50 protein-coding genes (1 of these 50 only partly in view) are annotated in these 57419 nt (G+C 64.9%); 40 read left to right on the top strand and 10 right to left on the bottom strand.

Annotation, left to right across the window (positions count from 1 at the left end):
* Positions 1-457 precede the first annotated feature (457 nt).
* The 6 genes from CAP2UW1_RS16095 (at position 458) to CAP2UW1_RS16075 (ending at position 3415) form a co-directional block, all read left to right on the top strand.
* The gene (locus CAP2UW1_RS16095) at positions 458-730 is read left to right on the top strand and encodes a ribbon-helix-helix domain-containing protein (RefSeq protein ID WP_015767685.1); all 273 of its coding nucleotides are present in this window, start codon (positions 458-460) and stop codon (positions 728-730) included.
* Positions 731-750: 20 nt separating this feature from the next.
* A complete protein-coding gene (locus tag CAP2UW1_RS16090; protein WP_041568633.1) occupies positions 751-1164 on the top strand; it encodes a putative toxin-antitoxin system toxin component, PIN family in 414 nt (137 codons plus the stop codon).
* Positions 1165-1239: 75 nt separating this feature from the next.
* On the top strand, positions 1240-1725 hold the full coding sequence (locus tag CAP2UW1_RS24630) for a hypothetical protein (protein WP_081444206.1): 486 nt from the start codon (positions 1240-1242) through the stop codon (positions 1723-1725).
* A 101-nt stretch (positions 1726-1826) separates the two neighbouring features.
* Positions 1827-2171 (top strand): UPF0175 family protein, encoded by a 345-nt coding sequence (locus CAP2UW1_RS16085; RefSeq protein WP_015767683.1) that lies wholly within the window; start codon positions 1827-1829, stop codon positions 2169-2171.
* Complete coding sequence (locus CAP2UW1_RS16080) at positions 2153-2647, top strand: DUF3368 domain-containing protein (protein ID WP_015767682.1); 495 nt, start codon at positions 2153-2155, stop codon at positions 2645-2647. Before CAP2UW1_RS16085 ends, CAP2UW1_RS16080 begins: the two co-directional genes overlap by 19 nt.
* A gap of 72 nt (positions 2648-2719) precedes the next feature.
* Positions 2720-3415 carry a transposase gene (locus tag CAP2UW1_RS16075; protein WP_015767681.1) on the top strand — a complete coding sequence of 232 codons (696 nt, stop codon included), beginning with the start codon at positions 2720-2722 and terminating at the stop codon, positions 3413-3415.
* Positions 3416-3554: 139 nt separating this feature from the next.
* Here the strand turns inward: CAP2UW1_RS16075 and gstA are convergent, their stop codons facing one another.
* Both gstA and CAP2UW1_RS16065 read right to left on the bottom strand, forming a co-directional pair.
* Positions 3555-5804 (bottom strand): glutathione transferase GstA, encoded by a 2250-nt coding sequence (gstA, locus tag CAP2UW1_RS24625; protein ID WP_015767680.1) that lies wholly within the window; start codon positions 5802-5804, stop codon positions 3555-3557.
* A gap of 212 nt (positions 5805-6016) precedes the next feature.
* Complete coding sequence (locus CAP2UW1_RS16065) at positions 6017-6973, bottom strand: DUF808 domain-containing protein (protein WP_015767679.1); 957 nt, start codon at positions 6971-6973, stop codon at positions 6017-6019.
* Between the two features lie 274 nt (positions 6974-7247).
* On the opposite strand from CAP2UW1_RS16065, the gene CAP2UW1_RS16060 reads away from it, so the two are divergent.
* The 11 genes from CAP2UW1_RS16060 (at position 7248) to CAP2UW1_RS16015 (ending at position 21869) form a co-directional block, all read left to right on the top strand.
* Positions 7248-8378: an alanine--glyoxylate aminotransferase family protein gene (locus CAP2UW1_RS16060; protein WP_015767678.1), complete on the top strand. Its 1131-nt coding sequence runs from the start codon at positions 7248-7250 to the stop codon at positions 8376-8378.
* A 22-nt stretch (positions 8379-8400) separates the two neighbouring features.
* Positions 8401-9249 (top strand): phosphate/phosphite/phosphonate ABC transporter substrate-binding protein, encoded by an 849-nt coding sequence (locus CAP2UW1_RS16055; protein WP_015767677.1) that lies wholly within the window; start codon positions 8401-8403, stop codon positions 9247-9249.
* 34 nt (positions 9250-9283) lie between these two features.
* Entirely contained in the window at positions 9284-11413 is a 2130-nt protein-coding gene (locus tag CAP2UW1_RS16050) for an ATP-binding protein (RefSeq protein ID WP_015767676.1), read from the top strand.
* Positions 11410-13536, top strand: a complete 2127-nt coding sequence (locus tag CAP2UW1_RS16045) for an EAL domain-containing response regulator (protein WP_015767675.1) — start codon at positions 11410-11412, stop codon at positions 13534-13536. Before CAP2UW1_RS16050 ends, CAP2UW1_RS16045 begins: the two co-directional genes overlap by 4 nt.
* On the top strand, positions 13533-13733 hold the full coding sequence (locus CAP2UW1_RS25660) for a hypothetical protein (protein WP_015767674.1): 201 nt from the start codon (positions 13533-13535) through the stop codon (positions 13731-13733). The genes CAP2UW1_RS16045 and CAP2UW1_RS25660 overlap by 4 nt, the downstream gene beginning before the upstream one ends.
* Positions 13730-15187 carry a DUF3375 domain-containing protein gene (locus CAP2UW1_RS16040; RefSeq protein ID WP_015767673.1) on the top strand — a complete coding sequence of 486 codons (1458 nt, stop codon included), beginning with the start codon at positions 13730-13732 and terminating at the stop codon, positions 15185-15187. Before CAP2UW1_RS25660 ends, CAP2UW1_RS16040 begins: the two co-directional genes overlap by 4 nt.
* Before the next feature lie 31 nt (positions 15188-15218).
* Positions 15219-15971, top strand: a complete 753-nt coding sequence (locus CAP2UW1_RS16035) for a Uma2 family endonuclease (protein ID WP_291912854.1) — start codon at positions 15219-15221, stop codon at positions 15969-15971.
* A 40-nt stretch (positions 15972-16011) separates the two neighbouring features.
* The gene (locus tag CAP2UW1_RS16030) at positions 16012-16617 is read left to right on the top strand and encodes a DUF4194 domain-containing protein (protein WP_015767671.1); all 606 of its coding nucleotides are present in this window, start codon (positions 16012-16014) and stop codon (positions 16615-16617) included.
* The gene (locus CAP2UW1_RS16025; RefSeq protein ID WP_015767670.1) at positions 16610-19978 is read left to right on the top strand and encodes an ATP-binding protein; all 3369 of its coding nucleotides are present in this window, start codon (positions 16610-16612) and stop codon (positions 19976-19978) included. Before CAP2UW1_RS16030 ends, CAP2UW1_RS16025 begins: the two co-directional genes overlap by 8 nt.
* A complete protein-coding gene (locus CAP2UW1_RS16020; RefSeq protein ID WP_015767669.1) occupies positions 19975-21150 on the top strand; it encodes a DUF3322 domain-containing protein in 1176 nt (391 codons plus the stop codon). The genes CAP2UW1_RS16025 and CAP2UW1_RS16020 overlap by 4 nt, the downstream gene beginning before the upstream one ends.
* Before the next feature lie 182 nt (positions 21151-21332).
* Positions 21333-21869, top strand: coding sequence for an REP-associated tyrosine transposase (locus CAP2UW1_RS16015; RefSeq protein WP_015767668.1), 537 nt, complete (start codon positions 21333-21335; stop codon positions 21867-21869).
* 493 nt (positions 21870-22362) lie between these two features.
* Here CAP2UW1_RS16015 and CAP2UW1_RS16010 read toward each other — a convergent pair whose 3' ends face one another.
* The gene (locus tag CAP2UW1_RS16010) at positions 22363-23286 is read right to left on the bottom strand and encodes a recombination-associated protein RdgC (protein ID WP_015767667.1); all 924 of its coding nucleotides are present in this window, start codon (positions 23284-23286) and stop codon (positions 22363-22365) included.
* Positions 23287-23512: 226 nt separating this feature from the next.
* Between CAP2UW1_RS16010 and CAP2UW1_RS16005 the strand changes: the two genes are divergently transcribed.
* From CAP2UW1_RS16005 to CAP2UW1_RS15980, 7 genes are all read left to right on the top strand, one after another.
* Complete coding sequence (locus CAP2UW1_RS16005) at positions 23513-23707, top strand: YjfB family protein (protein WP_015767666.1); 195 nt, start codon at positions 23513-23515, stop codon at positions 23705-23707.
* A 358-nt stretch (positions 23708-24065) separates the two neighbouring features.
* Positions 24066-24242, top strand: coding sequence for a hypothetical protein (locus CAP2UW1_RS25655; RefSeq protein WP_015767664.1), 177 nt, complete (start codon positions 24066-24068; stop codon positions 24240-24242).
* Entirely contained in the window at positions 24239-24847 is a 609-nt protein-coding gene (locus CAP2UW1_RS16000; RefSeq protein WP_015767663.1) for a plasmid pRiA4b ORF-3 family protein, read from the top strand. Before CAP2UW1_RS25655 ends, CAP2UW1_RS16000 begins: the two co-directional genes overlap by 4 nt.
* A gap of 38 nt (positions 24848-24885) precedes the next feature.
* Positions 24886-27912 carry an ankyrin repeat domain-containing protein gene (locus CAP2UW1_RS15995; RefSeq protein ID WP_015767662.1) on the top strand — a complete coding sequence of 1009 codons (3027 nt, stop codon included), beginning with the start codon at positions 24886-24888 and terminating at the stop codon, positions 27910-27912.
* 107 nt (positions 27913-28019) lie between these two features.
* Positions 28020-29216, top strand: a complete 1197-nt coding sequence (locus tag CAP2UW1_RS15990; protein WP_015767661.1) for a glycosyl hydrolase — start codon at positions 28020-28022, stop codon at positions 29214-29216.
* Positions 29217-29228: 12 nt separating this feature from the next.
* Positions 29229-29486, top strand: a complete 258-nt coding sequence (locus tag CAP2UW1_RS15985; protein WP_015767660.1) for a MoaD/ThiS family protein — start codon at positions 29229-29231, stop codon at positions 29484-29486.
* Between the two features lie 25 nt (positions 29487-29511).
* On the top strand, positions 29512-29973 hold the full coding sequence (locus CAP2UW1_RS15980) for a hypothetical protein (RefSeq protein WP_015767659.1): 462 nt from the start codon (positions 29512-29514) through the stop codon (positions 29971-29973).
* Positions 29974-29983: 10 nt separating this feature from the next.
* Here the strand turns inward: CAP2UW1_RS15980 and CAP2UW1_RS15975 are convergent, their stop codons facing one another.
* Positions 29984-30589, bottom strand: a complete 606-nt coding sequence (locus CAP2UW1_RS15975) for a LysE/ArgO family amino acid transporter (RefSeq protein ID WP_015767658.1) — start codon at positions 30587-30589, stop codon at positions 29984-29986.
* Positions 30590-30684: 95 nt separating this feature from the next.
* On the opposite strand from CAP2UW1_RS15975, the gene CAP2UW1_RS15970 reads away from it, so the two are divergent.
* The 3 genes from CAP2UW1_RS15970 to CAP2UW1_RS15955 all read left to right on the top strand — a co-directional run bounded on the left by CAP2UW1_RS15970 (position 30685) and on the right by CAP2UW1_RS15955 (position 32923).
* Complete coding sequence (locus tag CAP2UW1_RS15970) at positions 30685-31593, top strand: LysR family transcriptional regulator ArgP (protein ID WP_015767657.1); 909 nt, start codon at positions 30685-30687, stop codon at positions 31591-31593.
* 175 nt (positions 31594-31768) lie between these two features.
* Positions 31769-32290, top strand: a complete 522-nt coding sequence (locus CAP2UW1_RS24000; RefSeq protein WP_015767656.1) for a hypothetical protein — start codon at positions 31769-31771, stop codon at positions 32288-32290.
* Positions 32291-32320: 30 nt separating this feature from the next.
* On the top strand, positions 32321-32923 hold the full coding sequence (locus CAP2UW1_RS15955) for a glycine zipper family protein (RefSeq protein WP_015767655.1): 603 nt from the start codon (positions 32321-32323) through the stop codon (positions 32921-32923).
* Position 32924: 1 nt separating this feature from the next.
* On the opposite strand, the gene CAP2UW1_RS15950 is transcribed toward CAP2UW1_RS15955, so the two are convergent.
* Positions 32925-33419 carry a hypothetical protein gene (locus CAP2UW1_RS15950; RefSeq protein ID WP_015767654.1) on the bottom strand — a complete coding sequence of 165 codons (495 nt, stop codon included), beginning with the start codon at positions 33417-33419 and terminating at the stop codon, positions 32925-32927.
* A gap of 201 nt (positions 33420-33620) precedes the next feature.
* Between CAP2UW1_RS15950 and CAP2UW1_RS15945 the strand changes: the two genes are divergently transcribed.
* From CAP2UW1_RS15945 to CAP2UW1_RS15905, 9 genes are all read left to right on the top strand, one after another.
* On the top strand, positions 33621-34265 hold the full coding sequence (locus tag CAP2UW1_RS15945) for a dioxygenase family protein (protein ID WP_015767653.1): 645 nt from the start codon (positions 33621-33623) through the stop codon (positions 34263-34265).
* Complete coding sequence (locus CAP2UW1_RS15940; RefSeq protein WP_015767652.1) at positions 34265-35575, top strand: NTP/NDP exchange transporter; 1311 nt, start codon at positions 34265-34267, stop codon at positions 35573-35575. The genes CAP2UW1_RS15945 and CAP2UW1_RS15940 overlap by 1 nt, the downstream gene beginning before the upstream one ends.
* A 12-nt stretch (positions 35576-35587) precedes the next feature.
* Entirely contained in the window at positions 35588-36532 is a 945-nt protein-coding gene (locus CAP2UW1_RS15935) for an aldo/keto reductase (RefSeq protein ID WP_015767651.1), read from the top strand.
* A gap of 114 nt (positions 36533-36646) precedes the next feature.
* Complete coding sequence (locus tag CAP2UW1_RS15930; protein WP_015767650.1) at positions 36647-37159, top strand: YkgJ family cysteine cluster protein; 513 nt, start codon at positions 36647-36649, stop codon at positions 37157-37159.
* Between the two features lie 13 nt (positions 37160-37172).
* A complete protein-coding gene (locus CAP2UW1_RS15925) occupies positions 37173-37631 on the top strand; it encodes a (2Fe-2S)-binding protein (RefSeq protein WP_015767649.1) in 459 nt (152 codons plus the stop codon).
* A 10-nt stretch (positions 37632-37641) separates the two neighbouring features.
* Positions 37642-39837, top strand: a complete 2196-nt coding sequence (locus CAP2UW1_RS15920) for a xanthine dehydrogenase family protein molybdopterin-binding subunit (RefSeq protein ID WP_015767648.1) — start codon at positions 37642-37644, stop codon at positions 39835-39837.
* Between the two features lie 2 nt (positions 39838-39839).
* Positions 39840-40871: an XdhC family protein gene (locus CAP2UW1_RS15915; protein ID WP_015767647.1), complete on the top strand. Its 1032-nt coding sequence runs from the start codon at positions 39840-39842 to the stop codon at positions 40869-40871.
* Positions 40872-41477: a nucleotidyltransferase family protein gene (locus CAP2UW1_RS15910; protein WP_015767646.1), complete on the top strand. Its 606-nt coding sequence runs from the start codon at positions 40872-40874 to the stop codon at positions 41475-41477.
* 396 nt (positions 41478-41873) lie between these two features.
* Positions 41874-42359, top strand: coding sequence for a hypothetical protein (locus CAP2UW1_RS15905; RefSeq protein WP_299067931.1), 486 nt, complete (start codon positions 41874-41876; stop codon positions 42357-42359).
* Between the two features lie 233 nt (positions 42360-42592).
* On the opposite strand, the gene CAP2UW1_RS15900 is transcribed toward CAP2UW1_RS15905, so the two are convergent.
* Both CAP2UW1_RS15900 and fbaA read right to left on the bottom strand, forming a co-directional pair.
* The gene (locus CAP2UW1_RS15900) at positions 42593-44662 is read right to left on the bottom strand and encodes a diphosphate--fructose-6-phosphate 1-phosphotransferase (RefSeq protein WP_015767644.1); all 2070 of its coding nucleotides are present in this window, start codon (positions 44660-44662) and stop codon (positions 42593-42595) included.
* A 218-nt stretch (positions 44663-44880) separates the two neighbouring features.
* Positions 44881-45951, bottom strand: coding sequence for a class II fructose-bisphosphate aldolase (gene fbaA, locus CAP2UW1_RS15895; RefSeq protein ID WP_015767643.1), 1071 nt, complete (start codon positions 45949-45951; stop codon positions 44881-44883).
* A gap of 274 nt (positions 45952-46225) precedes the next feature.
* Between fbaA and CAP2UW1_RS23990 the strand changes: the two genes are divergently transcribed.
* On the top strand, positions 46226-48814 hold the full coding sequence (locus CAP2UW1_RS23990; protein ID WP_015767642.1) for an extracellular catalytic domain type 1 short-chain-length polyhydroxyalkanoate depolymerase: 2589 nt from the start codon (positions 46226-46228) through the stop codon (positions 48812-48814).
* 67 nt (positions 48815-48881) lie between these two features.
* Here CAP2UW1_RS23990 and CAP2UW1_RS15885 read toward each other — a convergent pair whose 3' ends face one another.
* Complete coding sequence (locus CAP2UW1_RS15885) at positions 48882-49658, bottom strand: enoyl-CoA hydratase (RefSeq protein ID WP_015767641.1); 777 nt, start codon at positions 49656-49658, stop codon at positions 48882-48884.
* A 235-nt stretch (positions 49659-49893) separates the two neighbouring features.
* On the bottom strand, positions 49894-51363 hold the full coding sequence (locus CAP2UW1_RS15880) for a hypothetical protein (protein ID WP_015767640.1): 1470 nt from the start codon (positions 51361-51363) through the stop codon (positions 49894-49896).
* A gap of 728 nt (positions 51364-52091) precedes the next feature.
* On the opposite strand from CAP2UW1_RS15880, the gene CAP2UW1_RS15875 reads away from it, so the two are divergent.
* Positions 52092-53633, top strand: a complete 1542-nt coding sequence (locus CAP2UW1_RS15875; RefSeq protein WP_041568618.1) for a class I adenylate-forming enzyme family protein — start codon at positions 52092-52094, stop codon at positions 53631-53633.
* A gap of 148 nt (positions 53634-53781) precedes the next feature.
* On the opposite strand, the gene CAP2UW1_RS15870 is transcribed toward CAP2UW1_RS15875, so the two are convergent.
* The gene (locus CAP2UW1_RS15870) at positions 53782-55758 is read right to left on the bottom strand and encodes a PHA/PHB synthase family protein (RefSeq protein ID WP_081444205.1); all 1977 of its coding nucleotides are present in this window, start codon (positions 55756-55758) and stop codon (positions 53782-53784) included.
* Positions 55759-56271: 513 nt separating this feature from the next.
* Between CAP2UW1_RS15870 and CAP2UW1_RS15865 the strand changes: the two genes are divergently transcribed.
* Both CAP2UW1_RS15865 and CAP2UW1_RS15860 read left to right on the top strand, forming a co-directional pair.
* Positions 56272-57039 carry a 3-hydroxyacyl-CoA dehydrogenase gene (locus CAP2UW1_RS15865; protein WP_015767637.1) on the top strand — a complete coding sequence of 256 codons (768 nt, stop codon included), beginning with the start codon at positions 56272-56274 and terminating at the stop codon, positions 57037-57039.
* 58 nt (positions 57040-57097) lie between these two features.
* A protein-coding gene (locus CAP2UW1_RS15860; RefSeq protein ID WP_015767636.1) for an acetyl-CoA C-acyltransferase crosses the window boundary here: on the top strand, positions 57098-57419 show its beginning. The gene runs 860 nt beyond the window's last position; 322 of the gene's 1182 nt are visible here — the first part of the coding sequence; its start codon is at positions 57098-57100; the stop codon falls past the right edge of the window.

Here is a 57419-nt window from a genome sequence, read left to right as displayed (position 1 = left end):
GGGCCTGGCGGAAACGTCGAGTCAAGGTGCCTGGTACTTGCCGCCGCGCGCGTCGGTAAGCAGGTAGACAGTAATTGTAGGATGCCGTCCGCACTCTTGCGCGAACATTGAGGCTGCTCTTGCGCCGAAGACGTTTGGGTTCTCGGTCCTTCGGGCCAGGCCCGCAGGCGATGTTATACGACCGCGACCGATTGATTGGCGCAAGGGAACGAAGGCATCCGGGGCGACGCGCTGGTGACCGCGCCGCCGCCTCCTTGGTCGCCGGGCTGCCATAATTTGGCACGACTCATTCTCCTGAGAAACCCCCCGGCTCTGCCGGCGGATCGTTACTCCGTGTCCCCTTGATCCTCAGGGTGCGTAAGCACTATTGCGCGCATGTTGTGAAAATGGTAGGTTCTTAGGCGCCTAGGTTCTTACGTTCTTACGTGTATAGATGCTTACGCGGCGAGGTGAAAGCATGTCCAATGAAGAGACTACCCGGCTGACCGTCACGTTCTCACGGGAGACTGACCTGGCCTTGCGCGCCTTCCTCGGTGCTCAGGGGATGCGTAAAGGTGATCTGTCGAAGTTCATCGAAGACGCAGTCCGCTGGCGGATGTTCGACCAGGCGGTTCAGGGTGTGAAAGCCCGCAACGCCGATGTCGACGTCGGCGACCTGCAGGCAGCGATCGACGAGGCCTGTGCGGCCGTGCGCAGCGAGATGTGGCCGGCCGCGCCAAAGGCATCGTAGTCGAAGGCGTCGTAGTCGGAATGCGCTTCATCCTCGACACCAACATTCTGGTTGCGGCGCTGATCGCGCGAGGAACGCCCCCGGATCAGCTTTATGAGGCGTGGCGCGACGGGCGCTTCACCCTGATCACATCTGAATTGCAAATCGAAGAAATCCGCCGCGTCACTCGGCGTGAAGGCATCCGCTTCCGCATTCACCCGGCCGAGGCCGGACGACTGGTCAACGACCTCCGGCGACTGGCAACCGTCGTGGGCAACCTGCCGACGGTGGACGCCTCTCCTGACCCCTACGACAACTTTCTGTTGGCAATGGCACAAGCCGCACAGGCCGACATCCTCGTCACAGGCGACAAGCGCGACCTGCTCGCCCTTTCCCGCCATCAGGGAACACGCATCCTAACAGCGCGAAACGCCCTTGACCTGCTGCGAGGCTGAAGAGATTAAAGGGACAGTGAAGAGATTAAAGGGACAGTATACTTAACTTGTCCCGATTCAGTCAGGAGGAACGAAGTGGCGAGGCTTGCACGCGTGGTTGCATCGGGCTATCCGCATCATGTTACCCAACGAGGTAATCGTCGCCAGCCGATCCACTGCATCCATTGGCCGCCGGCTCGTTACATCGAGAACAATCCGGTTCGTGCAGGGCTGTGCGCGCATTCCGAGGATTGGCCGTGGTCCAGCGCCCGCGCGCACTTGAACGGCGAGGACGACGCGCTGGTGCGGGTTTCGCCAATGCTCGCGTTGGTTTCAAACTGGCGTGAGTACCTGGGCGAAACGGCCGAAGAATCCTTTGCCGCCCAAGTCCGTGCGCACACGCGGACCGGGCGTCCCTTGGGGGACGATGCGTTCATCGAGGAACTCGAAGCTCGCCTCGACCGCAGTCTGCGACCGAGGAAACGCGGACCAAAGCCAAGGCTCGAAGTCTCGGAGGATGTTGATTCGCTTTCAGTAATATCGTCTGCGGCCAGTTCGATAAAAGATATACTGTCCCCTTAATCGTCCCCTTAATCGCTGTGTCCCCTTAATCGCTGCACAGCCGCGTCGGTGGTCGCCGGGCTGCTATAATTTGGCACAAATGATTCCTATAGGAGATGGGAATGAAAGTGGTGAATGTGAGTAGCTTGAAGAACAACCCCACCGAAGCACTGCGCACGGCGCATGAGGATATGGTGCTTGTCATGAATCGTGATCGGCCGGATGCCCTGATAGTGGGCCTGAACAAGGATGGCGCGCTGGCGGCGCCGGGCGTCAAGGCGGCTTTGGCGACAGTGTTGTTCCGTGAAGGGCATCTTTCGCTGGCTCGCTCGGCGCGCTTGGCCGGGATGACGATGTCGAACTTCGCCGCGCATGTTTCACGGCTCGGCATCGCGGTTATCCAACTGGATTCCCAAGAGGCTGCCAACGATATGGATACCCTGGATCAATGGCTCGCCTCGTCCTGACTGACGCGAGTCCGCTGATCGGTTTGTCGCTGGTGGATGGTTTGCCCTGGCTGGCCGCATTGTTTGGTGAAGTATGGATGCCCGAGGAAGTCAGGAGTGAGGTTCTTTCAGGCAGTGGCTTCCCTGGCGAGCAAGCGATCCGGGGCGCGATGGGGAGGGGCTGGCTGCGCCTGTGGTCGCAACCGGTTGGCGAGCTGCCGTTGCCGGACCTGGACGAGGGAGAGGCGGCCTGTATCCGTATTGCCATGGGTCATGGCGGCGAGTCGCTGGTGCTGATGGATGAGCGGGCCGGGCGAGCAACAGCGCTGGAAATGGGCCTCCAGGTAGCCGGCACGGCTGCGGTCATCGGCATGGCCAAGACACGGGGACTCGTTGCTTCCGCCCGAGACGTGTTCGCCTCCCTGCACCAGTCCGATTTCCGCATTTCCGCCGAAGTGATCCGGACGGTGCTGACCCGAGTGGGTGAGTGGAACTAACGAATTTAAAGGGACAGCGAATTTAAAGGGACAGTATACTTAACTTGTCCCGATTCAGTCAGGAGGAACGAAGTGGCGAGGCTTGCACGCGTGGTTGCAGCGGGTTATCCGCATCATGTTACCCAACGAGGTAATCGTCGCCAGCCGACGTTTTTCTGTGACGATGATTACCGGGAGTACCTGCGCCTGATGGCGGCTTCCTGCGCTGCTTCGGGGACTGCAGTCTGGACGTACTGCCTGATGCCGAACCATGTTCATTTGATCATGGTGCCGCAACAGGGCGACGGGCTGCGAAGTGCCATCGCTGAAGCTCACCGGCGCTTCACGCGTCGGATCAACTTCCGCGAAGGGTGGAGGGGACATCTCTGGCAGGAGCGCTTTCACTCTTTCCTGCTCGATCCGCTGCATCTATTGGCCGCCGCCCGTTACATCGAGAACAATCCGGTTCGTGCAGGGCTGTGCGCGCATCCCGAGGATTGGCCATGGTCCAGCGCCCGCGCGCACTTGAACGGCGAGGACGACGCGCTGGTGCGGGTTGCGCCAATGCTCGCGTTGGTTTCGAACTGGCGTGAGTACCTGGGCGAAACGGCCGAAGAATCGTTTGCCGCCCAAGTCCATGCCCACACGCGGACCGGGCGCCCCTTGGGGGACGATGCGTTCATCGAGGAACTCGAGGCTCGCCTCGAACGTAGTCTGCGGCTGAGGAAACGCGGACCAAAGCCAAGGCTGGAAGTCTCGGAGGATGTTGATTCGCCTTCAGAAATATAGCCTGGGGTCAGTTCGATAAAAAATATACTGTCCCCTTAATGGCTCGATAAAAAGCATACTGTCCCCTTAATGAGCTTAATCAGTCTCAAGTCCTGGGACCACTCTGCCTTCGGGTGATCCCAGACCGGCCGCGACCTCGTCAGCTTTCCGCCGCCAGGGCGTCGCGCACGCTTTGGCGCTGTCCGACACGTTCCAGGAAAGCGAGCAGCGGCGGCCACTGGCCAAGGTCGATGGCGACCGCGTTGCCCCAGCCGAGGACGGTAAAGAGGTAGCCGTCGGCGACGGTGAAGCGGTCGCCCAGCAAGTAGTTCCTGCCTTCCAGACGACCGGCGACGTAGCCCAGGTGGCCGGCAAGGTTTTCCTTGATACTCCGCTTGTAATCCTCCGGCGTGTCGGGCCTGAACAGCGGGACGAAGGCCTTGTGCAACTCGGAGCTTATGAAGGCGAGCCACTCCTGCAACTGGTAGCGTTCGAGCGTGTAGGGTCGCGGTGCCAGACCGCATTCCGGGATGCGGTCGGCGATGTATTGCACGATGGCCGGGACTTCGGTCAGATACCGGCCATCCTCGAGTTCCAGCACCGGTACGTAGCCCTTGGGGTTGATGGCGAGAAAGTCGCTGCCGTCGGTTAGCGTACGCTGGCGGATATCGACCCGCACGAGGTCGAAATCGAGTCCGGCTTCGCGGAGTGCGATGTGCGGCGCCAGCGAACATGTTCCGGGAGTGAAGTAGAGCTTGACGTCCAGGCTGCCGGGAACCGGTTGATGAGTTGGCGAGGTCTTCTGGTCGACATCCGTCGACCAGGGGAGGCGGGTGACTTCGACGGAAAGGAAGCCGCGGTTGTTGCTGTAGGAAAACGGCGAGTCGTTGGCGAAGAAGTACAGGAAACCTGGTTCGATAATCTCGATCTCGCAGCCACTCGGAGTCGCCAGCAGGCAGCTCTCGTCGTCGATGCGCGCAACGCCGCTGATCGTGCTTTCGATGAGCCCGGTAAGGACATTCTCGGAGTCGGGGTTGTTCGCCTCGAGGTCGGGCCGGGGATGGATGGCGGCGACCAGCGAGAACCACGGGCGTTCCTCCATGCGGCGGCTACCTTCGGCGAGGTGAAGGAGCCAGGCCTTGGATTCATAGCCGTCGGCACCCGCGTGGATCTCCTTGTCGATCCAGGCGCCGCTCGCCTCGATGCGGTAGCGTTCGCCGACATCCACCTCGACGCCGGAGGCATTCCACCATTTGTGGGCATAGGCCGGGAAGCACGTCGAGCCGTCCACCGGCAGCTTGCGGAAGGGCAGGGCTTCCCGCTCCGGCTGCAGTGTCTCGTCCGGGCGCGGCGCCTCGTCCAGGTAGAAGTCGGTGCAGACCGGAATGTCTTCGAGCGCCTTCGGCCGATAGTCGGCGCGCTCGCGCAGGCGCTGCACTACGCTGGGATGGAGTTCGGCAGCGTCGGGGATCTTGCGTGCTTTGCTCGGGCGCGTCCGCCAGACTGGCCCTCGGGTTTCGTCGTGTCGGTCCTCCAGGCTGTCGGGCGCCAGCGCCTCGCTGAGTTGGTCGGGCGCGAGCTGCAGGCCGGCATCCAGGTCGTTGATTTCCTGCATCATCCATTCGAGGGCGATGTCCGAGAGACCGTGGTTTTCGTAGCCGCCCCCGACATCGGCATGCGCACCGGCGAACCACACCTGCTTGACCCCTTCGCGCTCGGCCCACGGCGTCGGCGTGAAGTCGGCGCGGTGCTCGTCGATGGCCAGGGCCTGGCGGCCGTGCTCGACGCGCGGACTGAGTTCGCGGTCGGCAAATCGCAGGAAGCGGAGTTCGTCCCGGTCGGCCAGACGCAGGCCGTTGAACAGCGGCACGCCGAGTTCGCCGACCGTCTCCCAGACGCCGATCATGCGAATCGGCGTTTCGTCGTGGTGCTTCCAGAAGCGGCCGCCGCGTTTCATGCCGCGCCCTTCCTTGTAGTCCAGCCAGATCTTCTCGGCCTTGTCGGCGGCGTCGTCGTCGTCGGCATGAACCGCCGGGATGAGGCCCGAGCGGGCAATGAATGCCCCGAGGCTGCGCGCCGCCCAGGCGCCGCGCGAGAAACCGAAAAGCCAGATCTTGTCGCCGCTCTGATACACCTGCGAAACCAGCAGATAGGCATCGATCATGCAATCGTGCAGGCCGATTCCCTGCGTGCCGCCGAGCAGTCCGCGCGCGCGTCCGCCCCTGCCGATGCTCTCGAAACAATAAGCGATGACCTGGTCGCTGTTCTTGACGAGATGCGAACGGATGGGTCCGGTTTCCTCGATCTGCCGCTCCTCGCCGGGAAGCATCTGGAACAAGCGGTAGACATTGGTGTGCTCGACGGGGTCGTTCCAGGTGCCATCCATGCAAACCACTATCTGCTTGGTCATCGTTCTTCCTCGTTGTCAATGTGCTGTCAGCCGATGCGCGTGCGAATACCGACGGTGGCGCGCAGCGGGCTCGGATCTGCAAGGATACTACGCTCTGCGCCTGTATTGGGTCAGCGCAGGCCGCTGTGGAGATGTCCGATTCCCACGCCGGCGGTGGGCGTCGCTTCGTGCGGCAGACGCGCAATCGATCGCTGCCACACCGCGCTGCGGCGCTATGCCTTGCGTTCGCCGCCAAACGCAGCGCGGACGGCGGCAAATGCCTTGACGCCGATGAGCGTCAAGCTGCCGCCGACAATGCCCACCAGCGCGTCGAGAAGGAGCGACGTCGATGGCGCGAGGAGGCCGCCGACTGCAGGCACGCCGCCGGCCAGCTCGGCAGCATGCGCGATCCCGTGATGCACGGCCGGGATGCCGTGCGCGAGGATGCCGCCGCCGACCAGGAACATCGCGGCGGTACCGATGACGGTCAGGGCCTTCATCAGGCGCGGAGCCGCCAGCAACAGGCCTCTACCGATGCTGCGTGCGACGCTCCCGCTCCTGCTGAGCAGGTGGAGGCCCAGGTCATCCATCTTGACGATGCCGGCGACGATGCCGTAGACACCGACGGTCATGATCAGCCCGATACCGGACAGCACGGCCACCTGCGTGGCGAAGGGGGCGTCGGCGACGGTGCCCAGGGCGATGACGACGATCTCGGCCGAGAGGACGAAGTCGGTGCGGATCGCTCCCTTGATCTTTTCGGCCTCCAGTGTCGGCAGGTCGATAGTCGCGTCGGCCGGTTCCACGGCTTCCACGGCGTCCGCGGCGGCGTGCGGCGCGTCATCGGCGGCGGCGTGGAGCCATTTGTGGGCCAGCTTCTCGACGCCTTCGAGGCACAGGTAAAGGCCGCCGAGCATGAGCAGCGGCGTCACCGCCGCAGGCAGGAAACGGCTGATCGCGAGGGCCGCCGGCACGAGGATCAGCTTGTTCTTCAGCGAACCGACGGCGACCGCCCAGACCACCGGCAATTCGCGCTCGGCACGCACGCCGGACACCTGCTGGGCGTTGAGCGCGAGATCGTCACCGAGGACGCCGGCGGTCTTCTTGGCGGCGACCTTGGTCATCAGGGCGACATCGTCGAGGATCGTGGCGATATCATCGATCAGGGCAAGCAGGCTGGCTCCGGCCATCGCGGTTTCCCGTCCTTTGCGTGGTGACTGCCGAGTCGACGACAGCCAAGGTTGAATGGGCCGAATTCTAGAGGATAAGTGGCTGCGCGTTGCGCCTGTGGTAGCCGCCGGTCGCGCCTGATCGCTGCCGGGCGGCCGCCAGGGAAGTGGTGGGAGCGGCATCGCCGCGCTGCAACTGCCGTACGACTGGCGCGCCGCCGTGACTTGGCGTTATCCTCCGGCTCTCGCGCGCGTGACGCGCCGATCGCCCGCCATCAACCCACAGGAGACAACCGTGCCCGCCCTGCTACCCCAACCCGATCCGGATGGACTCCTCGAATACTCGGTCGTGTATACCGACCGCGCCCTGAACCACATGTCGAAGCGCTTCCAGGGCGTCATGAAGGACATCGCGCGCATCCTCAGGACGGTTTACAACGGCAGCACGGCGATCGTCGTGCCCGGCAGCGGCACCTTCGGCATGGAGGCGGTGGCGCGGCAGTTTGCCACCGACCGCAAGTGCCTGGTGATCCGCAACGGCTGGTTCAGCTTTCGCTGGACGCAGATTTTCGAGATGGGAGGAATTCCCGCGGCGAGCATCGTCATGAAGGCGCGGCAGCTTGCCGAGGGAGCGCAGGCGCCGTTCGCGCCGCCGCCGATCGACGACGTCGTGGCCTGCATTCGCGAGGAAAGGCCGGCGGTCGTCTTTGCGCCGCACGTCGAGACTGCCTCGGGGATGATTCTGCCCAACGACTACCTGCGCGCCGTGGGTGAGGCGGTACGGGCGGTGGACGGCCTGTTCGTGCTCGATTGCGTGGCTTCTGGTGCGGTGTGGGTCGACATGGTCGCCAACCAGGTCGACGTCCTGATCAGCGCCCCGCAGAAATGCTGGGCGGGCTCGCCCTGTTGCGCGCTGGTGGTGCTCGGCGAGCGAGCGCGCGCCCGGATCGACACGACGACCAGTAGCAGCTTCGCTTGCGACCTCAAGAAATGGATGCAGATCATGGAAGCCTTCGAAAGCGGCGGCCATGCCTACCACGCGACGATGCCGACCGACGCGCTGGCTGCCCTGCGTGACGTGATGCTGGAAACCGAGAGCTACGGCTTCGAGCGCGTCAGCCAGGAGCAGCAGGAACTTGGCCGGCGAGTGCGCGAGATGCTCACCGGCAAGGGCTTCCGGAGCGTCGCCGCCGAAGGCTTCCAGGCGCCGGGCGTCGTCGTCAGCTACACCGACGATCCGGAGATCCAGTCGGGTCGGAAGTTCGTCGCCATCGGTGTCCAGACTGCCGCGGGTGTGCCGCTGCAGTGCGACGAGCCGGCCGACTTCCGCAGTTTCCGGATCGGCCTGTTCGGACTCGAGAAGCTACACAATCCCGAGCGCAGCGTGCGCAGTCTGGCCGACGCGGTGGATGCGGTGTTGCGCTGATCGTCGTGGCCGGGGAGCGGTCATGATTCGCTGCGGCTTGCGCATGGTGCGCCTCCTGGGCGCTGCGCTGCTCGTTGCCGGCCTTGGCCTGTTGGCACCGGCGCGCGCCGGCGCCGCCTACAGCTTCGGCGTGGTACCGCAGTTCGAGGCCCGCGAACTTGCCGCGATCTGGATACCCATCCTGGCTGAGCTCTCGAAGCGTACGGGTCTGGCACTGACCATGAAAGGCTCGCCACGCATTCCCGAGTTCGAGATCGCTTTCGAGGCCGGCGAGTTTGATTTTGCCTACATGAACCCGTATCACGCCATGATCGCCGCCCGCAAGCAGGGCTACCTCCCGCTCGTTCGCGACGCCCAGCCGCTCTATGGTGTGCTCGCCGTACGCAAGGACAGTCCCTACCAGGCGGTCAAGGATCTTGCCGGCAAGAAGATCTCCTTTCCAGCGCCAAACGCCTTCGGCGCCTCGTTGCTGATGCGCGCCGATCTCGAGACGCTGTTTCATATCAAGGTGATACCCCTGTACGCGCAGACTCACACGTCCAGCTACCTCAACACTGTCCTTGGCATCAGCGAGGCCTCGGGCGGCGTCAAGGGGAGCTTCGACCGGCAGAAGCCGGACCTTCGCGAGAGTCTCCGCATCATCTACGAGACGCGCAAGGTACCCTCGCATCCGATCCTGGCGCACCCGCGCGTACCGGAAGCGCATCGGGATTTGGTGAAACAGGCTCTGCTGGACATGGCGGCCACCCCCGAGGGTGCCGCATTGCTCAACAAGATTCCCATGAGCCAGCCGACATCGGCCAGCACGGACGAGTACGCGCTGATGAGCAAGCTGAAGCTCGATAAGTTCTACGTGAAGTCGGGTGATTGAGCCGATCATCACGCCGCCGCCGGGAGCGACACAGATGCGCCGCACTTTCACGCTCCGCAAGAAGATTTTCGGCCTTCTGCTGAGCATCGCGCTGGCGATACTGGGTGCCTTCGTGCTCCTGATCCAGCCCATGCTGCTGGACTCGGTCGACCGGATCGTGGAACGTGAATCGCGGCACCAGATGGAGATCGTTGCCGACAGCCTGCTGCCGCTGCTCCTGCAGAACCAGTTCGCCGGAATCCACGAGAACCTCGACCAATTGCGCACGCGCCAACGGAACTGGCGACGCATCGAACTCGTCGGCGAGGGCGGTCGGCGTCTTTATCCGCTTGGCCGCTTGGCGACATCGACCTTGCCGGATACCGAGCGGTTCGTGCAGGAGGTGCGCTTTCGCGACACCACCCTGGCAACACTCACGGTCGACATCGACTTCAGCGAAGACCGCGCCAAGGCCCGCCAGCTGGCGCTCGCTGCTTTCCTCATCATCGCCGCGATCGTCACTGTCGCCATGGTGCTGGTGGCGTTGTTCCTCGAATTCACCGTTGGTCGGCGTGCGCGCGAACTCGGCCGAGCGGCGGACCGTCTCGCCAATCGCGACTATGCGGCGATCCTGCCTGCCGCCGGCACGGACGAGATCGGCGATTTGGTGCGCAGTTTCGGCGAAATGCGCGATGCCGTGCGCAGCTACGACATCTCGCTGAACGACGCCCGCGAGGCGGCCGAGGCCGCCAACCATGCCAAGTCGGACTTCTTGTCGATGATGGGCCATGAGCTGCGCACGCCGCTGAACGGCATGCTCGGCATGGCGCAGTTGCTGCTGATGCCGAACCTGACAGAACGCGAGCGGCAGGACTACGCAAGGATCATCCTGACGTCGGGCCAGTCCCTGTTGACCCTGCTCAATGACATCCTCGACCTGTCAAAGATCGAGTCGGGAAAGCTGCGGATCGAAAGCGCTGAGTTCGATCCCGACGATCTCATCCGCGAAACGCTAGCCTTGTTTTCCGCTTCCGCCACGAACAAGCAACTCGTGCTCGCAGGCCAATGGCGTGCGTCGTGCGGGCAACACTATCGCTCTGACCCCCAGCGGCTGCGTCAGATGCTCTCCAAGCTGATCGGCAATGCCATCAAATTCACCGCACACGGCAAGATCGTCGTCGAGGGAGTCGAAGTGGCACGCGACGCCGACTCGGCCGTGCTCGAGTTCTCGGTGAGCGATACGGGGATTGGCATTCCTGCCGAAAAACTCGATTTGCTGTTCCGGCCATTTTCGCAGGCCGACAGTTCGAGCACACGCAAATATGGCGGCTCCGGGCTCGGACTCTCGATAGTACGCAGCCTGACCGAACGGATGGGTGGCGACGCCGGAGTCGACAGCGTTGCGGGTAGCGGGTCACGCTTCTGGTTTCGCATCCGCGCGGGAATCGGTTCCGCTGGCGACAACGCCGATGGCGTGGCCACCCCGGCGCCGGGCGAAGTACGGGCGGTACCGGTCCGGGCGGGTTCGCAGGCACGCGTGCTGGTCGTCGAGGACAACATGATCAACCAGCGGGTTGTCGAAGCGCTGCTGCGTAAGCTCGGTTTGAGCGCTGCCCTGGTGCAAGACGGCCAGCAGGCGGTGGACGCGATAACGCGTGGCCACGCCGCCGACATCGTCCTCATGGACGTCAACATGCCGGTCATGGACGGCTGCACGGCCACCGAGCGGATACGGCGCTGGGAAGTCGACAACAGCCTGCCGCGTCGGCCGATCATTGCCTTGACCGCCAATGCGTTCGCGGAAGATCGCGAACGTTGCCTGCGCGCCGGCATGGACGATTACCTGGCCAAGCCGGTTACCTTCGCCACCCTGCAAGCGGTACTCGGCAAGTGGCTGCGCACCGCCCCCGAATTGCCACCGGCGACTTCCTCAGCGGTTCACGCCCGCCAACAGGTCGATAGGGAGCAGTTTGTTGGACTGGTCGATACGATTGCTCCCTTGCTCGTGCAGAACCGTTTCGATGCCATCGATCGCTTCAAGGACCTGCAATCCCTGGCCGCCGGTAGCGACCTGGAGGCGGAGATCGACGAGATCGACGGAATCCTGAATGCCTTCGATTTCGACCTGGCCCTCGAACGCCTGCGCCGGATGGTAGCCATCCAGCTTGCGAAAGACCCGAAATGACCCAGCAAAGACTCAAGCTCCTGGCCATCGACGATACGCCGACGAACCTGATGATGTTGGGGCGAGCCCTGGCACCGGACTTCGATCTGCAGATCGCCACTTCCGGCGCGAAAGGGCTGGAACTGGCGATCGAGGCACCCCCGGACCTGATCCTGCTCGACGTGATGATGCCGGAGATCGATGGCTTCGAGACCTGTCGCCGGCTGAAGGCCGATCCGCGTTCGCAGGCCATCCCGGTGTTCTTCCTGACCGCTTTGAGCGACGGCGAATCCGAGGCCAGGGGTCTGGCTCTCGGGGCCGCCGACTACATTACCAAGCCGATCAACGTCGCCATCGCCCGGCAGCGAATCAGCAACTTCCTCGAGCGCGAAGGCTTGCGCAAGGAGGTCGAGGCCCAGCGCGATCGATTGGCGACGCTGGTCGCCGAACTCGAGCGGGCTGAAGGCGAGTTGAGCATCGCCGCCGTTGCCTTCGCCAGCCAGAACGGGATGGTGATCACCGATCCGAAGGGGGTCATCCTTCGGGTCAACCAGTCGTTCACCCGCCTGACCGGCTACTCCGCCGCGGAAGCCATCGGGCGGACGCCGGCAGTGCTCAAGTCGGGGCGTCATGACGATCCGTTCTATCAGCGGATGTGGAACTCGCTGGTCGAGAAAGGCTACTGGCAGGGCGAGATCTGGAACAAGCGCAAGAGCGGCCAGATCTACGCCGAGTTGCTGACGATCACGGCGATTGTCGCGTCAGGTGGGATCACCACGCATTACGTCGCGAGCTTCAGCGACATCACCGAAGACAAGCAGGCCGAGGCCGAGATTCACCGCCTGGCGTATTACGACGCCTTGACGCGCCTGCCGAATCGCCGCCTGCTGCAGGACCGCCTGGGCCAGGCGCTGGCCGCCGCGGCACGCCACGGGCTCTACGGCGCGCTCTTCTTCATTGGCCTGGACAATTTCAAGACACTCAACGATACGCGCGGCCATGATGTGGGCGACCTGCTGCTGGTCGAAGTGGCACAGTGCTTGCGCGCCCAGGTGCGCGAGGGCGACACGGTGGCGCGCCTGGGGGGTGACGAGTTCGTGCTCCTCCTCGACGGTGTGAGTGGCAATGCCGACGAGGCGGCAGCCGTGGCCAAGGAAGTCGGCGACAAGCTGCGCGAGGCCACCAGCCGTCCCTTCAGCCTCGACGGCCAGGAATACCGTTGCAAGCTGAGCATCGGTGTCAGCCTGTTCGCGGCGCTGGATACGGTCGAGGAGCTGTTCAAGCGTGCCGATCTCGCGCTCTACCAGGCGAAGAACGCGGGCCGCGACCGCCTGCGCTTCTTCGACCCGGCGATGCAGGCGGCAATGGACCTGCGCGGCGCGCTCGAGAGCGATCTGCATCAGGCGCTCGCACTCGATCAGTTGCGCCTGCACTACCAACCGCAGATCGATACCGCCGGTCGCGTCATCGGCGTCGAAGCGTTGCTGCGCTGGTGGCATCCGCAACGCGGGCTGGTCTCGCCGAATGAGTTCGTCCCGCTTGCGGAAAGCACCGGGCTGATTCTGCCGATCGGCCGCTGGATACTCGAAACCTCCTGCGTGCTGATCAAGAACTGGGAGAGCGATGCATGCACTCGCTCGTTGCAAGTCGCGGTGAACGTGAGTGCCCGACAATTCCGACAGGCCGACTTCGTCGAGCAAGTGAAGCGGTCGCTCAAGGCCAGCGGCGCCAACCCGGCGCGCCTGAAACTCGAGCTGACCGAAAGCGTGCTTCTCAAGAACGTCGAAGACACCATCGCCAAGATGCTCGCGATCAAACGCCTGGGCGTCGCCTTTTCCCTGGACGATTTCGGTACCGGCTATTCGTCCTTGTCCTACTTGGCGCAGTTGCCGCTTGATCAGCTCAAGATCGACCAGTCCTTCGTGCGCAAGCTCCCCGGCGCCCGAAAGGAAGAGACGATTGCGCGAACCATCATCACCATGGGCCGGGAACTCGACATGAACGTCATTGCCGAGGGTGTCGAGAGCGAGGCACAGCGGCAGTTCCTCGAAGCGCATGGTTGCCACGCCTTTCAGGGCTATCTGTTCAGCCGGCCGTTGCCGGTGGAGCACCTGACCGTGTTCCTGCAGGAGGCCGACAGGTGACCACCTTCACCTCCAGGACCTGCCCGTCGCAGTTCATGGGTCGTCCCGGCTGTCGAGTAGCAGAGCCTCGCTCGCTGATGGCCGCTGCCGGCGATCGCTTGAGCGGCGGCCTGTGCGCCGAGCTTCCCGGGGGCCGCTGTCGCTTGGCGATGGTCCGGGACCAGCGCTGGGAGCGGATCGAAGCGTCGCTGGCATGACCCTCGACTACGCCACCCTCGAACTGCTCCGCCAGAGCCATCCGGCGTGGCGCCTGTTGCGCTCGGAGCACGCGCCGCTGGTGGCGAGCTTCCTGCAACGGGTGTTCATCGTTCCGAATGTCCGGGTGATCACGCAGGCCGATCTGGCCGAGGCGCTCGAGGACGAACTGTTCGTCCTGCGCGACCGGCTTGGTGCCCAAGCGTTTCCAAAATCGGCGCTCGATTACCTCAACGACTGGGCGGCCAACGACAAGGGCTGGCTGCGCAAGTTCTACGCGCAAGCTTCGGACGAGCCGCATTTCGACCTGATGCCGGCGACCGAGAAGGCGATCGCCTGGCTGGGGACGCTCGCGGAACGCAGCTTCGTCGGTACCGAGTCGCGCCTGTTGACGCTTTTCGAACTCCTCAAGCAGATGAGCGAGGGCAGCGAAACCGACCCCGAGGCGCGCATCGCCGAGCTGCACCGGCGGCGCGACGAGATCGATGCCGAGATCGCGCGCGTGTTGTCGGGTGACCTGCCGCTGCTCGACGACTCGGCGCTGCGCGATCGCTTTCAGCAGTTCGTCGCCATGGCGCGCGAACTGCTCGCCGACTTCCGCGAGGTCGAGCACAATTTCCGCCGGCTCGACCGGCGCGTGCGCGAGCGCATCGCCCTTTGGGAAGGTGCCAAGGGCGCCCTGCTCGAAGAAATCATGGGCGAACGCGATGCGATTTCCGACTCCGACCAGGGCAAGAGCTTCCGCGCCTTCTGGGACTTCCTGATGTCGAGCCGCCGGCAGGACGAGCTGACAGCGCTGCTCGAGCGGGTGCTGACGCTGCCGGCAGTGGCCGAACTACGACCCGATGCGCGCACCCGGCGCGTGCATTACGACTGGCTCGAAGCCGGCGAGCACACCCAGCGCACGGTCGCGCAACTCTCGCAGCAGTTGCGGCGTTTTCTCGACGATCAGGCGTGGCTCGAAAATCGGCGCATCATGGACATCCTGCACGGTATCGAGGCGAAGGCACTGGCCTTGCGCGAGACGCCGCCGGCGGGTGAGGTGATGAGCATTGCCGATACCGCCGCCGCTATCGAACTGCCGATGGAGCGGCCGTTGTATTCGCCGCCGATCAAGCCGTCGATCGCCGACCTCGAGCTCGAGTCGGCCGACGACGACGAGGTCGACGCCGCCGTCCTGTTCTCGCAGGTAGTCGTCGATCGCGCGCAACTCGTCCGCCACATACGGCAGGCCTTGCAGGAGCGCTCGCAGGTGTCCCTGCGCGAGCTTTGCGAGACGCGGCCGCTCGAACACGGCCTGGCCGAGCTGGTCGCCTACCTGCATCTGGCCGGCGATTCCTTCAAGTCGGTGGTCGATGAAGGCGTGAACGAGTTGATCGTCTGGAGTGGGACGACAGCGGATGGTCAGCCCTATGCCAGGCAGGCGCGGCTGCCGCGCGTGATCTTCGTGCGCTGAATGAGGCAAAGCTCACCCCGGTCAACAATGCTTGAGCGAACTGGGCGTTGACTTGAAGAACGCGGTCCTGCTGGCGAATTTTCAACAACATGACAACTGGGCAGGCACGACCCGAGCGCATGGCTTGTGTCGAGTGGTGTGTTGTGCTAAAGAACAGGCAAGCCTGCCCCTGGTGGCAGACCGGGTTTGCAGTCAGCCCGAGTGCACGCAGCGGAGAAAGGCCATGGCGCTACCTGTTGGAGTTCCAATCCTCAGTCCCGAGGAATACCTGCGCTGGGAAACGATTCAGCCGGAAAAGCACGAATATGTCGGTGGAGAGGTATTCGCCATGGGCGGTGCTTCAAGACGGCATGTGACGATTTTCGGCAACCTGTTCTCAGCACTCGACGAAGCCCTGTTCGGCACGCCCTACCGCGTCTACATGGCTGACATGAAAATCGAGATCGCCACCACGAGCAGTTTTTTCTACCCTGATGTCTTCGTGAGCTGCCAACCGGACGACCATCGCGCTGAACTGGCCATGCGCCATCCGGTGCTGGTCGCCGAAGTCCTTTCCCCATCTACCGCCGCCTACGATCGCGGCGACAAGTTCATCGCCTACCGTCGCCTGGCGCCCCTGAAGGAATACCTGCTGATCGACCCCGACCAGCAGCAGCTTGAGCTATTTCGCAAAGGTTCAGACGGTCTATGGGAATTGCACGACTTCGTCCCTGGCCAAACGCTGGAACTGGTCAGCGTGGAGGCGACGATTTCATGGGAGCGTTTGTTTCGTAATGTCGATTGAGGGCGTCGGAGTCGACACATCGCCAGGACCGACATCGGCCATGGCCAGCCCCGACCTGTCGGCGCTGGTGATCCCGCTGCTCAAGGGCGTGATCTATCAGGAGGCCGACGCCGGCCAATGGAATGCGCTGCTGACGCTGCAGGCGCGCGTGCGCGACTATGTCGCGGTGCTCGACCTCGAACTGGTCCTCGATGAGGCCGAAGGCTATGCTTTCCTGCGCGCGCGGCCGGAACCCGAGGAGGGCGCGGCGACCCGGCTGCCGCGGCTGGTAGCCAGGCGCCCGCTGTCGTTTCCGGTGAGCCTGTTGCTGGCGCTCCTGCGGAAGAAACTGGCCGAGTTCGACGCCAGCGGCGGCGACACCCGCCTGGTTCTGGCGCGCGACGAGGTCGCCGAGCTGATGCGCGTCTTCCTGCGCGAAGGCAGCAATGAGGCCCGGCTGATCGATCAGATCGACTTCTACCTCGGCAAGGTCGTCGAACTGGGTTTCCTGCGCCGCCTGAAGGTCGAGCACGGCCAGCCGCCGATGGTCGAGGTGCGGCGAATCCTCAAGGCCTTCGTCGACGCGCAGTGGCTGGCCGAGTTCGACCAGCGGCTGGCGGCCTACCGCTCGCTGTTGCCGGGACGCCAGGAAGCAGCCGATGAATGATCCGCAGAGCCTCGGTCTCGACTTCGTCGCCGACGATACGCTCTCCGGCTTCCGGCTGCAGCGCCTCGAAGTGTTCAACTGGGGAACCTTCGATGGCCGCGTCTGGACGCTCCATCCGGAAGGCAAGAATGCACTGCTGACCGGCGACATCGGCTCGGGCAAGTCGACCCTGGTCGATGCGGTGACGACGCTGCTCGTGCCGGCGCAACGCATCGCCTACAACAAGGCTGCCGGTGCCGACAGCCGCGAGCGCACGCTGCGCTCCTACGTGCTTGGCCACTACAAGTCCGAGCGCAACGAGATCAGCGGCACGGCGCGGCCGGTGGCACTGCGCGACCACAACAACTACTCGGTGATCCTCGGCGTCTTCCACAACGCCGGCTACGACCAGACGGTCACGCTGGCGCAGGTCTTCTGGATCAAGGATGCGCAAGGGCAGCCGGCCCGCTTCTTCCTTGCCGCCGAACGCGACCTGTCGATTGCCGGCGATTTTGCCCATTTCGGCAGCGACATCGGCGCGCTGCGCAAGCGGCTGCGGCGACCGGGCAATGATCTCTTCGACAGCTTTCCGCCGTACGGCGCCTGGTTCCGGCGGCGCTTCGGCATCGACAACGAGCAGGCGCTCGACCTCTTCCACCAGACGGTGTCGATGAAGTCGGTCGGCAACCTCACCGACTTCGTGCGTAGCCACATGCTCGAGCCTTTCGACGTGGCGCCGCGCATCACCGCGCTGATCGGCCACTTCGACGACCTCAACCGCGCCCACGAGGCGGTATTGAAGGCCAAGCGCCAGGTAGCCATGCTCACGCCGCTGGTGGCCGACGGCGAGCGGCATGCGGCGGTGGTCGCTCAGGTCGAGGAACTGCGCGCCTGCCGGGAAGCGCTCAAGCCCTATTTCGCGGGTCTCAAGGTCGGCCTGCTCGACAAGCGGCTCGCCGGATTGGCGGAGGAGTGGCGGCGGCAGGACGCGCAACTCCGGCGCCACGCCGATCAGCGTGACGCGCAGCGCGTCGAGGAGGCGGAGCTTCGCCGCCACATCGCCGAGAACGGCGGCGATCGGCTGGAGCGCCTGGCGGCCGAGATCCGCCGGTTGGAAAACGAGCGCCAGGTGCGTGCGCGCCGGGCGCAGCGGCGTGCCGATCTGCTGCACGCCATCGGCGAGGAGGCGGCCGAGGACGAGGCCGCTTTCCTCGACCAGCGACAGCGCCTGGCGGCGCTCGCCGAAACGGCGCGCGGACGCGAAGCCAGCCTGCAGAACGACCTCACCGAACTGGGCGTCAGCCTGCGCCAGGGCAAGCAGGAACACGCCGAGCTGTCGGCCGAGATCAGCAGCCTGAAGGCCAGGCGCAGCAATATTCCGGCCGAGCAGATTCTGATGCGCTCGGCCCTCGCCAAGGCCCTGTCGCTGCCCGAAGAGCGGATGCCCTTTGCCGGCGAACTGCTGCAGGTGCGCGACGAAGAGCGCGACTGGGAGGGCGCTGCCGAACGTCTGCTGCGCAACTTCGGCCTGTCGCTGCTGGTTCCCGATGACGATTACGCGAAGGTCGCCGAGTGGGTCGACAAGACCCAGCTCCGCGGCCGCCTGGTGTACTTCCGGGTGCGGCACAGTGCGCGCAACGAGATGGCCAGTCTGCACCGGGATTCGCTGGTCCGCAAACTGGCCGTCAAGCCCGACTCGGCCTGCTACGACTGGCTCGAACGCGAGCTGTCGCACCGTTTCGACGTCGCCTGCTGCGCGACGCAGGAGCAGTTCCGGCGCGAGACGCGGGCGATCACGCGTGCTGGCCAGATCAAGGCCCCCGGCGAACGGCACGAGAAGGACGACCGCCATCGGCTCGACGACCGCAGTCGCTACGTCCTGGGGTGGACCAATGCGGCGAAGATCGACGCCCTCGAAGCCAAGGCGCGGGCCCTCGAGCTACGGCTGGCCGAGCTGGGCGGCCGCATCGGCAAGATCCTTGCCGAGCAGAATGCGCTCAAGGAACGGCTGACGGCACTGTCGAAGCTCGACGAGTACGGCGACTTCCAGGAACTCGACTGGCAGTCGCTGGCCAGCGAGGTGGCCAAGCTGGCGGAGGAAAAGCGACTCCTCGAAGCGACCTCCGACGTGCTGCAGAACCTCGCCGTTCGCCTGACCCGCCTGCAGGCTGACCTCGCCCAGACCGAGGCGGCGCTTGCCGAGAAGACCCGCGACCTCGGCGCGACGCAGGCCAGGCGCGAGGCCGCCGAGGCTTTGCGTCAGCAAACGCTGGCGCTGGTCAGCGAGGCGGCGCAGGATACCGCACATTTCGTCCGACTCGGGGAGATGCGCGCCGAGGCACTCGGTGAGCATCAACTGACCGTCGAGTCGTGCGAGAACCGCGAGCGCGAGATGCGCGACTGGTTCCAGAAGCGGATCGATGCCTGCGACGACAAGTTGCGGACGCTGCGCGACCGGATCATCGACGCGATGCGCGCCTATTGCCTCGTCTTTCCGCTTGACGCCCAGGAAGTCGACGTCGCCATCGCGGCGATCGGCGAGTACCGGGCGATGCTCGACAAGCTGCAGGCCGACGACCTGCCGCGCTTCGAAGTGCGTTTCAAGGAGTTGCTCAACGAGAACACCATCCGCGAGGTGGCCAACTTCAACGCGCAACTGGCGATGTGGCGCGAAACGATCCGCGAGCGCATCGGCCGCATCAACGGCTCGCTTACCCAGATCGACTACAACCCCGGCCGCTACATCGCTCTCGAAGCGCAGGCGACGCCGGACGCCGACATCCGCGATTTCCAGGGCGAGTTGCGCGCGTGCACCGAAGGCGCGATGACCGGTTCGGAAGACGCGCAATACTCGGAAGCGAAGTTCCTGCAGGTGCGCCGGATCATCGAACGGCTGCGTGGCCGCGAGGGACTCTCCGAGCAGGACCGCCGCTGGACGGCCAAGGTCACCGACGTCCGCTACTGGTTCGTCTTCGCTGCCAGCGAGCGCTGGCGCGAGGACGACAGCGAGCACGAGCACTACTCCGACTCGGGCGGCAAGTCGGGCGGTCAGAAGGAGAAGCTGGCCTACACCATCCTGGCGGCCAGTCTGGCGTATCAGTTCGGCCTCGAATGGGGCGCCGTGCGTTCGCGTTCCTTCCGCTTCGTCGTCATCGACGAGGCTTTCGGGCGTGGCTCGGACGAGTCGGCGCAGTACGGGCTGCGGCTGTTCGCCCAGCTCAACCTGCAATTGCTGATCGTCACCCCCTTGCAGAAAATCCACATCATCGAACCCTTCGTCGCCAGCGTCGGCTTCGTTCATAACGAGGAAGGCCGCACCTCGAAGCTGCGCAATCTGTCGATCGAGGAGTACCACGCCGAGAAGGCGCGGGCAGCCGGATGAGCTGGACCCGGCCTGCCGGCCTGCGCGCCCAGGTGCAAAGGCTGTGGGATCGCGGAGAATTGCTGGCCAGCGTGGTGACCGGCGAGTCGCTCTTCCCTCGCCGCCTGCTGCTCAAGGGGCCGACCTCGGCCGAGATGAGCGAGCGTTTCAACGAACTGCGTGCGTGGATCGGCGAACTGCAGGCGATGGCGCACTGCCGGGTCGAGTTGCGCGAGTTCAGGCATCGCCTGTTCGGCACCAATGCCGTGCCGCAGGAAGCCTGGGTCGACAGCCTCGACGACGCTCTGGCACTGATCGGCAAGCGGCGCGACGCCAGTCGCTTCGGGGCGCTGCTCGATCTGACGCGCCTGCGCCAGCCGGCATTGCTCGACTGGCTGGCGAGACGGCCGCTGCGCGCGCTGGAACTTGCCGACGCCTGGGGTCGGCTGCTCGACATCGTTGCCTGGGTGCACGCGCATCCGCGGCCCGGCGTGTACCTGCGGCAGGTGGACGTCCCCGGCGTGCACAGCAAGTTCATCGAGGCGCATCGCGGCGTCCTCGGCGAGTTGCTCGATCTCGTCCTGCCGGCCGAGGCCGTTGTCCTTTCGGCTGCGGGAGCGAGCCAGTTTGCCCGACGCTACGGCTTTCGGGAAAAGCCGGCGCGCCTCCGTTTCCGCATTCTCGACCGCGAGCACGCCTTGTTGCCCGGCGATCCCGAACAGGACCTCACGCTCGATGCGCGCAGCTTTGCCCGCCTCGATCCCGGCGTGTCACGCGTCTTCATCACCGAGAACGAGGTCAATTTCCTGGCTTTCCCCGAGGTCACCGACAGTCTGATCATTTTCGGCGCCGGCTACGGTTTCGAGCTGCTCAGCGAAGCGCGCTGGCTGTCGCGCTGCCGCCTCCATTACTGGGGTGACATCGATACGCACGGCTTCGCGATTCTCGACCAGTTGCGCGCGCAGTTCGAGCATGTCGATTCCTTCCTGATGGATCGCGCGACCTTGCTGGCCTTCGAGTCGCTGTGGGGCGAGGAGGACAAGCAGACGCTGCGCGACCTGCCGCGGCTCTCGCCAACGGAGAGCGCCCTCTACGACGACCTGCGCGACAACCGCCTGCGCAGGAACCTGCGCCTGGAGCAGGAGAGGGTGGGCTTCGCCTGGGTCAAGGCGGCGCTGGCGGCGTTACCATGACGATGAAAACACCAATGGCTGGTGGCGATGACCGTAGCCCGGATGGAATGCAATGAAATCCGGGGAAACACACCGAAGCGCCTCGCGGGCCCCGGATTCCGCTGGCGCTGCATCCGGGCTACGGGGCTACGGGTCAGGCGGGCCGGGCGCATGGGGCAGGTCGATAGAGAGAGGGGTCGCGAATGGTGCATTACCGGCGCATCAGGCTCGAGGGTGGGACCTGCTTCTTTACCGTGACACTGGCCGACCGCCGTGCACGGGTGTTGACGGATCACGTTGACCTCCTGCGATCGGTGCTTCGGCGAGTCCAGACGGCGCGGCCGTTCGCGATCGTGGCGATGGTGGTATTGCCCGACCACTTGCACGCGATCTGGACCTTGCCGGCGGGCGACGCCGACTACTCCGGCCGCTGGCGGGCGATCAAGGCAGGTCTTACACGCGAACTTGTCACCAGCGGCCTACCGCTGGCGCGCAACGACAAGGGCGAATACGACTTGTGGCAGAGACGTTTCTGGGAACACACCGTACGCGACGAGGCCGACCTCGCCGCGCATGTCGAGTACATCCACTTCAACCCGGTGAAACACGGCCTGGTGGAGCGAGTCAAGGACTGGCCGTGGTCGTCGTTTCACCAGTACGTGCGGCGGGGCTGCCTGGCAGGCGATTGGGGATGCATTTCCAGCGGCCCCGCGGGCCCGTCGCGATTGACGCCCGAGTAGCCCGGATGAAATGAAATGGAATCCGGGGCAAGGTTGGAGGTTCCTGGGGATCCCGGATTTCGCTGGCGCTGCATCCGGGCTACGGGATTGGTGGGCGAGTATCGCGGATGAAATGAAATGGAATCCGGGGCAGGGTTGGAGGTTCCTGGGGATCCCGGATTTCGCTGGCGCTGCATCCGGGCTACGGGATTGGTGGGCGAGTATCGCGGAGGAAATGAGATGGAATCCGGGGCAGGGTTGGAGGTTCCTGGGGATCCCGGATTTCGCTGGCGCTGCATCCGGGCTACGGGATTGGTGGGCGAGTATCGCGGATGAAATGAGATGGAATCCGGGGCAGGGTTGGAGGTTCCTGGGGATCCCGGATTTCGCTGGCGCTGCATCCGGGCTACGGATTGGGGGTCGAGTAGCCCGGATGAAATGAAATGGAATCCGGGGCCCAAGCCACGCGCCCTGGGGTCCCGGCTCGGCGTTGCCGCGTTACCGTGTCAAGGCGCTACGGCGCGGGCGCCGGCGCGGGCGCCGGCGCGGACGCCGGTTCGCCGCCCAGCGCTTCGATCAGGTCGTCGAGCAACTGCGCGACTTCGCCGGTCATCAGCGTGAAGTCGATATCGAAGCGTTCGTCGGCGTTCTCGGATTGGCCGTCGGACTGTTCCTTGAGGATGTCGAGGAAGGCGAGGCGTTTGAGCTGCAGGTTGTCGTCGAGGACGAAGGAAATGCGGTCGTTCCAGGTCATGGCGAGGCGCGTGACGACCTTGCCGGCCGCGATGTGCTGGCGAATCTCCTCGCCTTCGAGCGAGTGCTTCACGTAGCGTACGGTTGCCTTCTCCGCCGAGCGCAGTTCGAGATCCTGATCCAGGGTGAAGCCGGCCGGCGCTTCGCCCTCGGCTACCCAGCCGGTCATCGCCGCCGATGGCGATTGCGTCACCTTGAGCACCTTCGCCGGCAGAGACTCGAGCGATTTGCGCAGATGTTCGAGGAACTCCTCGGCCTTCGCAGGTGCGGCCGAGTCGATGACCAGCCAGCCGTTGCTCCTGTCGATCCAGGCAAAGGTGGTACGACTGCGGATGAAGGCGCGTGGCAGCAGTTCGAGTGTCATTTCCTCCTGGATTTCGCGCATCTCCTTGCGACCGATGCGGCGTCCTTCGGCCTCCTCGATGGCCTTGGCCTTGTCGCTGGCGAAGCGCTTGACGATCGACGCCGGCAGCAGCTTCTCCTCGATGCCGAGAGCGAGCAGCCACTGCTGATTCACCGAATGGATCAGCGGGCCGCCTTCGCGTGGCGGCACCCAGCCGATGCTGCGCGGGTCGGTGGCGTTGCAGCCCTGCAGCGTCAGGCCGGCGAGTTGCTCTTCAAGCCCGGCGGCTTCGACTGCCCAGTGCTTCGGCAGGCGGTATAGGTAGAGATTCTTGAACCACATGGACGGCCTCGAAAAAGTCGGGAATTATAGGCTTGAATGGGTGCGCGAACTCGCTGATGCGCCGATGCGCTGCACCGGGCGACAGGCGGTAGGCGCACGCCGGGAGTTGCGGCGCCGCCGAGCACACGATCGGCGGTCATGCGGCCGCCGTGATCGGCCTCAAGAATCCGCCGGATATGCCGTAGAAGCAGGTTCACGGTCAGCAGATCACGGGAGCTTGGAAATCATGGACGTGTCAGCCATCGCCAGCCTGGCGACCGAGATGAGTCAGGAGAGAACGGCGCAAGCGGTGCAGATCGCTGTGCTGAAGAAGGCTCTCGACCTTCAGGAACAGGGCGCCATGCAGCTTGTTGCGGCGGCCTCGCAGGTCATTCCCAGCAATCCGCCGCATCTCGGCAACGCCGTCGACACCTTCGCGTAGGAGACAGCGCTTCCTGCGTCGTCGCGGTCGTCAATCGGGCATGCCCGGGCCGGTACAGTTGTACTGGCGCGTCGTCGACGCGTCGGCCTGTCCGAAGGCCTGAAACGGTCGGGCCCTCTGGTCGACGGCGACACCGACTTCGTGCGACTCGTCGACCATCGGCCCGCTAGCTCGCTAGCACGGCGTTGCTCGGTCATCAGCGGTTGCCGGCAGCGAAGAGCACGCAGCCCCTGCTTCCCTGGACCATCAGCATGAATCCTGACGGAGTCTCGTGCCGTGACGCCGGCCATCGCCGATGTCGCCGGGCACCAGTGGTTTGCTAGAATGAACCACCTACCCGCCGGTTACGTCGCTCGCCATGGCCTCTGCGGACAACCCCCTCCTGAGTTTACCCCTGCTCGACATTGACGCCGAAGCCTTCGACCGACTCTACGGCTTCGTTTCCCATCCCATTCCCTTCCGGGCCGGCAGGCGCGTGGCGGTACGCGTGGTCAGCCAGTTCGGCGAGGAATCGACCAAGGTATTGCAACCATGAACGCAACAGCGAAGAACGCCGGTGGCCGCCTGCGCCTCAAGATCAACCTCGACTACTGGGAACCGTCGATCTGGCGCCGCGTCGAGGTCGACAAGGACCTGACCTTTGCGGAGCTTCACCGGGTCATCCAGGTGGCCATGGGCTGGGGCGACGACCACCTGCACGAGTTTCGCGCGGCCGGCCGGGTGGTGGGCAATTCCAGCCTCGACGACGACATGTTCGGTGGGCAGCCGGCGCTTCCCGAAGATACCACGACGCTCGGCGAGTTGCTGGCGAGGCAGCGCAAGTTTCGTTACTGGTACGACTTCGGTGACGACTGGTGGCACAGCATCGCCATCGAGGCGCGCCTGCCGGCCGACCCGGCGGCGCCGCGCGCCGTGCTGGTCGCCGGCGAAGGCGCGTGTCCGCCGGAGAACTGTGGCGGGGTCTATGGCTACGCGAATCTGCTGGATGCCCTGAAGGATCCGGAGCACGAGGATCACGAGGAGATGAGGGAGTGGCTGGGCGACGATTTTGACCCGAATGCGTTTGACTTGGCAGCGCATGCCGAAAGAGTCACCCTTGTCGCGCAGCGGTCAAGAACCGGACTGAGCAGGGTGAAGTAGGATTCGCACTTTTTTCACAACCCTGGCTGGAACCGACAGTGAAGATTCTCGAGTACACCGGCCTTGACACCTCGCGCGTCAAGGCCAGCTACTGCAAGGTGGCCGATGCCATCGCCCGGCACGATTTCCGTGCCGCCCAGGTCAAGAAGCTGGTGAATCTCAGCCACGGCAAGTTTTACCGTGCCCGGCTCGGCGACGCGGACCGGCTGCTGTTCTCGCTGGTTCGCCACGGCGACGAGGTCTGCGCGCTGATGCTCGAAGTGATCGCCAACCACGACTACGACAAGTCGCGCTTCCTGCGCGGTGCGGCGATCGACGAGAGCCGGATCCCCGACATCGGCGCCGACGAGGCGATCGGCGAAGCACTGCCGGTTCGCTACCTGCATCCGGAACGGACGGCGATTCATCTGCTCGACAAGCCGATCTCCTTCGACGACACGCAGGACGCCGTCTATCGCCAGCCGCCGCCCTTGATCGTCGTCGGCAGTGCCGGCAGCGGCAAGACGGCGCTGACCCTCGAGAAGCTCAAGCACGCCGAGGGCGAGGTGCTCTACGTCACGCACTCGAGCTATCTGGCGCAGAGCGCCCGCGATCTGTATTACGCCAACGGCTTCGAGCACACCGCGCAGGAAGCGGTTTTCCTCTCTTACCGCGAGTTCGTCGAGTCGATCCGCGTGCCGCCGGGTCGGGAAGCGACCTGGCGCGACTTCGCCGGCTGGTTCGCGCGCATGCGGCAGACCTTCCGGGAGTTCGACGGCCATCAGGCCTTCGAGGAGATTCGCGGCGTGCTGGCCGCCGGCGCCGCCGGCGTCGTGTCGCGCGCCGACTACCTGGCGCTCGGCGTGCGCCAGTCGATCTTTCCGGTCGATCTGCGCGACAAGCTCTACGATCTGTTCGAGAAGTATCGCGGCTGGCTCGCCGAAGCCAGGCTCTACGATCTCAATCTCGTCGCCCAGGATTGGCAGGCGCTGGCGGCGCCGCGCTACGACTTCGTGGTCATCGACGAAGTCCAGGACATCACCACCGTGCAACTGGCGCTGGTCCTCAGGACGTTGAAGAAGCCGGGCCATTTCCTGCTCTGCGGCGACTCGAACCAGATCGTGCATCCCAACTTTTTCTCCTGGAGCCAGGTCAAGAGCCTGTTCTGGAAAGACCCGAAGCTCGCCGAGCGGCAGGAGTTGCGCGTCCTCACCGCCAATTTCCGCAACGGGCTGGAAGCCACGCGCGTCGCCAACCAGTTGCTGAAGATCAAGCACCGGCGCTTCGGTTCGATCGACCGCGAGAGCAACTTCCTGGTGCAGGCGGTCGGCGGCGACGCCGGGCAGGTTGCCTTGCTGCCCGACAAGGACGTCACCAAGCGCGAACTCGACCAGAAGATTCGCCAGTCCACGCAGTTTGCCGTGCTGGTGATGCGCGACGAGGACAAGGTCGAGGCGCGGAAGCATTTCGCGACGCCGTTGCTGTTCTCGATCCATGAAGCGAAGGGGCTGGAATACGAGAACATCGTCCTCTATCGCTTCGTTTCCGATCACCGCGCCGAGTTCGGGGAGATCGTCGACGGCGTCGCGGCGGCCGACCTTGCTGTCGACACGCTCGACTACCGGCGGGCGAAGGACAAGAGCGACAAGTCGCTCGAGGTTTACAAATTCTTCGTCAATGCCCTCTACGTGGCGCTGACACGCGCCATCAAGAACGTTTACGTGATCGAGTCGGACACCGGCCATCCGCTGTTCGGGCTGCTCGAGCTGAACCTCGGCCAGGTCAAGGTCGAAGCCCGGCAATCGACCCTCGAAGACTGGCAGAAGGAAGCGCGCAAGCTCGAACTGCAGGGCAAGCAGGAACAGGCCGAGGCCATCCGCCGGACGATCCTCAAGCAGACGCCGGTTCCCTGGCCGGTTTTCGGCGAGGAAAGAGTCACCGAACTGCTGGTCAAGGTCTTCCGCGAGCAGGCCCCGGGCGCCAAGATGAAGCAGCAGCTCTACGAGTACGCAACCTGTCATGATGAGCCGCAGCTCGCCGAGTGGCTGGCCAGCGAAGCCAGGTTCGAGCAGGCGGCAAACTTCACGCAGCAGCGCGCGACCTTCGGCCGGAAGACCTACGTCCCCTATTTCGCGAACCACTTCAAGGACATCCTCAAACAGTGCGAGCAGTACGGGCTGGAGCATCGGCTGCCGATGAACCAGACGCCGCTGATGGCCGCGGCGGCGGCCGGCAACCTGCCGCTGGTCGAGGCGCTGCTCGATCGCGGCGCCGACCGCGACGCCGTCGATCAGTACGGCTACAACGCCCTGCACTGGGCGCTGCGCGAGGGTTTCCGCGAAGCGAAATTCGCGCGCGGCCCGCTTGCCGCGCTCTACGAGCGGCTTGCCCCGGCCAGCATCGACGTCAATACCGGCGAACGTCTGGTGCGCCTCGACCGGCATCTGTCCGAGTACTTCCTCTTCCAGACCCTGTGGGTCCTCTGCAAGTCGCGCTTCACCCACCGTCAGCGGCGCACCAACGGCGCCTTCGAGGCGCAGGCCATTCTCGACGCCTGGCAGTTTCTGCCGGCCAACATCGTCCGTCCCGAGCGCAACAAGCGTCAGCATCTTTCCAGCGTCCTGGCGCGCAACGAGATCGACCGCGACTACGCCTACAACCGGGCGCTGTTCAAGCGCGTCAGCCAGGGCTGGTATCAGTTCAATCCGAAGCTCGCCGTGCGTCGTCGCCAGGGCGACGAGGAGACGTGGGCACCGATCTTTGCGGCGCTCAACCTGCCGCTGATCAACGAGTTTTCCCGGCTGAACGACTGGGGATGGCCTGAGCCGATCCCGAAGATCATCGACCGCTTTCTTCTCCTGACAGGCCTGCCTGGATGGCGAGTGCCGATCGCCGCCGAGCGCTCCGTCGCGCGTGCGCGGGCACTCGAGGAAGAACGTCTGGTCGAAGCACGAGCACTGCAGGCGCAACGCGAAGCAGAGCAGGCCGCCGCGGCGCAGAGGCCGGTCAGGTGGGACGGTCCGCAAGCGAAGCGGCTCGAGATCGAACGTATCCGGCGCGAGATTGAGGCGCGCAAGAACCGCTGAGCGAGGCGCGCAAGAAGCGTTGAGCGAGGCGCGCAAGAGGAGCTGGATGAGCCGCGCAAGAAGCATTGAGCGAGCCGCGCAAGAAGCGCTGATGAAAGGAGATCCTGATGTCCAAGACGACCAGCCAGCCAGCCAGCGGGGCGCGCGCTGCCGCTACCCGTTCAGCGTCGCACGCCCTGCCGGCACGCCGGGTGCTGCTCCTCGTCGCCACGCGCAAGGGCGCCTGGCTCTACGAAAGCGATGCGGAGCGAAAGACGTGGCGCGTCGACGGACCGCACTTTCTCGGTCACATCATCAATCATCTGGTCCTCGATCCGCGCGACGGGCGGACGCTGCTGGCTGCGGCGAAGACCGGTCACCTGGGTCCGACGATCTTCCGCTCGGAGGACCTGGGCCGAACCTGGAAGGAGGCGGCGCGGCCGCCGGCTTTCGCCAAGTCTGCCGCGCATGGCCGGACGGTCGACCACACCTTCTGGCTGACGCCGGCGCACGCCAGCGAGCCGAACACCTGGTACGCGGGCACCTCGCCGCAGGGTCTCTTCCGTTCGCAGGACGGCGGCGTCACCTGGGAGCCATTCTCGTCGGTGAACGACGATCCGCACTACCGGACCTGGATGGGTTCGGCGCAGGACGGCACGCCGGACGGGCCGAAGCTGCACTCGATCCTCGTCGACCCGCGCGATCCCGCGCACCTCTACTTCGCCATGTCCGGAGGGGGCGTGCACGAATCGGTCGACCACGGCGGCAACTGGGCGCCGCTGGTGGACGGGCTGGAAGTCGTCGAAGGCTTCGACCCGGCCAACATCACCTTCCACGACCCGCATTGCGTCCGCCTCTGCCCGAGCCATCCGGACCGTCTCTATCAGCAGAACCACTGCGGCATCTATCGTCTCGATCGGCCCGGCAGGCAGTGGCTGCGCATCGGCAAGGCCATGCCGCAGGCGGTCGGTGACATCGGCTTTCCGCTGGTGGTGCACCCGCACGATGCCGATACCGCGTGGGTGTTGCCGATGGACGGCAGCAACGTCTGGCCACGGACCAGCCCGGACGGCAGGCCGGGTGTTTACGTGACTCGCGATGGCGGCGAGAGCTGGCAGCGACTGGCCAGCGGTCTGCCGCGGCAGCAGGCGTGGTGGACGGTAAAGCGCCAGGCGATGAGCGCGGATGCACAGACCCCCGTCGGCCTGTACTTCGGGACCACCAGCGGCGAGTTGTGGATGAGCCGCAACGAGGGCCGCCGGTGGAAGTGCCTCGCCCGGCATCTGCCGGAAATCTACGCCGTCGAAGCCGCCGAACTGGCCTAGGGAGGGGCCCCGATGAAGGTGCTGATCCCGACGCCACTGCATTCGTACACAGGGCAACGCGAGGTGGAGGCGACCGGGTCGACGCTCGCGGCGGTTCTCGCCGATCTCGACCGCCAGTACCCCGGAATGCGCTTCCGCATGCTCGATGAGCAGGAGAGACTGCGCCCGCATGTCCGCTTCTTCGTCCGCGGCGAGGCCATCTTCGATCTGGCAACGCCCTTGCGGGCGAGCGACGAACTGGTGATCGTGCAGGCGCTGAGCGGCGGTTGATTGCCGAGGGAAGAGACGAGTCGAGTTGCTGTCGCTCTCCGCCGGCGGCGTGAGCGAGCCGCGAGCGGATTGGTCGGAAGCCGCGCTGCAACACGTGCACAGCGCGCTGAGGGCGAAGGCCGCCGTACTCGGTCTCAAGGTCCGCATGCTTGCCGACGACGAAGCCGACGCTCTGGCCGAGGTCAATACGCTGCATGCCGCGGTCGCCCGTTCGATCGCCATTCACCACAGGTGGGGTGGCAACAGTGCGCTGCCGACCAAGGAGGGCAAGCTGGACTGGTCGCTCGGTGACGCTGTGCTGCCAATCCATGCGGCAACGGGTGGCGATTATGCCTTGTTCATCTGGATATATCGCGGAGCTTCGTCAATCAGCAAGTTGTGCGTCGTCGCGCTGGTCTACCAGGCTCCCCGACTGACGTTCTTCCCTCGCCACAAGGAACGCGTCGAGGCGATCGCAAAGAGCGCCGTCATCAAGACATCGCCGTGAGCATTACCGATCACTGGCCAACGAGCAACGTGATCGCCAGTCCCGCCATGATCAGGGCAATCAGCGTGTCGAGCACGCGCCAGGCGGTGGCCTGGCTGAAGATCGGCGCCAGCAGACGCGCGCCGTAGCCGAGAGCAAGGAACCAGACGAAGCTGGCCGCGGCCGCACCGGCGCCAAACCCCCAGCGTCCGCTCTCGCCGCGCTGGCTGGCCAGGGAACCGAGCAGGATCACGGTGTCCAGATAAACGTGTGGGTTGAGAAAGGTGAAGGCCAGGCAGGTCGCCATGGCGGCGCCGATCGACATGCCGGCGTCGGCATCGATGCTCATCTGCTGCGGGCGGCTGGCTCGCCTCGCCGCCGCCAGCCCATACGCCAGAAGAAAGGCGGCGCCACCGTAGCGAGCCGCCGTAAGGATCTGCGGAGCCGATTGGAGCAAGACACCCAGCCCGGCAATCCCCGCCCCGATCAGCAAGGCGTCGGCGCTGGCGCAGACGAGGACAACGGGGAGAACGTGCTCGCGGCGAATACCCTGGCGAAGCACAAACGCGTTCTGCGCGCCGATGGCGATGATCAGGGCGGCTCCGGACAGGAACCCGGCGATTGGATCGGCTGGCATGGCGCGACGGCGTGGGTGGCGATGGGGCCAGCTTAACTGGCGAAGATGCGTGAATACAGCTAAAGTTCCTAATGAATCATTAGAATCGCTAACGTATGCGCATCGACAATGCCCAACTCGCCGCTTTCGCCGCGGTCCTCGGCGAAGGGTCGTTCGAACTGGCCGCCCGGAAATTGAGCGTGACGCCGTCCGCCGTCAGCCAGCGGATCAAGCTGCTCGAGGATCGCCTGGGCCAGGTGTTGATCCAGCGGAGCACGCCTTGCCGGGCGACTGCTGCCGGACGACGCCTGCTTCGGCATGCGGAACAAGTTGCCTTGCTGGAATCTGAGGTGTTGTCCGAGCTGGGCGTTGTCGAGGGCAGTGGGCAAACGAACGTGCGCATTCCCATCGTGGTCAATGCCGACTCTCTCGATAGCTGGTTTGCCGAGGTCTTCGACGCCCTTCCCGGGGTGACGTCAATCACACTGGATATTCGCAGCGAGGACCAGGATCACTCGGTGGCATTGTTGCGCGAAGGAACGGTGATGGCTGGGGTCAGTGCCAGCGCCGAGGCGATCCAGGGGTGCCGTGTCGAAGCGCTCGGGGCGATGCGCTATCTCGCGGTGGCATCGCCAGCTTACGTCGACAGGTATTTTGCCGCCGGGGTAAGCGCCGATACGCTGAACGCGGCGCCGGTGCTCATGTTCAACAAGAAGGATGCCTTGCAGCGGCTTTTCGTGGCGCGTCTCACCGGCACCGTTCTGCAGGCGCCCACGCACTGTGCTCCGTCCACGCGCTCCTTCCTCGAAGCGGCACGACGCGGTGCCGCGTGGGGCATGATGCCCGAGCAAATCGTTGCCGCGGCTTTGCGGAATGGCGATCTGCTCGAGATGGTCCCGGATCACTGGCTGGACATACCTTTGTACTGGCACTGCTGGCGAATCGGCTCGTCAGCGCTGGACGTGCTGAGCAAGCTTGTCTGTCAGGCGGCAGGCCGGAGTCTGCACGTTCCGGAAAGCGCCTAGCGCGTGTCGACCGAGAGCCGCCGCGCCGTATTGCCGGGCACGCGGTAATCCGCTTTGTGCCCTGAAGCGTTAAGAGACTGTTGGCGACCGCGGAAACGCGACGATGGCGTGAGCAGTCGTGTCAGACTTGCGTTCTGGCGGCGGATCGTACGCGTGAGGCAGAGGAGTCAAGGTGATGAAGCGAGGCCCGGCAATACTTGCGGCACTGGTGCTGTTTGCGATGGCAAGCAGCACGGAGATGGCCCACGCCTATGGGGGCGGCTGGTACCGCGGCGGCCCCGGCGGTGGCTGGCATGGCGGCGCCTACTATGGTGGCCGTGGCTATTACGGTGGCTGGGGAGGTCGTTACTGGGGTCCCGGCGTCGGCGTCTATGTTGGCGGACCGGCCTATTGGGGTGGCGTGCCTTATGCCTACAGCTATCCGTACGGCTATGGCTACGCCCCCTACGCCAGCTACGTGGTGACCGATCCTGTGGTCGTCGTTGAACGGGAGGTCGACGTGGTCACGCCGCCCACCCAAAGCAACGTGAGTCAGCCTGCTGTACAGGACAGTTCCAGCCCGCCGCCGACGTTCTGGTTCTATTGCACCGACCCGGCGGGTTACTACCCCTACGTGCAGAAATGCAGCAAGGACTGGTTACCGGTCGTACCGCAGGCGAACACGGGTTCGCGGACGCGGCCCAAGCTGGCCCGATAAACCGATCGCCGAACCGTGACGGGAACTGACATGCAAAAGAGAATCTTGTGGCTGCCGCTTGTGGCCACCAGTCTACTGCTCGTGGCCGGGTGCGTGAGCGTGCCCGCCGGTCCGACGGTACTGGTCCTGCCGGGACAACAGAAATCCTTCGACCTCTTCCAGTACGACGACATCGCGTGCCGGCAATACGCGCAGTCATTGGTGGCGCCGGCCGGTCAGGAGGCGGTCAACAATGCGGCCGGCACGGCGGCCGTGGCGACCGTGATCGGTGCGGCGGCGGGTGCGATCATCGGTTCCGCATCGGGGCAGGCAGGCCAGGGGGCCGCGATCGGAGCGGGCACGGGATTGCTCTTCGGCAGCGCCGCCGGCGGGAACACCGCTTACCTGTCGAGTTACGAGCTGCAGCGACGCTACAATGTCGCGTACATGCAGTGCATGTACGCGCGCGGCAATCAACTGCCGGGGCAGGCCGTGTATCGGCAGGCGCCGACGCCCTCACGAGCACCTGGCGCGCCCCAGTCCGCCTATCCGCCGGCCAATACGCCGGCGCCTTCCTCCTCGTCACAATCGCCAGCGAGCTATCCGCCGCCGAACACCCCGGCGCCGGCGGGAGTGTCTTCCACACGCAGGTAGGTCAACCGGCGTGTCGGCGAGCGGGCGCCGAGACGACAGCGTGATGCGCCCCTTTCTCCTGGCTGGCTCGCGATTGGGTTCGCCGATTCGTTCGCCGTCTGCGCTCCACTGCGGCGACTGACCGCGCGCAATGCGGCCGCCTGAAACCGGCGAACGTCTCGCTGGCCAAGTCCGGTGACGGACCGAAAAAGGGTTGCGGCTCGCTATCGAAACCAAACACGGCGGTTGCCAGGAAGACGCCATTGGGCTGCGGGCCATGCGGGACTTCGGCGTAACTGGTGGTGCCGACGCCGTTGGTCGGATCGATGGACTTCGGCGAATTCAGGAATGAGCCGTCGAAGACGTGATTCGCCGGCGCCGTGTTGTAAATTCCGGTAAAGCGATTCAGGTTGAACCAGCCGGCCACCTGGTCTACCTGCTGCAAGATGAGGGCCCCACTCGCGTCGTCGGCGCCGCGCAGCACGCCGCCACCGGCGGCCGCCAGCTGAACAGCCACATTCTGCGAGAAGCGTTGCTCATCGATACTGAGGTTGCCACGCCACGACAGACCGTCGAGGATGGAGTTTCAATGCGTCGCCCCAAACGCCGTGGGCGCGGCCTGATCCGCCGCGTTGAAGGCCAGTGATGGATTGGCGGGGCTGACAACGGAATTATGCACGACGGACTCGGTCGAAGAGCCGACGCCATGGAGATCCGCATGTCTCATTCAGCCAATCGCCGCATTCTGCTCGCCAGTGCCGCCGCCGGGCTCTCGCTGGCTCTCCCTGCCTGGGCGGGGCTGTTGCGCACGCCGTCGCAGGCATTGGGGCCTTTCTATCCACGCCAGCTGCCGCTCGACAACGACAATGATCTGGTCAGCGTCGCCGGGCGAACGGGCATCGCGCGCGGCGAGATCTGCAACCTGCATGGCCGCATCCTGGATGAGGCGGGCCAGCCGGTGGGCGCAGCCCGGGTGGAGATCTGGCAGTGCGACGCCTTCGGCCGCTATCACCACCCCGACGATCGTGGTGACCGCCCGCTGGATCCGGATTTCCAGGGCTACGGAAGGTTCACGACGGGTGTCGATGGTGGCTACCGCTTCCGTACCATCAAGCCGGTTCCTTATCCCGGCCGTGCGCCACACGTTCACTTCGCCATCACGGTTGCCGGCCAGGCACCTCTGGTTACCCAGATGTACGTCGCCGGCGCCGCGGAGAATGCCGGCGATGGGTTGCTGCAGGGTGTGCGAGACCCGCAGGCGCGTGCCGCCCTGCTCGCGACATTCGTACGGCCGGCCGACGGGGGCGATCTGCTCGCACGCTTCGACATCGTTCTCGGACCGGCCACGCCGGGTAGCCGCTGATGGCTTCGTCGGCGTGGGCCGCGCGTTTGGCGCGCGTCGTCGACTGCCGCCCGGGCGAGGGGCGATTGCTGTTCTGGGCGTTTTCCGGGTTCTTCCTGCTCCTTGCCGGCTATTACATCCTGCGCCCGGTGCGCGAGGAGATGGGCGTCCAGATCGGGCCGGACAGGCTGCAATGGGCCTTCACCTTGACGCTGGCCGGCATGTTGGCCATCGTTCCGCTTTATGGCTGGGCGGCTGCCCGGCTGCCACGGCGCGCGCTGCTGGCGACGGTGTTCGCTATCACGGCGCTGGTGCTGGGCGGTTTTCAGGCGTGGATCGCCGGTGGCGCCTCGCCGGCGGCGGCACTTGCCTTGTTTGTCTGGGTCAGCGTCTTCAACCTGATCGTCGTCTCGCTGTTCTGGACCGCCATGGCCGACAGCTTCTCGCACGGTCAGGCGCGGCGACTGTTCGGCATGATTGCCGCCGGCGGCAGCACCGGCGCGCTGGTCGGCCCGACGATCACGGCTTTCTCGGTGCACGCCGTCGGCGTGCACGGCTTGCTGCTGGTTTCGGCGGCATTGCTGCTGTTGTCGCTGCTGTGCATCCTGCAGGTCGCCGACGGCCATGCCACGCCCGAGGCGGGCCAACCGCTGGGCGGCAACGTCCTCGCCGGGTTGGCCGAGGTCGCCGCTTCCCCCTACCTGGCCATGATTGCCCTGGTGATCGTGCTGCAAAGTGTCGTCGGTACCTTCGTCTATTTCGAGCAGGCGCGTCTGGTCAAGGCAGCCGCGCTGGCCGCCGAGACGCGTACGCAGCTCTTCGCGCTGATCGACCTGGCGGTGAACCTGCTCGCGCTGGGCCTGCAGGCGATGGTTGCCGGTCGCCTCATGCAGAAGGTGGGCCTCGGCATTACGCTGGCGGCCGTGCCTCTGCTGCTGGTGGTGCCTCTGGCGGTGCTGGCGGCAATACCGGTGCTGACGGCAGTGCTGGTCATCCAGGTCATTTCGCGCGCCGGCGGCCATGGCCTGCTGCGCCCGGCGCGCGAGGCCCTGTTCACCGCCGTCCCGCGCGAGCCGCGCTACAAGGCCAAGAACGTCCTCGACACGGTGGTGTCACGCGCGGGCGACGCCTTCGGCGGCTGGTTGCACGCGGCCGCCGGGCTGGGCACTTCGGGAGTCGCCCTGGCGGCAGTTCCGGGTGCCCTGGCGCTTGCCTGGCTGGGGCTGCGGCTCGGCCAGCGTTACCAGCAGCAGGTGGCAGAGACGTTGCCGCCAGGCGAGGGTGGGGCAAGGGCGCCAGATGCGCTGGCCGCGGCGCCGGTGCAGCGATGAAAGGGAGAGGTGATGAAGGCAGGTAACCAGGATTCGGCCGCCGTCGGGCGGCGCGCTGCGCTGAAGACGATTGCCGCAGGCGGGCTCGCCCTGGCCGGTAGCGCGCTCGCCGCGGCCCCGGCAATTCCCGGCGGCGGCCCGCTCAGGCGGCCTATCCCGGCGTCCGGTGAGTTGATCGCCGCCGTCGGGCTGGGCACCTACGACAGCTTCGACGTCGCCGACCCCGCCAGTACGGATCTCGAGCAGGTGCTCGCGCGCTTCGTGGCGCTGGGCGGGCAGATGGTGGACAGCTCGCCGATGTATGGGAACGCGGAATCGGTGGTCGGCAATCTGGCGGCGACGCTGCGTTTGCGCGACCGCCTTTTCCTCGCCACGAAGGTGTGGACTCACGGGCGCGCCGAAGGTATCCGGCAGATGGAAACCTCGTTCAGCCGGCTGCGCACGCAACGCCTGGAACTGATGCAGGTGCACAACCTGGTCGACTGGCAGGTGCAGCTGCCGACGCTGCGCGAGTGGAAGCAGCACGGTCGCCTACGCTATTACGGGGTCACGCACTATCACGAAGGCGCCTATCACGAACTCGAAACGGTGCTGCGCGCGGCCCGGCCGGATTTCGTGCAGCTCAACTACAGCCTGGCCGAACCCGCCGCCGCAGTGCGCATGCTGCCGCTGGCCCGGGACCTGGGCATCGCCGTCATCATCAACCGGCCCTTCGCCAAGGCCTCGTTGTTCGGGCGGGTACGCGGCAAGCCGCTGCCCGAATGGGCGGCCGAGTTCGACTGTGTGAGCTGGGCCCAGTTCTTCCTCAAGTTCATCCTCGCCGAGCCTGCCGTGACCTGTGTCATCCCGGCCACAGGCAAGGTCCACCACCTCGAGGACAATCTTGCGGCGGCCCAGGGCCGCTTGCCCGATGCCCAACAACGGGCGAGAATGCGTGAAACGCTGGCGCGGCTGTGAGGAACGGCCAGCGAAGGAAAGCGGGTCGCCGGCATCCAGGTCGGCGGCGCGCACAGTTGCCCGCAAGCCGTCGCCAGCTCTCCCGTACATGCCTGTTGATCCGTGCCAGCAAGGATGAGTGCTCTATCCCTGACCCAGCTCCACGCCGACATCGACGCACGCGTACTGGCGATCCGCGAAGATCGCCCCGAGTGGCCGTGCGCCAAGGGCTGCGACGGCTGCTGTCGGCGGCTTGCCGACGTCCCGCAACTGACGCCGGCCGAATGGAACCAGATGCGCGAAGGTCTGGCGACGCTGTCGCCGGAGAGTCTTCGACAGGTCAGCCGTAACATTGCGGGGCTGGCTGCCGTTGACGGCGAGCGGCCGCGTCACATCGTCTGCCCGCTGCTCGACCGGTCCGCCAACGCGTGCCTGGTCTATGCCCAGCGCCCGGTGGCCTGCCGCACCTACGGCTTCTATGTCCAGCGCAGGCTCGGACTTTACTGTCACGACATCGAATCGCGCGTCGCCGCCGGCATGCTGGTGGACGTGGTGTGGGGCAACCACGAGGCGATCGACCGGCAGCTCGCCAGTTTCGGCGAAGCCCGCCCGCTGAGCGAGTGGTTCGAGGGCTGGGACGTTCTCTAACAGGAGTCAGGTCATGATTCAGTTCACCGTCAATGGTCAGCTTCGCCAGGTCGACATTGCTCCGGATACCCCGCTGCTCTGGGTCCTCCGCGATACCCTCGAGTTGACCGGAACCAAGTACGCCTGCGGTCAGGCGCTATGCGGCGCCTGCGTCGTGCATGTCGATGGCGCTCCCGTGCGCGCCTGCATGACCCCGGTATCGGCGGTCGCCGGGCGACAGGTCACGACCATCGAGGGAGCCGAGCGGTCGCGCGTCGGCAGGGCCGTCCAGGACGCCTGGCGGAAGCTCGATGTCGTGCAGTGCGGCTACTGCCAGTCCGGCCAGATCATGAGCGCGATGGCGCTGCTCGCCAGCAACCGCAAGCCGACCGACGCCGACATCGACAATGCCATGGCGGCCAACCTGTGCCGTTGTGCGACCTATCAGCGCATCCGGGCGGCCATCCACGCGGCCGCCAAATCCCTTGCCTAGGAGCCCGGACATGCTCAACACGACGATTGAGAACGCCAGCCGCCGCAGCTTCATGCAGGGGGCCGCCGGGCTGACGCTCGGCTTCTGCCTGCCGGCGACCGCCGCCGCGCCTGTCGCCGGACAAGCCGCCTCGGCGCCGCCGGTGTTCGCACCCAATGCCTTCCTGCGCATCGCCCCCGACAACACGGTTACGGTCATCTCGAAGCACCTCGAGATGGGGCAGGGTACCTATACCGGACTGGCGACGATCCTCGCCGAAGAGCTCGACGCCGACTGGCAGACGGTACATATCGAGGGCGCGCCCGCCGATGCGCAGCGCTACAACAACCTCTTCTGGGGGCCCAACCAGGGCACCGGCGGCAGCACGGCGATGGCCAATTCCTGGGATCAGCTGCGCCAGGCCGGTGCCAGCGGCCGGGCCATGCTGGTCAGCGCAGCGGCCAAGCGCTGGCGCGTGCCGGCGGCGGAAATCACCGTCCGCGACGGCGTCGTCAGCCATGCGGCGTCGAAGAGGCAGGCGCGCTTCGGCGAACTTGCCGCAGCGGCGGCCGCGGAAGCGGTGCCGGCCAGCGTCACGCTCAAGGAAGCGAAGGATTTCCGCCTGATCGGCAGGTCTGCGCCACGCCGCGACAGCGCCGACAAGACCAATGGCAAGGCGGTGTTCACGCAGGACATCCACTTGCCCGGGATGCTCGTCGCCGTGGTCGCGCATCCACCGCGTTTTGGCGCCACGGTGCGCCGATTCGATGCGACGGCGGCCAGACGCGTCAAGGGTGTCGTCGATGTCGTGCAGATTCCCTCGGGGGTCGCGGTGCTCGCGCGCGACACCTGGAGTGCCAAGAAGGGACGCGATGCGCTGAGCGTCGATTGGGACGAAACGCGCGCTTTTCGGCTGGGCAGCGACGAAATCCTCGCGCGCTACCGTGAGATGGCGAAGTCGCCCGGCCTCGTCGCCCACCGCACCGGCGATCCCGAGCAGGCCTTTGCGAATGCCGCAAATATCGTCAAGGCGACCTACGACTTTCCCTATCTCGCGCATGCGGCCATGGAGCCGATGAACTGCGTGATCCACTTGACCGAGCAGGGCTGCGAGGTATGGAACGGCGAGCAGCTCAATACCGGCGACCAGTCCCGGCTGGCGGAAGTCTTCGGCCTCAGGCCGGAGCAGGTGAAGATCAACATGCTCTACGCCGGCGGCAGCTTCGGCCGGCGCGCCAACACCCATTCCGACTATGTCGTCGAAACCGCCCGCATCGTCCAGGCGATTGGCGGCAAAGCGCCGGTCAAGCTGGTCTGGATGCGCGAGGACGACATGCGGGCCGGCTACTACCGACCGTTGTTCCACCACGCCCTGGAAGCCGCCCTCGACGCGGGTGGCAGGCTCAGCGGTTGGCGACACCGGCTCGTCGGCCAGTCCATCCTCGCCGGCTCGCCTTTCGAGTCGATGATGGTCAAGGACGGCATCGATGCGGTCTCGGTCGAAGGCGCGGCCAACCTGCCTTACGCCATTGCCAACCGGCTGGTCGATCTGCATACGCCGAAGGACATTGCTGTACCGGTGCTCTGGTGGCGCTCGGTCGGCTCCTCACACACCGCCTATGCGACCGAGGTGTTCCTGGATGTGGTGGCGAGAGCGGCAGGCAAGGATCCGGTCGCCTGGCGCCTGGAACTGCTGGCCGAGCATCCTCGCCACCGCGGTGTTCTCCAGCTCGTCGCCGAGAAGTCCGGCTGGGGCACGCCCTTGCCGGTCGGCAGCCCGGGCAGTCGGCGGGGCAGGGGTGTCGCCGTCCATGAGTCCTTCCAGTCCTACGTGGCGCAGGTCGCCGAGGTTACGGTTGCTGCGGACGGCACGCTCAAGGTCGACCGCGTCGCCTGTGCCGTCGATTGCGGTATCGCGATCAACCCGGACAACATCCGCTCGCAGGTCGAAGGTGCCGTCGGTTTTGCCCTGTCAGCGGCGCTGTATGGCGAGATCACTTTGCGCGAGGGGGCCGTCGTCGAGGGTAATTTCGACACCTATCCGCCGATCCGGATCGGCGAGATGCCACGGGTCGAGGTGCACATCGTTTCGTCGGCAGCCAGGCCGACAGGCATCGGCGAGCCCGGCGTTCCGCCTCTGGCGCCGGCGGTGGCGAACGCGATCGGCGCGGCGACCGGCAAGTATCCCGATCGCCTGCCGTTCCGCGCTGAAGACCTGCGCGCCTGAGCATGGACAGCATCGATCGGCAGGTGCTCGCGACGGCACGCCGATGGGCGGCTGCGGGTCAGCGTTTCGCGCTGGTGACCGTCGCTCGCACCTGGGGGTCGGCACCGCGCCCGGCCGGTGCCTGGATGATCCTGCGCAGCGATGGCGTGGTCTGCGGCTCGGTTTCCGGCGGCTGCATCGAGGACGATCTGATCGGCCGCATGCAGTCCGGCGAACTGGCTGGCGATCGCCCGACAACGCGCGTCTATGGGGTAACCCGCGACGAAGCGCAGCGCTTCGGCCTCCCCTGCGGCGGAACCCTGGAGCTGGTCATCGAGCCCGATCCGGGTGTTGCCGCGCTCGCCGAACTCGAGGCCAAGCTGGCGCAGGGCAGGGTGGTCGTCCGCTCGCTGGATCTGACGACCGGCCAGGCAAGGCAGACCGACGCGACACGCGGCGAATCGATGTGCTGGGACGGCAGGTTCCTGCGCACCGTGCACGGTCCCGCCTGGCGCCTGCTCATCATCGGTGCCGGTCAGACTTCGCGCTATCTGGCCGAAATGGCGCAGGCGCTGGACTACGCGGTGACGATCTGCGACCCGCGCCAGGAGTATCGCCGGGAATGGCGTGTGGCGGGTGCCGGGCTGGCCGACGGCATGCCCGACGATGTCGTCCAGGCGATGCCTCCCGACGCGCATCTGGCCGTCGTCGCCCTGACGCACGATCCGAAGCTTGACGATCTGGCCCTGCTCGAAGCACTGAAGTCGCCGGCCTTCTACGTTGGCGCGCTCGGCTCGCGCAGCAACAACGCCCGGCGCCGGGAGCGCTTGCGCCAGTACTTTGGTCTCGGCACCGACGAGCTTGCCCGCCTGCGCGGGCCCGTCGGGATTCCGATCGGCAGCCGCACGCCAGCCGAGATCGCCGTGTCGATTCTCGCCGAAATGACCGCGGCGAAGTACGGCGTCGTGCTTGCGAACGCTTCGCAGGATGGCCTGCGCGACCACTCCACGTCAGCCGCGAACGAGGTTGCCGGCGCCTGCCAGGAGAGCTTCTAAATGCCGGGAGCCGATGCCGGGATCGTCGGCATCCTGCTCGCCGGCGGGCGGTCGACGCGCTTCGGCGCCGACAAGCTGTTGCACCCGCTGGCTGACGGCACGCCGATGGCGCTCGCTTCCGGCAGGCGCCTGCTTGCGGCCTGTCCGCACACTATGAGCATTCTACGTGCCGGGCAGACGAAGTTGTGCAGGCTGCTGACCGAGATCGGTGTCGATGTGCGCGTCGATGCGGCGTGCGAACTGGGAATCGGCAGCAGCCTGGCCTGCGCTGTGCGGGCTACCCCGGCCGCGGCGGGCTGGCTGGTGGCGCTCGCCGACATGCCCTTTGTCGGGGCTTCGACCGTGCAGAGCGTGCTCGGGGCCTTGCGGAACGGTGCCGAAATTGCCGCGCCCGCCTGCCGTGGTCGGCGCGGCCATCCGGTGGGGTTTTCCAGGGGCTGTTTCGCGGCGCTCGCCAGTCTGCATGGGGAGGCGGGCGGCAGGCGAATCATCGAGGATCCCGCGCGATCGCTGACGCTGATCGAGGTCGACGACTTGGGAGTCATTCGCGATATCGATCGACCCGGTGATCTGCTCGCTGTCGCGGCCAACGTGGCGCGCCGCTGATCGTCGTCGGGCGGCCGGCAAGGCCGCCGGCCCAGCTTGAGGAGGATTGCCACGCGAACGGCGCCGTCCCGCCGTGATTTTCTGAGGACTTCCGCCGTGCTCGGCGGCGAACTCGCTCACCAGTTCGGCAGCTCACCTTTCCGGATCTCGGCGGGGGATACGGGTACAATTCAGCGATTCTAGGTAGCCCTTTACTCGACTGATCGAGAGGTGGCTCTGAGCACGTTCGGGCACCGCACGTTTTCAAGGCGTGCGGAGGTCTTGAGGCCGTGCTGGACGGGACATCAAGCGGCCGTGATCACGACCGCCCGGCAACTCGGAAAGACCGCCATCGGCGGGCGGACGTTCGCCCGTTGGCGCCAGGAAATCTACGATTGTTGCCCGCGCATGCAAGAGATGACACAAGACCCATACCAGCCACCGGCGTCTGCGGTCGCCGATCGCGCCCCTGCGCGCATCTCGCTCAAGGCGGCGTTCATTGGCGCGTGCTGCGCGCAAGGTGCGCCATTTTTCCTGAACACATGGTCGGCGCCGCTTCTCCCGCTCTTGGGATCGATCTTCTCGCGCGGCGATGCGGCGCCACAATTACAGCAGGCGCCACCTCACGCACTCGAGTACGTGATTCCCGGATTGATCGCCGGCGCCATCGGCAACTGGCTTTGCGGCTACGTTGCAGCCTCCGTGGCCGGTCGCCAGCCGATGAAACACGCCATCGCCGGAGCCATGATCTACCTTGTCACCTATCTAGGCCCGTTCCTGAACAGTCCGCGGGCGCTGTCGCCACAGTGGTATGAGCTGGTCGCCTACGCGATCATCATTCCGTGCGCAATGGCAGGTGCTTTTGCGTATCAGCGACGCACGCGGACGGCCATTCCGTCCTGACCAGCACGAGCGCCGGCCGGCGCCGGGTCAATCGCCTTCGCGGGACAGCGCCTTGAGGCGCGCGACGCTCATGGACGCGATGGCGAGTGCCACCGCGAGTCGGTTGTCGCGCGCGAAACCGCGCTGACAAGAACCACGTAGGCATCCAGCGCTGGACTGGCTACGCCGCTCGGGCGTGCCGCAGTGGCGTAGAACGCCAGGCTGTCGGGTAGCCTGCGGTGATGTAGCGCGAGTCACGGGCGACGAAACCGATCTGGCCCTCGTCCTGAGGCAACCGTCGCGGGACGAAGCAGGCAGCGAACGGCACGGCACCGCCGGAGATCACGTCGATTGCCTGGCGCGCTGGCCAAAGCGCCAACCCGGTGTCCTCGGAGATCAGTTCGTCGCCCGTTGGTGGCGCGCCAACGAGGCCCTGAACTCAAGCACGCGACCATGGAGCCGCAGGCCTCTACCGCGTGGTTCAGGCCGGATGACAAGACCCGTCGGGTTCTCGAAGCGGTGGCGAAAGCCGCGGCCCGAAAGCCCGAGTGCCGCCGGAAAAAGGCCAGTGGCCATCGTTGCCGATGGCCACTGGCGACGCGATGCAGCCTGGCGCTCAGCCGATCTCGAACATCAGCGAATCCGCCGCGGAGTTCAAGGCGACGCTGATCGGTAGCTGATGAGTCGTCGGCCCCCAGAACTGAGCGTGGGCCGGGCGACGCGAACAGGTCATTGCCGGCCCAGTCGTCGCGGCGGGCCGCGAAGTACTGCATGGCCGGGGAGTCCATCCGGACGAGCGCCTTCTCGATGACGAATTCGTCCTTGCCGTGGCGGCGTTCGATGTTGAGCAGGCCGGCCAGCGGGATCGCCTTCGGCGTGCCGCCGCTGGTCAGATCGGTGATCGTCGCCATGTAGCCGGTGCGGCCGTCGAGAATCAGCGATCCGGCAGTCAGGCCGAGGTTGTAGGTGTAGGCGGCGTCGAACAGCGTCGGCGCTCCGCAACGACCTTCGTAACCGAGGAAGTGGTTGTGGGCGGCAAAAGGAACGGCGGGATCGATTTCCTTGACGCGGCTCTTGGCCATGTCGATCAGCAACTGCTCGGTCGGGATCAGCGACACCTGCAGGTTGCCGTGCGAATCGCGCTCGGCAAGCAGCATCTTGACGATGTAATCGGGCAGCGAGGCCAGCAGGCTCGCGTTGTCAGGGTTCAACTTGCTGCCGATGAAGGCTGCTTTGGCGTCGTCGGCGAGAGCGGCGAACTCGCTGGCGTGATGCGCGAGGACGTCATTGAGTTCGGCGATCATCGCGTTCATCTCCGGGATGAACTCGATAAGACCTTCGGGTGCGAGCAGGACGCCGTAGTTCATCCCCTTGTGCGACCGTTCGACGATCACCTGCGCGATGTGATCGATGATGCTGGCCAGAGACATCTTCTTCGTCGCTACCTCCTCGGAGATCAGGGTGATTGCCGGCTTGGTCTGCAGCGCCACCTCGAGAGCGACGTGCGAAGCGGAACGGCCCATCAGCTTGACGAAGTGCCAGTACTTGAGCGACGAACTGGTGTCCTGCAGGATGTTGCCGACCATTTCGCTGTAGATGCGCGTAGCGGTGTCGAAACCGAAGGAGATCGCCAGCAGGTCGCCGATCTGCAGGTCGCCGTCGATCGTCTTCGGCACGCCGATCACCTGCACGCCGGAACCATCGGCCTTGACGCCGCTGAACAAGGACTCGGCGAGGACGGCCGCATTGGTATTGGAGTCGTCACCACCGACGATGACGATCGCGTCGAGCTTGTGTTTGATGCAGGTTTCGCGAACCTGCGCGAATTGCTCGTCGCTCTTGATCTTGGTGCGGTCCGAGCCGAGGAAATCGAAGCCACCGGTGTTGAGGATGAAGTCAACATTGGCGTCGGTGATTTCGAACAGTGATCCCTTGAGCAGGCCCTTGGGTCCCGCCTTGACGCCGAAGAGCGTATTGCCGGCGCCGAGCACGCGCTTGAGACCGCAAACGACGTTGTGGCCACCGGCGGCTGGGCCACCCGAGAACAGGACGGCGACGCGCTTGCCCTGGACCTTGGCGGTGCTGGGACCGGCGGAGGCGAGGACGATGTTGCCCGATGCGCTGACGGTCTGCGGAAACTGCGCACGCACGTTGTCACTGTCCTTGGTGCCCAGGACGCGGTCGCTGCTGCGGAAGCTGACCGGCTGCGGGTGGTCGGATGAGCCGAACGCCGCGCAGACGGGGAGGGGATTCTGGCGCACGGCTGACTCGAAGATCGACTTGTGTGCTTCGGTGTTGCGTAACTGTTCTGCCAGGGTGCTCATGGTTTGCTCCTCGGTGTGGAAGTAGTGGAAGGTGGGAAACAGGCAGGCTTGCGTTGGTGGTCCGGTAGGTGCCCAGGTACTCCGCCGGGCCGCGAGCGCGAAGTATCCGTGGCCCGGCCGGCCGGGTCAACGCTTCGCTGAAGGGTCATCTGCGGACAAAAAAACGGGCCGGCCCAGACCTGGGCCGGCCCGTTGTCATGCCTTCGACAAACGGTCTGTCAGCCGAGCGTCCCAACGTTGTTCAGATCGGCAAAGGCCTGTTTGAGTCTGGCCCGGAAAGCATCTTCACCCTTGCGCAACCAGGCGCGCGGATCGTAGTACTTCTTGTTCGGCTTGTCGTCGCCCTCCGGATTGCCGATCTGGCCCTGGAGATAGCCTTCGTTCTTCTTGTAGAAGCCCATCACGCCATCCCAGAAAGCCCACTGCAGGTCGGTGTCGATATTCATCTTGACGACGCCGTAGCCGATCGCTTCGCGGATTTCCTCGAGTGTCGATCCCGAGCCGCCGTGGAAAACGAAGTTGACCGGGCGATCCTTGGTGGCGAACTTCTTCTGCACGTAGTCCTGCGAATTCTTCAGGATGATCGGCTGCAGCTTGACGTTGCCCGGCTTGTAGACGCCATGCACGTTACCGAAGGCGGCGGCGATGGTGAAGCGGTCGCTGACTTTGGAGAGTTCTTCGTAAGCGAGTGCCACGTCTTCCGGTTGGGTGTAGAGCTTGGAGCTATCGACGCCGGAGTTGTCGACGCCGTCTTCCTCGCCGCCGGTGACGCCCAGCTCGATTTCGAGCGTCATGCCCATCTTGCTCATGCGCTCGAGGTAGCGTTTGCAGATCTCGATATTTTCCTGAATCGGCTCTTCCGACAGGTCGAGCATGTGCGAACTGTAGAGAGGCTTGCCGTGGGTCTTGAAGTATTGCTCGCCGGCGTCGAGCAGGCCGTCGATCCACGGCAACAGCTTCTTGGCCGCGTGGTCGGTATGCATGACGACGGTGGCGCCGTAGAGTTCGGCCAGCAGATGAATGTGGTTGGCACCGGAGACGGCGCCGGCAACACAGGCGCGCTGGCTCGCGTTGTCCAGGCCCTTGCCGGCGAAGAACTGTGCGCCACCGTTGGAGAACTGGATGATCGCCGGCGCATTCAGTTCCTTGGCGGTCTCGATGACGGCGTTTACCGTGCTGGTATTGATGACGTTGACGGCAGGCAGCGCGAACTGCTTTTCCTTGGCCAGATCGAAGATGGCCTGCAACTGGTCGCCAGTGGCGACGCCCGCTTTGATTTGTGTACTCATGATTTACTTGTCCAGATTCGGTTGATCGAGAGGGTCCAGCAGCGAGAGGAGAACGGGCGCAAATACGACCGCTTCAGCCCAAGTATCTCCGGCGTTCAGCGACTCGTCAAGCTCCGTCTGCCGGACGCCGTCGTGTGCCGCGCCGCGCACCCGAATGGCGTCAAAACGAGCTTGTCCAGGGTGCTCGGCAGCCACCCGCAGTCTTGGAAAGTTATTAACTGTCACTTACTAAAAAAAGCGTGCAACTCTCAGATTGGCGTGCTATCGTTGCTGTATGGGAAATCGACTTGCACGCTATGAATTCAGTGAACGACTCGCCGACGTCCTCGGTGAGTCACGCCGCGACCTGCGTTTCCGGGTCACGCTGATGGTCACCGAGGGATTGGTGGCACCCGGCCCCCGTGGGCGTGGTTCGCCGCCGGCGACGCCGCAGTACGCGGCGCAGTTGCTGATCGGGGCGATGGCGGCGCCGCAGCAGGCACAGACCGTCGAGGCGATACGCTGCTATAGCGATCTGCAACCGGTTGCGGTAGCAGCGGGGGGTAATACCCCGCGCGTGATCTTTGGTCCAGCGATCGTCGGGCCGGATGCCGAACCACAGCTTGCGCCCACCATCCGCCTCGACGGCCTGGCCTTCGGCGAGGCCTTGGCCAACCTGCTGGAGCTTGCCTGCGCCGACGAAACGCGGGCGCTGGTCGCCAGCGAACTGTTCGGTGTCTGGATCAACCGCGGCTGTCCTGTGGCCTCGCTGCAGTTCAGCGCTTGGTGGCAGGGCCGTCGAGCGGTGTTCAGTCACACCTATGGCCTGGCGGCGGGCGCTGCGCCGCCGGCCTGGCTTGATCCGCAACGAGGTGGGCTGGTCGATCCAGGCTTGTTCCACACCGTTTTTCTGCCGGTCCGAAAGTTCATCGAGATCGGTCTGCTTACCACCTTGTCAGACGACAGGAGTACTCCAATGCTGAATAAACTGGGCCACCAAGTGGCCGCTATCGCCAAAATGGCCAAACTCGCCGCCAAGACACCACACGGCAGCCGCTGGGAGAAACTCCTGTCGACGCTGACCGCGGTGAAGGCCTGGTCGGATCAGGTGGACGCGCAGGAGCACCGCTTGGTCGAGGTCACCGCTTTTGGTTCCAACCCCGGTGAATTGCGGATGTATGCGTACGTGCCGGATGACCTGCCGGCCAACGCGCCGCTGGTCGTCGTCCTGCATGGCTGCACGCAGAGCGCCGGTTCGTACAACAAGGGCGCGGGCTGGTCGACCCTGGCCGATCGTCACGGCTTCGCGCTCCTGTTTCCGCAGCAACAATGGAACAACAATCCCCTGCGCTGCTTCAACTGGTTCAAGCCCGAAGACAACGAGCGCGAACGTGGCGAGCCGCTGTCGATCACGCAGATGGTCGACCGCATGGCGATTGACCATGGCATCGATCGCCGCCGCGTCTTCGTCAACGGGACGTCGTCAGGGGGGGCGATGACGACGGTGCTGCTGGCCACCTATCCGGAGGTGTTCGCCGGCGGCGCGGTACTTGCCGGCGTTCCCTACCGCACGGCCAAGGGTCTGCAGGAGGGTTTGGAAAGCATCTTCCAGGGACGTTGCCGGTCCGGGCGCGAATGGGGCGACCTGGTCAGGGCAGCATCGTCACATCAGGGACCGTGGCCAAAGCTCTCGGTGTGGCATGGCGATGCGGATACGGCGGTGAAACCGGTTAATGCCGAAGAGATCATCAAGCAATGGACCGATGTGCACGGTCTCGATGCCAACCCGACGATGCAGATGACGGTCGCCGGCTACCCGCGGCGCGTCTGGCAGGGACCTGACGGCGAGGAGTTGATCGAGTCTTACACGATCACCGGCATGTCGCATGGCGCCGCCCTGGACCCTGGCGCCGAGCCGCATCAGTGCGGCACGGCGGCGCCCTTCTTCAATGCTGTTGGCATTTCATCGACGCACCGGATCGCTGATTTCTGGGGCTTGCTTGCCGGGCGGCCGGCGAGCGCGCGAACTGCCGCGGCTGCCGCGGCTGCCGCGGCAGCGACTGAAGCGACTGCCGGTGGCGCGCACGCGGCGTCGACGGAGCAGACGGTCGGCGACGCGCGGCCGCTGGACGCTGCTGTGTCACGTCCGGAGCCCGGCGATGGCGCGCGTCAGGCGCACGAGTCGGCGGCCGATGATCGGCGCGGGGCCGCCAGCCGACCGTTCGGTCTCGATGTGCACGGCATCATTTCGGCTTCGCTGGAGGCGGCAGGCCTGCTCAAGGGCGACAGGCCGCGCCGCGCGGCCAGCAACGCGCCGCTGGGCATCGACGTCCCAGGAATCATTTCGACGGCGCTCGAGGCGGCTGGCGTGCTGAAAGGGATCGCTCCGCGGTCGGCTTCCGGCGATCCCACCGAAGCGCTGAAGACCTCGGGCTGGCAAGGCGCCGGCTGGGAACTGCTGCTCGACGACCCGCGCGCCTTCCGCGGAGGCTCGATGCTCCATGGGCAGGTGTCGTCGGGTGAGGGGGGTGCCGTCGGCCCGCGAGCGCAGTCGACGTCGCGGCGGATCAAGCTGGGAGCGCGGCCGGAGTTGAGCTATGTGCGGCGACTCGATCTCAGCGCGGCGGTCAACGATTACACCAGTGCGAGTTTCCGGGTTCTCATCGATGGCGTGGTCGTCGATGAAGTCACCGCCATCGGCATGGCCCACCAGGAGAGCGAGTGGTTGCGCCCGCCAGCGATCGATCTATCGCGCTTCGCCGACCGTACGGTAACGCTGACGCTCGAAGTGGCCGCCTACTCGAACCTTTACAGCACGGTGTACGCCAAGGCATGGGTGGATCAGATCAGCATTCACAATGCCGTCGATCTGGCGCCTTGCTGAGGGCTCGCCGACCCTCCCGGATCCCGCCGCACAGGCGGGCGAGGCGGGAGGGCGGCAGAAACGGCGGTCAGCGGTTGGTGAAGGAGGCTTTGCGCTTTTCGACGAAAGCCGCCATGCCTTCCTTCTGGTCCTCGAGGGCGAAGGCAGAGTGGAAAGCGCGACGCTCGAACAGCAGACCTTCGGACAGCGAGCTCTCGTAGGACCGGTTGATGCATTCCTTGATCATCATCACCACCGGCAGCGAGAAGCTGGCAATGCGGGTGGCTGTGGACATCGCCTCTTCGAGCAGTTTGTCGGCCGGCACGACGCGCGAAACGAGGCCGGCGCGCTCGGCTTCCTGAGCGTCGATGTTGCGCGAGGCGAGGCACATTTCCATCGCCTTGGCCTTGGAGATGGCGCGCGGCAGGCGCTGGGTGCCACCGGCACCGGGCAGGATGCCCAGGCGGACTTCGGGTTGGCCAAACTGCGCATTGTCGGCGGCCAGGATGATGTCGCACATCATCGCCAGTTCGCAGCCGCCGCCGAGGGCGTAACCGGCCACCGCCGCAATCACCGGTTTGCGGCAGTTCTTGACGCCTTCCCAGTTGCGCGTGATGAAGTCGCCCTTGTAAGCCTCCATGTAGGTCAGTGACTGCATCACCGTGATGTCGGCGCCGGCGGCGAAGGCCTTGTCGGATCCGGTGATGACGATTGCACCGATGTTCTCGTCGGCCTCGAAGCCGGCGAGTGCGCAACCCATTTCATTCATCAGGTCGTCGTTCAGGGCATTGAGCTGCTTTGGCCGGTTGAGGGTGATCAGGCCGACCTTGCCGCGCACTTCGGCGGTGATGTTGAGGTAAGTCATGAGGAAAATCTCCGTACTGAAATGTAGATGGATGCGAGCTGCCCCCGAGCAGGGAAGCTTCCTGGCGTTGCGGCCATGAGTCGCTGCGTGCGCAGGCGGCCCGGGCCATTATGACGAGGAAGCGCCGGCCTGAACAGATGGCGTCCAGCCGGCGCGTCGCTTGCTGTCGACTACGATGTGGGCGTTGGCGGCAGGGCGTCTCCGGCTCCTGCTTGACGCCGCATGCCGATCGCGCTTACTTCGAAATGTCGATCTGGAACTTCACTGGTCCGCGCGAAGCCTTGCCGTTGGCGTCGGTGAAGGAACCGGTGACGGGAGCCTTCTTGCCGTAGGGGCTGGTCAGGATGGCCACGTGACCACCGAAGAAGGCGACCGACTCGAGGCCATCCCAACCTTCGAGGAACTTGTTGCCGGCGGTAGCGCACGGAGGCGTGACGAGGTCGTCCTTGATCGCGTAGTTCTGGTACCACGGCACTTTCAGATCGATCAGGCTCTTGATGTTGAGCGGCTTGTCGAAAAGCTTCACCGGCAGGCTGCCGTCGTCGGCGATCGGATCCTGGAAGGTGTGCGAACTCATGTTGGCGACGGCCAGCGGCAGATGGACACGTTCCTTGAGCAGCCAGCGGAACAGCGCTGCCGGCGTCTTGCCCGGATTCATGTCGGTGGCCCGTTGCAGCGACGCCTGATCGAGCACCTTGACCAGCGGCGTTTCGCGGTCGATGGCGACGAAGCGCATGCCGAGGCTCAGCAGGTAGCCGTTGGCGACCTTGTTGCCGCTCGGTAGCGTGGTGGTGATGAAGTCGTGGTGCATCGTCGGCATGCCGCTGATGGCGTCACTGTAGGTCCCGTCAACCGGCGTCACGTTGGTGATCAGGGCATCGCAGACATCCTTCAGCTTGCCCGAAAGAATGTTCATCAGCGAGATGTAGCCGCCCTGGCAGGTCCCGTTCAGGGTTACCTTCTTGCCGTCGTTGAGTTCCATGACCTTGGCGCAGAGCTGGCGCGTCTGTTCGCAGTCGTCTTCCGGCGTCATCGTCTGGACCTTCTCATTGGTCATGATGTCTTTGACGACGCGCACGTAGGTGGGAATGCCCTCGTTGGCGAAGGAGTGGCTGTAACTCTTGTTCTCGTAAGGCAGGAAGGCGAGGATGTGCACACCAAGCATGTACGGCGGGACGAGAATGATCGGCTTGAGGTGCGGGTTGACCTTGACGCCTTCCTTGATCGGCAGGACCTGGTAGAGCTCGAAGGAGTCGGTTTCGTGGACCAGCTTGTAGGCGGGGGTATTGAAATGGAAACCGAACTCCTCGCCGATCGCCTCGATCTGCTCGTGAAAGTTCGACACAGCTTCCATGATTTCGGCTTCGCGCTTCATGTAGCCGCCCAGCTTCTCGCCATCGGTCTTCAGGACCGTGTTCAGCAACGCGCGCGTGGCCTCTTCAATCTGGTCGAAGGCGTAGTCGGCCATCTTGCTCTGCGTGCCAGCTAGCCCCTTGCGGGCCATGCCGACGTTATGCTCCATGACCTGGAAGGCTTCCATCACGCTGAGCGGATTGTCGCGCGCGGCGGTCATCGCGATTTGCGCGGCAATGTAGAGGTTCTCATTGAACTCGCTCATTTCGCGGTTGGACGAGCGCATCATCGCCATCGTGTAGCGCATCCAGCTGGTTGTGAAATCGGGCATCTCTTTTAGCAGTGAAAACATTTTTCCAACCTCCAACAAATCAACGTCAGTCAAAACGGGCCAGCCCGCAGCGAGCGACCCACGATTACCTTTGAAGGGCTATGCACCAGACTCCGGCGGGCGAAACCACGGCCGCGACTCAGCCAGCCTATCGCGCTGCCCAAGCGCCTTGCCGGTTCGTCCCGGGAGCCATGTACGCGTACGGGACCGACAGGCCCACGGGAGCGTGTCGCGAACCGCAGCGCCCCGCGGGAACCCACTGTGCTCGCTACCGGCAGGTCGTGCCATTCGCCGCAGGTGCATGCCTGAACCCATCTCGTGATCCGTTCCGAACAAGCCGCGCGCCACAACCCGTGTTCCGTGAGGCCGGCGCCATCCGGTTTCCCGAGCCTTCCCGACGAATGCGGGAGCGAACCGGCGACTATCCCTCGAAGGTGCGACATTCCGCACCGCACAATTCATTCTACTCCTCTGTGTGGGATTTGTTCACCCCGCTTTGCCGTTCGTCGAAGGAATATTTGTCGGGTCGCTGGAGCTCTCCTTAATTGCTCATTGAATGGTTCTTCAGGCTGGGTCGCGCCGACCCTGGCAAGGCCTCGTCGAGCGCTGGCCAGTGGTCTCGCCCCGGGCCAGCCCAAGGGACGGTATACTGCGGGTTTGTTGCGCTGCGATAGGCGTGCTGGCGTGCCGATCGGCTGTCGTTGGCGCGTGCTGCGAGCACGCTGCGGGAACCGTGGATGGGGGAAGACATGCTGCAACTTGCGAACCTGATCGAGCATCACGCCCAGTTTCGACCGAATCAGATAGCCGTCGTCTTCGAGCACGAGCGCCTGACCTGGCGCCAGTTCGGCGCCCGCGTCAGCCAGTGCGCGCATTTGCTGAGCCGGCTCGGTGTGCGCAAGGGCGATCGCGTGGCAACGATTCTTGCGAACTGCCGGGAATTGCTCGAGATCTACTGGGCCGTTCCCGCGATCGGCGCTGTCCTGGTGCCGTTGAGTCCGCTGCTGATGGCTTCCGGCCTGGCCAGCCTGTTGCGCGATTCGGGTGCGGTGTGCCTGATCACGCAAACCTCGATGGCGCCGCTGATCGATGCGGTTCGTGATCAACTTCCCGGGTTGCCGGCGGACCGCGTGCTGATGATCGACGCTCCGGCTGCCGACTACCCCGACTACGCGGCGCTGCTCGGCGCGTGTTCCGAGGGACCTGTCGACCGCGTCAGCGTGGGCCAGGATGACCTGTTCAACATCATGTACACGAGCGGCACGACCGGCTTGCCGAAGGGGATCATGCACAGTCATTTCGTGCGCGCCGTGTACTGTACGCTGTTTGCCTCGGCGTGGCGGATGCACCCGGAGTCGGTCGTTCTGCATACTGGTGCAATCGTTTTCAATGGTGCTTTCGTCACCTTGATGCCCTGCTTCTATCTGGGCGCGCGCTACATCCTGCAGCGTCAGTTCGACCCCGACGAGGCGATCGACATCATTTGCCGCGAGCGGGTCACGCACACCATGATGGTGCCGGCACAGATCATCGCCTTGCTCCATTCGCCGAACTTCTCCCCGGAGAAGCTCTCTTCGCTGGAGATGATCCTGTCGCTGGGAGCGCCGCTTCATCAGGAGCAGAAGGACCTGCTCAATCGCGTCTTGCCTGACCGGTTTTACGAGCTCTACGGGCTTACCGAAGGATTCTGGACGATTCTCGACAAGACGCAGTCGTTGCGCAAGGCCGGTTCGGTCGGGTCGCCACCCTGCTTCTACGCGATGCGCATCGTGCGCGACGATGGCAGCGATGCGCCGGCTGGCGAGGTTGGCGAGATCGTTGGCCGCGGTCCTTCGCTGATGCTCGGTTATCACGGTCGGCCCGACCTGACCGAGCAGGCGATTCGCGACGGCTGGCTGTTTACCGGCGACCTGGGGTATGCCGACGACGAGGGCTACCTGTATCTGGTCGATCGGAAGAAAGACATGATCGACAGCGGCGGAGTCAAGATCTACCCCAGGGACGTCGAAGAGGTCGCCGCACGTCATCCGGCGGTCCGCGAGGTTGCCGTCTTCGGTGTCGCGCATGAGAAGTGGGGCGAGACCCCCGTCGCGGCGGTGGTTCTGCACGCCGACGCCTCGGTGAGTGCCGACGATTTGCGCGACTGGATCAACGAGCGCGTTGGCGCCCGCTATCAGCGGGTGCACGCCGTGCAGATCATGGACGACTTCCCGCGCAACGCCGCCGGCAAGACGCTCAAGCGGGAGATGCGCGACGCTTACCAGCGTCCGTCGCCCATCCCCAGGACATAGAAGCTACCGCCATCGCTTTCGAGAATGCCCCGGTAGCGATCGACGCCAGGAGCATTTCCCTCGCCGACGGTCGACCTGCTCGTTCTGCCCACACGCGCAGGATCCGGGCGCCGGGTCCTGCCGCCGACGGGGCGGCCGACTCCAGCCGCTACTGCTGAAAGATGTAGGTGCCCGGGGCGTCGCAGAGGGCCGTGTAGCCTTTCTCCGGCGCACCCATCGGTGGCGCGGCTTCGCCGCCCGAGGAATGCCGCACCAGCCATTCCTGCCAGACCGGCCACCAGGAGCCCTCGAATTTCGGTGTCCGTTCCTTCCAGGTTTCGGCATCGAGGAAGCGCTCGCCTTCGCGGCAGACGCTGAGCTGGAAGGACCGGCGCGGGTGGCCCGGTTCATTGACGATGCCGACGTTGTGCCCGCCGCTGGTCAGGGCGAAGGTCAGCTCGGCCGAATCGCTCTGCAGGTGCAGCTTGTAGACCGAGCGCCACGGAGCGACGTGGTCGGCCACGGCGGCGACGGCGAACATCGGGCAATGGATGTTGCTGATCGAAACTGCACGTCCGCCGACCATGTATTTGCCCTGGAAGAGTTCGTTGTCCACGTACAGTCGGCGCAGGACTTCGGAGTGCTGGCGATAGGGCATGCGCGTTCCGTCGGCATTCCAGGCCATCAGGTCGAACATCGGTTCGCGATGTCCGAGGTAATACTCGCGAACCATCTTCGACCAGATCAGGTCTGCAGACTTGAGCAGCTGAAAGCCCCCGGACACCTGCTTGTGGCCAAGATAGCCCTTCTGCCACATCATGTCCTCGAGCAGGGTGACTTCACTGGCGTCCATGAAGACGTTGATTTCGCCGACGTCGGTGAAGTCGGTCATCGTCGTGAACAGGGTGACGCTCGCCAGACGGTCGTCACCGTCGCGAGCCATCGCCGCCGCGGCAATGGTCAGCAGGATGCCGCCGAGGCAATAGCCAACGGTGTGTATCTTGCGTTGCGGCAGGATCTCGGAAATGGCGTCGATCGCGGCCATCGTTCCCGACTTGCGGTAATCCTCCATGCCGAGATTGCGGTGTTCGGGCCCCGGGTTGAGCCACGAGATCATGAATACCGTATGACCCCGGTCGACGAGGTACTTGACCAGCGAATTGTGGGGGGACAGATCGAGGATGTAATACTTCATCATCCAGGCGGATTGCATCAGAACCGGTTCGCGCTGGACCGTGTCGGTGCTCGGTGAGTACTGGATCAGTTCGATCAGGTGGTTCCGGAAAACCACCTTGCCCGGGGTGATGGCGAGGTTTTCCCCTACCCGGAAAGCCTCGATGCCGGCGGGTTTCTCGTCGCGCAAGGAGCGGCGGACGTCCTCGCCGTAGAACTCCGCCCCGCGCGCCAGATTGGCGCCCCGTTCCTTGACCGTCGCCTCGACGATCTCGGGATTCATCGCCGGTACATTCACTGGCGACATCATGTCGAGGATCTGCTTGGCCGTGAACCAGACGGCAGCCTCGCTGTGCTTGGAGATGCCGCGCACGCCGGTGGTCGCGTTGTGCCACCATTGCTGATTGAGCAGGAAGCCTTGGTAGATCACGTTGTAGGGGAAACGCTGCCATCCTGGATGGTCGAACCGATGGTCGCCGGGCAGCGGCTTGATACAGGGTTCGGCGTTGCCCGTGACCGCCGAGGTCAGCGCGTAGGATCCCAGGCGCAGCGCCTTGCGGGCCGCCTTGGCGCCGAGCTGAAACTGTTTTCCGGGCGATGCCGAGAGGTGCACCATCCAGTCAAGATAGGCCATCGCCAGCGATGCGGGCGAAACGCCGCCGCTCAACTGGCCCAGCGCGATGTTCGTCATGCGGTCGATGTTTTCGAGCGCATCCGAGTCGAGCAGATGGCGGTCGCTGAGTCGGCGCGAATACCCACCGTGTGGCGACGCTACGCTGCTCGGCGCCGTCTCCGGCGCCGAGCTTGCCGGCGTGGGCGCGTCCGGTCGCGGGGCCGTGGGCGTCTGGGGTTTGGCGGCTGACTTCTTGCGCGGTGCGCTGGTTCGGGTGCGCGGCTTCGCTGCGTCAGCAGTGATCGATGAGTCGGCGACTGCAGTGGCGGTGGCCGACGTTTCTTCAGGGGTCTGAACCATGGTTGTTCTCCGTTGTGCGCTGAAACAATCTTCAGCCCGGCACGCCGAAGCGACCGAGTACGCCGCACTCTAAAGCATCCCCCGAGCGAGGGGCTGATCCAGGTCAACTCCGCGTCGTCTTGGGCCGCTCGAATGCCGTGAAGCAGCACCGGATGGTCCGCAAGCTCCCCGTCGAGCCGATCGCGTGCGGCGGCCTGAGCGCAGGCGCTACGCCCGATGCTTGACTCGGTAGCGCTCTGCGTTCGACAATGGCGAGGTTGCTCGCCGCCGCCAACCAGGCAAACTTGGGCGGGGCAGATGCGACGGAGTCGGCGGGTCCGATCTGCCCGGATTCTTGCGGTGCAGCATCTTCCGGTGCCACCTGGTACCAGTGTCCGTCTTGCCAAGAGGACCTTCGCAGCGTAGTGAGAGGGTCGGATTTTCCTGTGACGATGCAGGTCCATGATGATCGCCGTCGGCACAGACCAGTAGCGCGGCATCGCGTGATGTCGCGATATTTTTTTGGGGGTTAAAATGCAAATCAACGGTAGTGTGTTTGTGGTGACGGGAGCAGGCTCCGGATTGGGAGCAGCCACGGCGAGCAACATCGTAAATGGTGGCGGCAAGGTGGTCATTGTCGACGTCGACGCCGGTGCCGGCGAGGCGCAGGCCGCGCAGCTGGGTGCGAACGCGCGCTTTGCCAAGACCGACGTGACCGATGAAGCGAGCGCACGTGCTGCCATCGACCTGGCGGTCAGTGAATTCGGCGCTCTGCACGGACTGGTCAACTGCGCGGGTGTCGCACCGCCCAAGAAAGTGCTCGGCCGTGATGGCCCGCATGACCTGGCGACCTTTGCGCGTGTTGTCAGCATCAACCTGGTCGGCACCTTCAACATGATCCGCCTGGCGGCCGAGGCGATGAGCAAGAACGAGCCGAACGAGGGTGGCGAGCGCGGCGTCATCGTCAATACGGCGTCGGTCGCCGGTTACGATGGTCAGATTGGTCAGGCGGCCTATGCCTCTTCGAAGGCGGGGGTCATCGGCTTGACGCTGCCCGTGGCGCGCGAACTGGCGGCGCATGGTATCCGCGTCGTGACCATCGCTCCCGGCATCTTCGAGACGCCGATGCTCAAGGGATTGCCGCAAGCGGCTCAGGACTCCCTGGGCAAGATGGTGCCGTTCCCATCGCGTCTCGGCAAGCCTGCCGAGTATGCTGCGCTGGTCCAGCACATTTGCGAAAACGGCTATCTGAACGGCGAGGTCATTCGCCTCGATGGTTCGATCCGGATGGCGCCGAAGTAATTCGCGGCAAGCCGAAAACTTCAATCTCGCAGTATCCGTTGGAATAAAGGAGTGTGGTATGAGTGAATCCGTTGTTATCGTCGGTGCCAAGCGGACGCCGGTCGGCGCCTTCCAGGGCCAGTTCGCGGGTGTGACGGCGCCGCAGCTCGGCGCCGTGGCGATCAAGGCCGCTGTTGAACAGGCGGGTGTCAAGGGTGAGGATATCGACGAAGCCCTGATGGGCTGCTGCCTGATGGCCGGCCTGCGCCAGGCCCCTGCCCGCCAGGCGGTGTTGGGAGCCGGGCTGCCGAAATCGGTGCCGTGCACGACGCTGACCAAGATGTGTAGCTCAGCGCAGAAGACGGTGATGATCGCGCATGACGAACTGCTGGCCGGTTCGA

The sequence above is a fragment of the Candidatus Accumulibacter phosphatis genome, assembly GCF_000024165.1.
GTDB lineage: Bacteria > Pseudomonadota > Gammaproteobacteria > Burkholderiales > Rhodocyclaceae > Accumulibacter > Accumulibacter phosphatis.
Note: the sequence above shows the minus strand (reverse complement) of the source record. Positions and strands in the feature narration are given on the sequence as shown.

Coding starts and splice junctions, on each gene's coding strand:
- gstA (WP_015767680.1), bottom strand. CDS start 5,804: ATGACCAAGCAGATAGTGGTTTGCATGGATGGCACCTGGAACGACCCC.
- CAP2UW1_RS15975 (WP_015767658.1), bottom strand. CDS start 30,589: ATGCCAGCCGATCCAATCGCCGGGTTCCTGTCCGGAGCCGCCCTGATC.
- CAP2UW1_RS15945 (WP_015767653.1), top strand. CDS start 33,621: ATGTCTCATTCAGCCAATCGCCGCATTCTGCTCGCCAGTGCCGCCGCC.
- CAP2UW1_RS15875 (WP_041568618.1), top strand. CDS start 52,092: ATGCTGCAACTTGCGAACCTGATCGAGCATCACGCCCAGTTTCGACCG.
- CAP2UW1_RS24000 (WP_015767656.1), top strand. CDS start 31,769: ATGAAGCGAGGCCCGGCAATACTTGCGGCACTGGTGCTGTTTGCGATG.
- CAP2UW1_RS16015 (WP_015767668.1), top strand. CDS start 21,333: ATGGTGCATTACCGGCGCATCAGGCTCGAGGGTGGGACCTGCTTCTTT.
- CAP2UW1_RS15935 (WP_015767651.1), top strand. CDS start 35,588: ATGAAGGCAGGTAACCAGGATTCGGCCGCCGTCGGGCGGCGCGCTGCG.
- CAP2UW1_RS15865 (WP_015767637.1), top strand. CDS start 56,272: ATGCAAATCAACGGTAGTGTGTTTGTGGTGACGGGAGCAGGCTCCGGA.
- CAP2UW1_RS16055 (WP_015767677.1), top strand. CDS start 8,401: ATGATTCGCTGCGGCTTGCGCATGGTGCGCCTCCTGGGCGCTGCGCTG.
- CAP2UW1_RS15940 (WP_015767652.1), top strand. CDS start 34,265: ATGGCTTCGTCGGCGTGGGCCGCGCGTTTGGCGCGCGTCGTCGACTGC.
- CAP2UW1_RS16030 (WP_015767671.1), top strand. CDS start 16,012: ATGGCCAGCCCCGACCTGTCGGCGCTGGTGATCCCGCTGCTCAAGGGC.
- CAP2UW1_RS15925 (WP_015767649.1), top strand. CDS start 37,173: ATGATTCAGTTCACCGTCAATGGTCAGCTTCGCCAGGTCGACATTGCT.
- CAP2UW1_RS15915 (WP_015767647.1), top strand. CDS start 39,840: ATGGACAGCATCGATCGGCAGGTGCTCGCGACGGCACGCCGATGGGCG.
- CAP2UW1_RS15900 (WP_015767644.1), bottom strand. CDS start 44,662: ATGAGCACCCTGGCAGAACAGTTACGCAACACCGAAGCACACAAGTCG.
- CAP2UW1_RS15985 (WP_015767660.1), top strand. CDS start 29,229: ATGAAGGTGCTGATCCCGACGCCACTGCATTCGTACACAGGGCAACGC.
- CAP2UW1_RS16005 (WP_015767666.1), top strand. CDS start 23,513: ATGGACGTGTCAGCCATCGCCAGCCTGGCGACCGAGATGAGTCAGGAG.
- CAP2UW1_RS16010 (WP_015767667.1), bottom strand. CDS start 23,286: ATGTGGTTCAAGAATCTCTACCTATACCGCCTGCCGAAGCACTGGGCA.
- CAP2UW1_RS16095 (WP_015767685.1), top strand. CDS start 458: ATGTCCAATGAAGAGACTACCCGGCTGACCGTCACGTTCTCACGGGAG.
- CAP2UW1_RS15910 (WP_015767646.1), top strand. CDS start 40,872: ATGCCGGGAGCCGATGCCGGGATCGTCGGCATCCTGCTCGCCGGCGGG.
- CAP2UW1_RS15885 (WP_015767641.1), bottom strand. CDS start 49,658: ATGACTTACCTCAACATCACCGCCGAAGTGCGCGGCAAGGTCGGCCTG.
- CAP2UW1_RS15920 (WP_015767648.1), top strand. CDS start 37,642: ATGCTCAACACGACGATTGAGAACGCCAGCCGCCGCAGCTTCATGCAG.
- CAP2UW1_RS15955 (WP_015767655.1), top strand. CDS start 32,321: ATGCAAAAGAGAATCTTGTGGCTGCCGCTTGTGGCCACCAGTCTACTG.
- CAP2UW1_RS16020 (WP_015767669.1), top strand. CDS start 19,975: ATGAGCTGGACCCGGCCTGCCGGCCTGCGCGCCCAGGTGCAAAGGCTG.
- CAP2UW1_RS15930 (WP_015767650.1), top strand. CDS start 36,647: ATGAGTGCTCTATCCCTGACCCAGCTCCACGCCGACATCGACGCACGC.
- CAP2UW1_RS16090 (WP_041568633.1), top strand. CDS start 751: ATGCGCTTCATCCTCGACACCAACATTCTGGTTGCGGCGCTGATCGCG.
- CAP2UW1_RS16045 (WP_015767675.1), top strand. CDS start 11,410: ATGACCCAGCAAAGACTCAAGCTCCTGGCCATCGACGATACGCCGACG.
- CAP2UW1_RS15880 (WP_015767640.1), bottom strand. CDS start 51,363: ATGTTTTCACTGCTAAAAGAGATGCCCGATTTCACAACCAGCTGGATG.
- fbaA (WP_015767643.1), bottom strand. CDS start 45,951: ATGAGTACACAAATCAAAGCGGGCGTCGCCACTGGCGACCAGTTGCAG.
- CAP2UW1_RS15990 (WP_015767661.1), top strand. CDS start 28,020: ATGTCCAAGACGACCAGCCAGCCAGCCAGCGGGGCGCGCGCTGCCGCT.
- CAP2UW1_RS16040 (WP_015767673.1), top strand. CDS start 13,730: ATGACCCTCGACTACGCCACCCTCGAACTGCTCCGCCAGAGCCATCCG.
- CAP2UW1_RS23990 (WP_015767642.1), top strand. CDS start 46,226: ATGGGAAATCGACTTGCACGCTATGAATTCAGTGAACGACTCGCCGAC.
- CAP2UW1_RS15970 (WP_015767657.1), top strand. CDS start 30,685: ATGCGCATCGACAATGCCCAACTCGCCGCTTTCGCCGCGGTCCTCGGC.
- CAP2UW1_RS16065 (WP_015767679.1), bottom strand. CDS start 6,973: ATGGCCGGAGCCAGCCTGCTTGCCCTGATCGATGATATCGCCACGATC.
- CAP2UW1_RS16085 (WP_015767683.1), top strand. CDS start 1,827: ATGAAAGTGGTGAATGTGAGTAGCTTGAAGAACAACCCCACCGAAGCA.
- CAP2UW1_RS16080 (WP_015767682.1), top strand. CDS start 2,153: ATGGCTCGCCTCGTCCTGACTGACGCGAGTCCGCTGATCGGTTTGTCG.
- CAP2UW1_RS16025 (WP_015767670.1), top strand. CDS start 16,610: ATGAATGATCCGCAGAGCCTCGGTCTCGACTTCGTCGCCGACGATACG.
- CAP2UW1_RS25655 (WP_015767664.1), top strand. CDS start 24,066: ATGGCCTCTGCGGACAACCCCCTCCTGAGTTTACCCCTGCTCGACATT.
- CAP2UW1_RS16000 (WP_015767663.1), top strand. CDS start 24,239: ATGAACGCAACAGCGAAGAACGCCGGTGGCCGCCTGCGCCTCAAGATC.
- CAP2UW1_RS15905 (WP_299067931.1), top strand. CDS start 41,874: ATGACACAAGACCCATACCAGCCACCGGCGTCTGCGGTCGCCGATCGC.
- CAP2UW1_RS15870 (WP_081444205.1), bottom strand. CDS start 55,758: ATGGTTCAGACCCCTGAAGAAACGTCGGCCACCGCCACTGCAGTCGCC.
- CAP2UW1_RS16050 (WP_015767676.1), top strand. CDS start 9,284: ATGCGCCGCACTTTCACGCTCCGCAAGAAGATTTTCGGCCTTCTGCTG.